This is a genomic window from Anaerovibrio sp. JC8 (assembly GCF_002100115.1).
GTDB lineage: Bacteria > Bacillota > Negativicutes > Selenomonadales > Selenomonadaceae > Anaerovibrio.
This window is the reverse complement of record NZ_ANBM01000001.1, coordinates 288,356-346,026: the sequence shown is the minus strand read 5'-3', so window position 1 is coordinate 346,026 and position 57,671 is coordinate 288,356. Positions and strand designations below refer to the sequence as shown.

54 protein-coding genes and 1 pseudogene (2 of these 55 running past the window's edge) are annotated in these 57,671 nt (G+C 45.6%); all 55 read left to right on the top strand.

What is annotated here, in order from left to right:
• Positions 1-139, top strand: partial view of a histidine triad nucleotide-binding protein gene (locus D081_RS01585; protein WP_085022376.1) — the 3' end only. It extends 209 nt beyond the left edge of the window; only the last 139 of its 348 coding nucleotides appear in the window; its start codon lies beyond the left edge, outside the window; the stop codon is at positions 137-139.
• A gap of 125 nt (positions 140-264) precedes the next feature.
• On the top strand, positions 265-447 hold the full coding sequence (gene rpsU, locus D081_RS01580; RefSeq protein WP_027397292.1) for a 30S ribosomal protein S21: 183 nt from the start codon (positions 265-267) through the stop codon (positions 445-447).
• A 226-nt stretch (positions 448-673) separates the two neighbouring features.
• Entirely contained in the window at positions 674-1,384 is a 711-nt protein-coding gene (locus D081_RS01575; RefSeq protein WP_085022375.1) for a hypothetical protein, read from the top strand.
• Positions 1,385-1,483: 99 nt separating this feature from the next.
• Entirely contained in the window at positions 1,484-2,668 is a 1,185-nt protein-coding gene (locus D081_RS01570) for a hypothetical protein (RefSeq protein ID WP_085022374.1), read from the top strand.
• A 33-nt stretch (positions 2,669-2,701) separates the two neighbouring features.
• Positions 2,702-2,995 carry a hypothetical protein gene (locus D081_RS01565; protein ID WP_085022373.1) on the top strand — a complete coding sequence of 98 codons (294 nt, stop codon included), beginning with the start codon at positions 2,702-2,704 and terminating at the stop codon, positions 2,993-2,995.
• Complete coding sequence (locus D081_RS01560) at positions 2,946-3,863, top strand: hypothetical protein (protein WP_085022372.1); 918 nt, start codon at positions 2,946-2,948, stop codon at positions 3,861-3,863. The genes D081_RS01565 and D081_RS01560 overlap by 50 nt, the downstream gene beginning before the upstream one ends.
• Before the next feature lie 43 nt (positions 3,864-3,906).
• Entirely contained in the window at positions 3,907-4,797 is an 891-nt protein-coding gene (locus D081_RS01555; protein WP_085022371.1) for a hypothetical protein, read from the top strand.
• Between the two features lie 35 nt (positions 4,798-4,832).
• Positions 4,833-5,609 carry an LPP20 family lipoprotein gene (locus D081_RS01550; RefSeq protein ID WP_085022370.1) on the top strand — a complete coding sequence of 259 codons (777 nt, stop codon included), beginning with the start codon at positions 4,833-4,835 and terminating at the stop codon, positions 5,607-5,609.
• Between the two features lie 118 nt (positions 5,610-5,727).
• Positions 5,728-6,528 carry an HD domain-containing protein gene (locus D081_RS01545; protein WP_085022369.1) on the top strand — a complete coding sequence of 267 codons (801 nt, stop codon included), beginning with the start codon at positions 5,728-5,730 and terminating at the stop codon, positions 6,526-6,528.
• A gap of 76 nt (positions 6,529-6,604) precedes the next feature.
• Positions 6,605-8,281: a glutamine--tRNA ligase/YqeY domain fusion protein gene (locus tag D081_RS01540; protein WP_085022368.1), complete on the top strand. Its 1,677-nt coding sequence runs from the start codon at positions 6,605-6,607 to the stop codon at positions 8,279-8,281.
• A 5-nt stretch (positions 8,282-8,286) separates the two neighbouring features.
• Positions 8,287-8,610, top strand: coding sequence for a hypothetical protein (locus D081_RS01535; protein ID WP_027397301.1), 324 nt, complete (start codon positions 8,287-8,289; stop codon positions 8,608-8,610).
• Positions 8,611-8,656: 46 nt separating this feature from the next.
• A complete protein-coding gene (gene leuS, locus D081_RS01530) occupies positions 8,657-11,137 on the top strand; it encodes a leucine--tRNA ligase (RefSeq protein WP_085022367.1) in 2,481 nt (826 codons plus the stop codon).
• 221 nt (positions 11,138-11,358) lie between these two features.
• Entirely contained in the window at positions 11,359-12,588 is a 1,230-nt protein-coding gene (gene sstT / locus D081_RS01525) for a serine/threonine transporter SstT (RefSeq protein WP_085022366.1), read from the top strand.
• Between the two features lie 134 nt (positions 12,589-12,722).
• On the top strand, positions 12,723-14,708 hold the full coding sequence (locus D081_RS01520) for a PAS domain-containing sensor histidine kinase (protein WP_085022365.1): 1,986 nt from the start codon (positions 12,723-12,725) through the stop codon (positions 14,706-14,708).
• A gap of 166 nt (positions 14,709-14,874) precedes the next feature.
• A complete protein-coding gene (gene uvrB / locus D081_RS01515) occupies positions 14,875-16,896 on the top strand; it encodes an excinuclease ABC subunit UvrB (protein WP_085022364.1) in 2,022 nt (673 codons plus the stop codon).
• Positions 16,897-16,927: 31 nt separating this feature from the next.
• On the top strand, positions 16,928-19,753 hold the full coding sequence (uvrA, locus tag D081_RS01510; RefSeq protein WP_085022363.1) for an excinuclease ABC subunit UvrA: 2,826 nt from the start codon (positions 16,928-16,930) through the stop codon (positions 19,751-19,753).
• 388 nt (positions 19,754-20,141) lie between these two features.
• Entirely contained in the window at positions 20,142-21,947 is a 1,806-nt protein-coding gene (gene uvrC, locus D081_RS01505; RefSeq protein WP_085022362.1) for an excinuclease ABC subunit UvrC, read from the top strand.
• A 7-nt stretch (positions 21,948-21,954) separates the two neighbouring features.
• On the top strand, positions 21,955-22,803 hold the full coding sequence (locus D081_RS01500; RefSeq protein ID WP_085022361.1) for a PHP domain-containing protein: 849 nt from the start codon (positions 21,955-21,957) through the stop codon (positions 22,801-22,803).
• Between the two features lie 112 nt (positions 22,804-22,915).
• Positions 22,916-23,869 (top strand): malate dehydrogenase, encoded by a 954-nt coding sequence (locus D081_RS01495; protein WP_085022360.1) that lies wholly within the window; start codon positions 22,916-22,918, stop codon positions 23,867-23,869.
• A 216-nt stretch (positions 23,870-24,085) separates the two neighbouring features.
• Positions 24,086-24,349 (top strand): hypothetical protein, encoded by a 264-nt coding sequence (locus D081_RS01490; protein ID WP_085022359.1) that lies wholly within the window; start codon positions 24,086-24,088, stop codon positions 24,347-24,349.
• Positions 24,350-24,859 carry a tRNA adenosine(34) deaminase TadA gene (gene tadA / locus D081_RS01485; RefSeq protein WP_143272069.1) on the top strand — a complete coding sequence of 170 codons (510 nt, stop codon included), beginning with the start codon at positions 24,350-24,352 and terminating at the stop codon, positions 24,857-24,859. It begins immediately after the preceding gene.
• Positions 24,860-24,966: 107 nt separating this feature from the next.
• On the top strand, positions 24,967-26,241 hold the full coding sequence (locus tag D081_RS01480) for a dicarboxylate/amino acid:cation symporter (protein ID WP_085022358.1): 1,275 nt from the start codon (positions 24,967-24,969) through the stop codon (positions 26,239-26,241).
• A 136-nt stretch (positions 26,242-26,377) separates the two neighbouring features.
• A complete protein-coding gene (locus tag D081_RS01475; protein WP_085022357.1) occupies positions 26,378-27,508 on the top strand; it encodes an HAD family hydrolase in 1,131 nt (376 codons plus the stop codon).
• A 23-nt stretch (positions 27,509-27,531) separates the two neighbouring features.
• Complete coding sequence (locus tag D081_RS01470) at positions 27,532-28,236, top strand: hypothetical protein (RefSeq protein WP_085022356.1); 705 nt, start codon at positions 27,532-27,534, stop codon at positions 28,234-28,236.
• Between the two features lie 288 nt (positions 28,237-28,524).
• The gene (gene ispE, locus D081_RS01465; RefSeq protein WP_233127382.1) at positions 28,525-29,403 is read left to right on the top strand and encodes a 4-(cytidine 5'-diphospho)-2-C-methyl-D-erythritol kinase; all 879 of its coding nucleotides are present in this window, start codon (positions 28,525-28,527) and stop codon (positions 29,401-29,403) included.
• Positions 29,404-29,405: 2 nt separating this feature from the next.
• On the top strand, positions 29,406-30,092 hold the full coding sequence (locus D081_RS01460) for a GntR family transcriptional regulator (protein ID WP_085022355.1): 687 nt from the start codon (positions 29,406-29,408) through the stop codon (positions 30,090-30,092).
• A 37-nt stretch (positions 30,093-30,129) separates the two neighbouring features.
• Positions 30,130-31,497: a bifunctional UDP-N-acetylglucosamine diphosphorylase/glucosamine-1-phosphate N-acetyltransferase GlmU gene (gene glmU / locus D081_RS01455; protein ID WP_085022354.1), complete on the top strand. Its 1,368-nt coding sequence runs from the start codon at positions 30,130-30,132 to the stop codon at positions 31,495-31,497.
• A gap of 106 nt (positions 31,498-31,603) precedes the next feature.
• Positions 31,604-32,554 carry a ribose-phosphate pyrophosphokinase gene (locus D081_RS01450; RefSeq protein WP_085022353.1) on the top strand — a complete coding sequence of 317 codons (951 nt, stop codon included), beginning with the start codon at positions 31,604-31,606 and terminating at the stop codon, positions 32,552-32,554.
• Between the two features lie 72 nt (positions 32,555-32,626).
• Positions 32,627-33,793: an aminotransferase class I/II-fold pyridoxal phosphate-dependent enzyme gene (locus tag D081_RS01445; RefSeq protein ID WP_085022352.1), complete on the top strand. Its 1,167-nt coding sequence runs from the start codon at positions 32,627-32,629 to the stop codon at positions 33,791-33,793.
• Between the two features lie 141 nt (positions 33,794-33,934).
• On the top strand, positions 33,935-35,440 hold the full coding sequence (locus D081_RS01440) for a Na+/H+ antiporter NhaC family protein (RefSeq protein ID WP_085022351.1): 1,506 nt from the start codon (positions 33,935-33,937) through the stop codon (positions 35,438-35,440).
• A gap of 127 nt (positions 35,441-35,567) precedes the next feature.
• Positions 35,568-35,984 carry a thioesterase family protein gene (locus D081_RS01435; protein WP_085022408.1) on the top strand — a complete coding sequence of 139 codons (417 nt, stop codon included), beginning with the start codon at positions 35,568-35,570 and terminating at the stop codon, positions 35,982-35,984.
• Between the two features lie 35 nt (positions 35,985-36,019).
• Positions 36,020-36,580, top strand: coding sequence for a hypothetical protein (locus D081_RS01430; protein WP_085022350.1), 561 nt, complete (start codon positions 36,020-36,022; stop codon positions 36,578-36,580).
• A 14-nt stretch (positions 36,581-36,594) separates the two neighbouring features.
• A complete protein-coding gene (locus D081_RS01425; RefSeq protein WP_085022349.1) occupies positions 36,595-37,263 on the top strand; it encodes a F420-0:Gamma-glutamyl ligase in 669 nt (222 codons plus the stop codon).
• Between the two features lie 58 nt (positions 37,264-37,321).
• Entirely contained in the window at positions 37,322-38,065 is a 744-nt protein-coding gene (gene rph / locus D081_RS01420) for a ribonuclease PH (protein WP_085022348.1), read from the top strand.
• A gap of 216 nt (positions 38,066-38,281) precedes the next feature.
• A complete protein-coding gene (locus D081_RS01415; protein ID WP_027397325.1) occupies positions 38,282-39,124 on the top strand; it encodes a fumarate hydratase in 843 nt (280 codons plus the stop codon).
• A 17-nt stretch (positions 39,125-39,141) separates the two neighbouring features.
• On the top strand, positions 39,142-39,699 hold the full coding sequence (locus D081_RS01410) for a Fe-S-containing hydro-lyase (protein ID WP_085022347.1): 558 nt from the start codon (positions 39,142-39,144) through the stop codon (positions 39,697-39,699).
• 47 nt (positions 39,700-39,746) lie between these two features.
• On the top strand, positions 39,747-40,367 hold the full coding sequence (locus tag D081_RS01405; protein WP_085022346.1) for a succinate dehydrogenase: 621 nt from the start codon (positions 39,747-39,749) through the stop codon (positions 40,365-40,367).
• Between the two features lie 100 nt (positions 40,368-40,467).
• Positions 40,468-42,222 carry a succinate dehydrogenase flavoprotein subunit gene (gene sdhA, locus D081_RS01400; protein WP_051533339.1) on the top strand — a complete coding sequence of 585 codons (1,755 nt, stop codon included), beginning with the start codon at positions 40,468-40,470 and terminating at the stop codon, positions 42,220-42,222.
• Between the two features lie 17 nt (positions 42,223-42,239).
• Entirely contained in the window at positions 42,240-42,995 is a 756-nt protein-coding gene (gene sdhB / locus D081_RS01395) for a succinate dehydrogenase iron-sulfur subunit (protein ID WP_027397329.1), read from the top strand.
• A 153-nt stretch (positions 42,996-43,148) separates the two neighbouring features.
• A complete protein-coding gene (gene amrA / locus D081_RS01390) occupies positions 43,149-44,540 on the top strand; it encodes an AmmeMemoRadiSam system protein A (RefSeq protein WP_085022345.1) in 1,392 nt (463 codons plus the stop codon).
• A gap of 92 nt (positions 44,541-44,632) precedes the next feature.
• Entirely contained in the window at positions 44,633-45,604 is a 972-nt protein-coding gene (locus D081_RS01385; protein WP_233127381.1) for a polyprenyl synthetase family protein, read from the top strand.
• Positions 45,605-45,639: 35 nt separating this feature from the next.
• Positions 45,640-45,804, top strand: a pseudogene (tatA, locus tag D081_RS01380) (twin-arginine translocase TatA/TatE family subunit); the annotation flags it as partial.
• Between the two features lie 293 nt (positions 45,805-46,097).
• Positions 46,098-47,489, top strand: coding sequence for an undecaprenyl-phosphate galactose phosphotransferase WbaP (gene wbaP, locus D081_RS01375; protein WP_085022343.1), 1,392 nt, complete (start codon positions 46,098-46,100; stop codon positions 47,487-47,489).
• Positions 47,490-47,599: 110 nt separating this feature from the next.
• Positions 47,600-48,358, top strand: coding sequence for a polysaccharide biosynthesis/export family protein (locus D081_RS01370; protein WP_143272067.1), 759 nt, complete (start codon positions 47,600-47,602; stop codon positions 48,356-48,358).
• Positions 48,359-48,536: 178 nt separating this feature from the next.
• Positions 48,537-48,803, top strand: coding sequence for a Wzz/FepE/Etk N-terminal domain-containing protein (locus D081_RS01365; protein WP_085022342.1), 267 nt, complete (start codon positions 48,537-48,539; stop codon positions 48,801-48,803).
• Positions 48,800-49,903 carry a GNVR domain-containing protein gene (locus D081_RS01360; RefSeq protein WP_085022341.1) on the top strand — a complete coding sequence of 368 codons (1,104 nt, stop codon included), beginning with the start codon at positions 48,800-48,802 and terminating at the stop codon, positions 49,901-49,903. The genes D081_RS01365 and D081_RS01360 overlap by 4 nt, the downstream gene beginning before the upstream one ends.
• Before the next feature lie 73 nt (positions 49,904-49,976).
• Positions 49,977-51,209 (top strand): beta 1-4 rhamnosyltransferase Cps2T, encoded by a 1,233-nt coding sequence (gene cps2T, locus D081_RS01355; RefSeq protein WP_085022340.1) that lies wholly within the window; start codon positions 49,977-49,979, stop codon positions 51,207-51,209.
• Positions 51,193-52,224: an acyltransferase gene (locus D081_RS01350; RefSeq protein ID WP_085022339.1), complete on the top strand. Its 1,032-nt coding sequence runs from the start codon at positions 51,193-51,195 to the stop codon at positions 52,222-52,224. The genes cps2T and D081_RS01350 overlap by 17 nt, the downstream gene beginning before the upstream one ends.
• Entirely contained in the window at positions 52,212-53,039 is an 828-nt protein-coding gene (locus D081_RS01345) for a phosphorylcholine transferase LicD (protein ID WP_085022338.1), read from the top strand. The genes D081_RS01350 and D081_RS01345 overlap by 13 nt, the downstream gene beginning before the upstream one ends.
• Positions 53,036-53,506 carry an RpiB/LacA/LacB family sugar-phosphate isomerase gene (locus D081_RS01340; protein WP_085022337.1) on the top strand — a complete coding sequence of 157 codons (471 nt, stop codon included), beginning with the start codon at positions 53,036-53,038 and terminating at the stop codon, positions 53,504-53,506. Before D081_RS01345 ends, D081_RS01340 begins: the two co-directional genes overlap by 4 nt.
• A gap of 1 nt (position 53,507) precedes the next feature.
• Positions 53,508-54,563 (top strand): histidinol-phosphate transaminase, encoded by a 1,056-nt coding sequence (locus D081_RS01335; RefSeq protein ID WP_085022336.1) that lies wholly within the window; start codon positions 53,508-53,510, stop codon positions 54,561-54,563.
• A 20-nt stretch (positions 54,564-54,583) separates the two neighbouring features.
• Positions 54,584-55,309: a 2-C-methyl-D-erythritol 4-phosphate cytidylyltransferase gene (locus tag D081_RS01330; RefSeq protein ID WP_085022335.1), complete on the top strand. Its 726-nt coding sequence runs from the start codon at positions 54,584-54,586 to the stop codon at positions 55,307-55,309.
• Positions 55,310-55,322: 13 nt separating this feature from the next.
• On the top strand, positions 55,323-56,027 hold the full coding sequence (locus D081_RS01325) for a 2-C-methyl-D-erythritol 4-phosphate cytidylyltransferase (RefSeq protein WP_085022334.1): 705 nt from the start codon (positions 55,323-55,325) through the stop codon (positions 56,025-56,027).
• A 47-nt stretch (positions 56,028-56,074) separates the two neighbouring features.
• The gene (locus D081_RS01320) at positions 56,075-57,025 is read left to right on the top strand and encodes a capsular polysaccharide synthesis protein (RefSeq protein WP_085022333.1); all 951 of its coding nucleotides are present in this window, start codon (positions 56,075-56,077) and stop codon (positions 57,023-57,025) included.
• A 22-nt stretch (positions 57,026-57,047) separates the two neighbouring features.
• Positions 57,048-57,671, top strand: partial view of a glycosyltransferase family 2 protein gene (locus D081_RS01315; protein ID WP_085022332.1) — the 5' portion only. The gene runs 405 nt beyond the window's last position; only the first 624 of its 1,029 coding nucleotides appear in the window; the start codon lies at positions 57,048-57,050; its stop codon lies off the right edge, out of view.

Here is a 57,671-nt window from a genome sequence, read left to right as displayed (position 1 = left end):
TGAGATTGCAAAGGAACAGGGCATCGCAGTCAGTGGCTTTAGAGTAGTGGCCAATACTGGCTCCGAAGGCGGTCAGACCGTCAACCACTTGCACTTCCATGTTTTGGGTGGAAGATCCATGCAGTGGCCTCCAGGTTGACATACACCTATGGGCTGTGTTTATTAATTCCAGGGGAATATTGACATGGCTAAAAACTTTGTGTATAATAATCGGGTGTAGTTATGAAATACACTCCCAAGTCAATTGGAGGGGGGGAAAAATAGATGGCAAACGAAATTAAAGTTGGTAAGAACGAGAGCATTGATAGCGCACTCCGTCGCTTTAAGCGCATGAGCCAGAAAGCTGGTACCATCGCTGAGGTTAGAAAGCGTGAGCATTATGAGAAGCCAAGTGTTCGCCGTAAGAAGAAGTCTGAGGCAGCTCGTAAGCGCAAGTTCAGAGCTTAATTATTGAAGCTTAATATGAAATTAAAGGCTATGGCCGTCCTGTATCTGTAGGATGGTTATAGCCTTTTCTTATTATCATTAAAATTAAATTATAAAAGAATAAGATTTAAATTATAAAATAATTGCCGCATTAAACTTGCGTTAAATAAAGTAAAACCTATTGTCAACGAACTTTTTTGTATGTTATCCTTTGCATAGGAATAATGAAAAAAAAAGGGTGATGGATATGAAAAAGAAATTGGCAGTTGCTATTGCCCTGGCGGTAGGCCTGAATATGGGCCTGGGGCAGATAGTGCAAAATGATTTTACCGCTAAAATGGGTTTAAACAGCCGGGCGGAGGCCTTTAATATTTTCAGCCTCTTTGCCCCGTCCAAGAGGGAGATTCAGAATTCCTACAAAAAGATGATTTCCTATTATATGGCAGGCTTTGAGCTCAGCAGCCAGGCTGCCGCGGTTTCCCATGAGCTGCTTAATGATTACGGTGTTCAGGCGGAGCTGGTCAACGTAAACGGCATCAATGCCTCCACTGCGGGCTATGATTCATCAGTGGATATGGTAATGAAACGGGGAAATTCCGGCAAAACTGTAAAAATGCCAGAAATAGATGCAGTCCGCTTCTTCAACATGGTGCCGGAAGATGACACCCGTCTGGAAGAGGCCAAAAGGCTGGTAATGCTTAAGGATGAATATTTTTCCAGAGGCAGGGATGAGGTTACCTTCCTGGCAGCCCAGGTTTTGCTGGGTGGCGGGGACCGGACACAAAATATTGGTATGTTAATTGGCAGCGCCTTGCTTCTAAGTGAATGGAAGGACAGCCTGGACAGCACCACCGGTGCCAGCTACCGTCACTTTGAGGATTCACTCCGTACCATGAACAGGGTGGAGGTTGACAAGAGGAAAATCAAGGAAGCAGCTGACCACCTCCCAAAATTATAGTTTTAATAGTATTCTAATTAGCCTCTAATTGCCCTATAGGGCAAAGGGGCTATATTTTATTTAACAAGTTGAAATTGCCAACTAAATGGGGGATGGAATGTGAAACGGGCATTGGGCACAATTTTAATGGTAGCTGCTGTAATGGTACTTTGGGCAGGTTCTGTTTCAGCAGGGAAACCGGTGGTTTACATCCAGCCGGCTCTTACCTACGAAAACTCAATAAATAAAATAAAAATTGATGAGGATACCCGCCAGCAGGTGGAACGCATAATTGGTGAACGCCTTAAGTCAATGTCAGATGCCGGGGATTTGCCCTATGAGGTCAGGGTTATGAAAGGCGAGGACTATCACAGCACCAATGAGCATTATACAGGTGACGACCAGATATTCCTTTATCCAACTATTATGGTCAGCACCTCCATTGACACAGCCAACAGCAACTCCCTTGAAACAGCATATACCTCCACGGTTATTGCCGGTATTTCACTACTGTTTTGCATGCCGGAGGAAAATCTGGATTATTCAAGGGTTACGGAAAGCGGCAACACGGTGAGCCTAAGACTGCTGGGAATTGTCCCAATGGTGGAAGCGGAGACCATTGGCCTTTCCAAATACAATGCCAGCACCGACAGATGGCAGAATATCCATAATACTCCCATAAGCGAGGAGGAAAAGAAGGGCAAGTTTATTTCAATGGTCCGCCAGATGGTGAAGAAGGATATCAGCTTCTCCAATATAACAGGCAATCTGAAGAATGATAAGGCAAAGCTGGGAAGAGATACCTATCAGGTGACCAGCGTGGATATGTCATCGGGAAAGGCTCAGGAGTTGTTTGAGGGGAAAGAGGCTGAGGACCTTAAATTTTTGGTAGGCTACTTTTATACCTCAGCTTACCAGAAAAAGACAAAGCGGGTCGTTTATCCTCCGGCAGCCGGGGACCAGAAGTTGGTGGGAGATATTATAGATGGAGCCTACAAAATGAGTCTGGACAGTGCCAACGGCAAGGTGGATGTAAATATGAGCAATCCTGGACACCACATAAGGCTGGACATTTCCGGTCTGGCCAGTGATGTGGTGGATTCAGGGGACAGCATATATACTACACTCCATAAGGTCTGGCTGGCAAAAAGCCCCGTTGAGGGCAAGGAAAAGCGGGAGCTGAGCAGGCTTAATGAGCGGACGGTAAAGCTGCCGCCGGGTACCAGCACCGACTATGATGACAAGCGGGTGTACACCGCCTTGCTATTGGGTCTGGCCCAGGAGCTGGGCGGTCAGAATAAATGATTTGCTGTAAGTAAGAAATGGGTTGATGGGAATATGATCAGGGCAATAAAGAAAAAATGGATTATTCCTATATTGGCGATGGGGCTATGCTTAATTGCCAGTGGGCTGCTAAATCCAACTGCCTGTTCCGCAGAAATAGTGGAGGGTGTTGCCGTATATGGTGGCGATACGGGCAAGGCACGGGAGGCAGCTATTCGGGATGCTATGCGAACCCTTTTGGAATCCAAGGTGGGGATATATATCCGCAGCAACAGCGAAGTGGATATGGGGGGTTCTGGTGACAGACAAAATTGTGGCCCGGTCTACCGGCTATGTCATGATTCGTGATGTGATATCCGAGAGAATTGACGGTGATGTATATGTGGTACAGGTGGACCTGGATGCCGATGATACCAGCATAGAAACCAAGTACAGGGATGATGTGGCCAAGGCCATGGCAGCAGCACTGGAACCACGGGTAGCCAATGTGGCTGTGGTGGATTATGGCATTGATGGCAGCATAAGGCGGGATGAACGGGCTGTAAATATTGTGGGCCAGTATCTCAATGATATGGGAATCCAGCTGGTGGAAAATGAAAACGTGGCACAGCTGTTATCCCATAGTGCTCACCCGTATCCTTCAGATCTGCGTCGGCTGGCCCGCAATGACGGTGACAATGAAGCCAATTCCGTACTGGCGGGTACCATGAGGGATGTAAATGTTGTCCGTGACAGCAGCGGCTACTATAAGGGTATTGTGGAAGCCAGCTTCTCCCTTGTGGGAATTCAGAACGGCTATGCCAATACATATATGGAGCAGTTCATGGGGCTGGGAAAAACAGCAGATGAGGCCTTGTTTGCAGCCAGACGGGAGGCAGCAGCCACTGCAACGGAGCAGCTGGCAAGGGCAGCCCTGAAGACAATGCAGTTTGAAAACCGGGGCGGCGTAAGTAACCTGAATACCACGGTGGAGATCCACGGATTGTGGGACAGGGTTAATCAAAGTGCATTTTTCAACAGCCTTCTTGAGGGGGCCAGCTGTCGGATTACCAGAACCGGCTTTTCTGCAAATGGAGCCTACAGGGTGAAGCTCATAGCCCAGGGCTGGGAAAATCTGTATGAGCTGTCACAGGAAATCATAAAGGCGGCAGCAGCCAATGGCATACCACTGATACCTTTGGAAAGCACCACCAAAATAATATTACAGGTTCAGTAAAAGAGCGTATATGTATAGTCTGTCGGAAAGGAGGACGGTCATCATGACCAGGATATATTTGCAAACCAATTGGCCCATATTATTTATAATGCTGCTGGTATCCCTGCTTTGTGGGATATTGACCGGTGGTGACGCCGAGGCTTCACCTGTTGATGTGGTGAAAATCAGCGGCAGTGCCCCGGTGGGACAGGAGCTTAAGGCCATAGAGGATGCCAAGAAACGGGCGGTTTTCAAGGTATTTTCCCATGATACCAGGGCCGAAAGCGAATCGGACAGTATATTTTCACAAATGATGGAAAGATACGGGGATTATGTTGTATCCAGCAAGGTTTTAAGCAGGGACAACAGTGATTCCAGGATGCTGGTAATAGCTGAGGTCACTGTAAATCACAATAAGCTGAAGCAGGATTTTCAGGAAAAAGTGGGAATTAAACAGGAAAAGCATGATGATATGACTGCCAGTATCCTGATGAGGGTAGTCAATACCACAGATAATCAGGGCTATGGTGACAGCCTCCACGAAGCCTTTAGCCATAGATTCAGCAATTCAGGATTTCAGACCGAGGTAGAAGATGACGATATAAATATTGTGAGGTCTTTGAACGGTGCAGCCTCTTATGGAAAATATTTAAGCAATGTCAGAAGCCTTATAGAGAATAATTCCATTATGGCCAACTTTGCCATAATTGGTGAAGCCTGCATTGAGAAACTGACTGCCGCTCCGGCGGGAACGGGCTATATAGCAAAATCATCGGTCAAGGTCCAGGCCTATGACTGTATACGGAAAACGGTTTTGAACGGCTTTTATGAAACCTACGAAATTCTTGCCAATACACCTCAGGAGGCGGAACGGCTGGCCATTGAAAAGGCAGGCCTTGATGCAGCAGAGGAAATGGTGAATGGTACCCTTAAGTATTGGCGTAGTTATAAATAATAATTAAGCATAAATTTAAATTGGGAGGAATAATTATGAAAAAGGTATTTTCTTTAATCATTGCAATGGCAATGATGCTCATGGGTTGTACTGCATTTGCAGCAACAGACATCACTGACGGGGTTCTCAGGGTTGAGGGTGTTGGTGCCCTGCAAAACCCTAATGCGGCATCCGGCTACAGGGCAGCCAAGATGGATGCCATGCGCAATGCACTGGAGGAGGCTCAGGGTGTGTATATTGATTCTGAGACCACTGTCCGTGACAGCATTATGGCCAGTGATGTGATTAAAACCCGTATCAACGGCATGATTAAGGGAGCCAAGGTAGTTCAGAAGTATCAGGATGCAGACGGCTACCATGTGGTTATTGAAGTCCCTGTTCATGGTGCCCAGTCCCTGGCAGCTGCAGTTATGCCGGCCACCGCATCTGTTCCGGCTCCACTGCCTGAGGCAACCACCTTTGTTCCGGAGATTCCGGCAAGCACCGGCCCATATACCGGTCTTATCGTTGACTGCACCGGCCTTGGTCTTGAAACTGCCATGGCACCGGGTGTGTTCACTCCTGACCATCAGCTTGTATACGGCAAGGCCAACTACAGCTATGACCAGATAGTGAATAAGGGCTATGTGGGCTATTCCAGAAGTATTTACAATGGTGTATCCCGTGCAGGCAGCAATCCGCTTATCGTAAGAGCCCAGTCCGTTCAGGGCTTCGTAAACCCAGTGGTATCTGCCGCTGATGCAGCGAAAATCCTCAGTGAAAACCAGATCACCGGCTTCCTGGGCCAGGGTAATGTGGTATTTGTAAAATAAATTGTAGAAAAACCAATAATGTGTTATATTCATAAATAACCTGCTAAGGGGCTGTGTATACAGCTCCTTTGTTTTTGCAAAATATACATTGGAATTTTATCGGTGGTGACATTAATATATGAAAGAGCTTGTAAAAAGAGCCCATATTTGGATGGATGAATACATGAAGTCCTTTTACGAAAAGGATGAGGAGGTCATGCTGGGCATCAAGACCAAGGAGCTGCATACGGGCTATGTTACATCCTATGCCCGGGAGCTGGCCATGCATCTGGAGCTGTCAGAGCATGATGTGCTGCTGGCGGAGCTGGTGGGACTGTTTCATGATGTGGGACGGTTTCGTCAGTGGAAGCTGTACCGCACCTTTTCCGATGCCCTGTCGGAGGATCATGCCAACCTTGGCTTAAAGGTAATCAAGGAGCTGCCATTTTTTCAGGAGCTGTCTGAGGAAGACAGGGACATTCTGCTCTTTGCCATTGGCAACCATAATAAAAAGGATATTGCCCCGGCGCCAACGAAAAAGCATCTGCTGTTTGCCAGAATAATCCGGGATGCCGACAAGCTGGATATTTTCCGGGTGCTGGAGCCATATCTGACGGGGAAGAAAATCCAGACCTTTTCCAAAATCAAGTTTGAGGACGAAAAAATGATGTTTGCCCCTGGCTTTATTGACAAGTTTGTCCGGGGAGAGCAGGTGGATTACAACGAAATACGTACCAACAATGACCGCATTCTTGTGCGGCTCATGTGGGCCTATGATATAAATTTTGCCTGGACCATGATCCGTATCCGTGAAAAGGGCTATCTGCCAAGGGTTATGGAGCATCTGCCACAGATTGACAAGGTCAAAAAGGGATATGAGCTGCTGAACGATTACGTGGAAAAAAAGTGCAGTACCCCTGACTTGCCTTTAGTGTACTAACAGGCTGATTTGTGCTATACTTATTTCTATTGATAAAATAATCTGTCATGAATGATTTAGAGGAGCGATTTATTATATGGCTGAGAACACTTCTGTTGTTTCCAACTTTATACAGAATGAAATAAACGATGATTTGAAAAACGGGTATTACCCTGAAGGTGTACACACCCGTTTCCCACCTGAGCCAAATGGCTATCTCCACATTGGCCATGCCAAGTCCATATGCCTGAACTTTGGTTTGGCAAAGCAGAATGGCGGTATCTGCAACCTGCGTTTTGATGATACCAATCCTGTAAAGGAAGATGTGGAATATGTGGACTCCATTCAGGAGGACATTAAATGGCTGGGCTTTAGCTGGGATGACAGAATGTTCTTTGCGTCCGATTATTTTGGCAAGCTCTATGATTATGCCGTTGAGCTCATTAAAAAGGGGCTGGCTTATGTGGATGACCTCACTGCTGAGGAAATCCGCTCCTATCGTGGTACCCTTACTGAGCCAGGCAAGGAGAGTCCATACCGTAACCGCAGTGTTGAGGAAAATTTGGAGCTCTTTGAGAAAATGAAAAATGGCGAGTTCGCTGACGGTGCAAAGGTGCTTCGTGCCAAGATTGACATGGCATCACCAAATATCGTTATGCGTGACCCGGTTATCTATCGTATTGCCCATGTGGCCCATCACCGCACCGGGGATGAGTGGTGCATTTATCCAATGTACGACTTTGCCCATCCGCTTTCCGATGCTATTGAGGAAATTACCCATTCCGTATGTACCCTTGAGTTTGAGGACCACCGTCCATTCTATGACTGGCTGCTGGAAGCCCTTGACTTCAAGGTGGGGGCCCGTCCACGCCAGATCGAGTTTGCCCGTCTGAATCTTACCAACACCGTAACTTCCAAGCGCAAGCTGCGTCAGTTGGTGGAGGAAGGCTTTGTTTCCGGCTGGGATGATCCTCGCATGCCAACTATTTCCGGCCTGCGCCGTCGTGGCTATACTCCAAATTCCCTTCGTGCTTTCTGCGAGGAAATAGGTGTGGCCAAGGCCAACAGCCTGGTAGATGTGGCTATGCTGGAGCATTGTGTACGTGATGATTTGAATAAAAATGCTGACCGTATCATGGCTGTTCTTCACCCATTGAAGGTGGTTATTACCAACTATCCTGAGGGGCAGAAGGAATTCATGGTAGCTGACAATAACCCTAATACCTCTGCACACCGTTATGTACCATTCTCCCGTGAGCTCTATATTGAGCAGGAGGACTTCATGGAAGACGCACCAAAGAAGTTCTTCCGCTTAAAGCCGGAGGGTGAGGTTCGCCTTAAGCACGGCTATATCATTAAGTGCGAAGAGGTTATCAAGGACGAGGCCGGCAATGTAGTGGAGCTCCACTGCACCTATGACCCTGAGTCCAAGACCGGTGGTGCTACTGCCAACCGCAAGGTAAAGGGTACCATTCACTGGGTATCTGCTGAGGATGCCATTGAGGCCGAGGTTCGCCTCTATGATTATCTCATTGAAACCGATGAAAACGGCGAGGTGCCGGCTGACTTTCTGGCAGCAGTAAACAAGCAGTCTCTGGAAGTTATTGAGCATGCGCTTATTGAGCCAAGTGCCAGCTTTACCGCTGCAGGCACCCATTATCAGTTCCTGCGTACCGGTTATTTCGTAGTAGATAAGGATACTACCCCTGATAAGCTTGTATTTAACCGGGTAGTAGGTCTTAAGGACAGCTGGGCCAAGGCCAAGAAAGGATAATAGCCATGGGAAAGATACCAAAGGGATTATCCGATAAGGATATGCTGGATGGTTACGTAGAAGAAGTAACCATGGAGGCGCAGTTCATGGCCGCAGAGGCAGCCGAGGACAAGAAACGCCGGGAAAAGATTTTCGGCACTGGCAAAAACAGCCTGTCCATGTCCGGCCTGGACGATGAAACCTTGGAAAAGCTGGGAAGAAAGCTTCTGGAGCTGAAAATGGAGCTCTTCCGTGAGGGCATTAAGAACTATACCCTCAAAGTAAAGCGTGAGGACTGGGATATTGTCATCACTCCGGTGGTCAAGGGTCAGTCCATGAAGAAAAAGTAAAAATATAGAAGTAATATAAAAATATGAAAGTATAGGGGGCTTCACTGTGGAGAAATACATGCCACAAAAAATAGAAAAGAAATGGCAGTCCAAATGGCTTGAGTCCAAGGCTTACAAGACCGAAATGGACCCTAAAAAGCCAAAATATTATACTCTGGAGATGTTCCCATATCCATCCGGTAACCTTCACATGGGTCATGTGCGCAACTATTCCATCGGTGATGTGCTGGCCCGTTACAAGACCATGGAGGGCTTTAACGTAATCCATCCAATGGGCTTTGATGCCTTTGGTATGCCTGCAGAAAATGCTGCTATCAAGCATGGGGTAAAGCCAGCGGATTGGACTTATTCCAACATGGACAACATGAAGCGTCAGCAGCGTGAAATGGGCCTGTCCTATGACTGGGACCGCGAGGTGGCAACCTGCCGTCCGGACTATTATAAATGGACCCAGTGGCTGTTCCAGCTCTTCTACAAGCGGGGCCTGGCCTACAAGAAAAAGGCATATGTAAACTGGTGTGACACCTGTGGCACTGTATTGGCCAACGAGCAGGTTATTGATGGCCTGTGCTGGCGTTGCGACAACGAGGTAGTGAAGAAGGACCTGTCACAGTGGTTCTTTAAGATTACCGATTATGCTGATGTACTGCTGAAGGATCTGGACCTGTTAAAGGGCTGGCCAGAGCGTGTTAAAATCATGCAGGACAACTGGATTGGCCGCAGCGAGGGCCTGGAGTTCGACTTTGAGATTCCGGAGCTTAAGGAGAAGCTGTCTGTTTACACCACCCGTCCTGATACCGTATATGGTGTTACCTTCGTAGCCTTGGCTGCTGAGCATGAGCTGGTGGAGAAAATCTGTGAGGCCAAGCCAGAGCAGGCTGAGGCCATCCGTGCTTTCGTAAAGAAGGTTCAGAGCCAGTCTGATATTGAGCGTACTTCCTCCGAGTCTGAAAAAGAGGGTATCGGCACCGGGGTATACGTAATTAATCCGTTTAACGGCAACAAGGCAGAAATCTGGGTTACCAACTATGTATTGGCTGACTACGGTACTGGTGCAGTTATGGGTGTACCTACCGAGGATCAGCGCGACTGGATGTTTGCCACCAAATATAATTTGAATAAGATTGTTACCCTGCAGCCAAAGGGTGTTGAGCTGAAGCTGGAGGATATGACTGAGGCATACACCGATAAGGATGGTGTTCTCTGTAATTCCGGCGAGTTCACCGGCCAGGATATTAAGACTGCCAGCAAGGGTATTATGGACAAGGCTGAGAATGAGGGCTTTGGTAAGCGTCGGGTGAACTACCGTCTCCGTGACTGGCTGATTTCCCGTCAGCGTTATTGGGGTGCTCCAATTCCAGTAATTTACTGTGAGGACTGCGGCGAGCAGCTGGTACCGGAGGATCAGCTCCCGGTTATGCTGCCGGAGAATGTAAACTTTGAGGCCGGTGCTGTATCTCCACTGGCTCAGTGCGAGGAATTCGTAAACTGCACCTGTCCTAAGTGCGGCAAGCCAGCCAAGCGGGAAACTGATACCATGGATACCTTTATCTGTTCCTCCTGGTATTATCTCCGCTACACTGACCCTAAGAATGACCAGAAGCCATTTGACACCGACAAGGTAAATTATTGGGCTCCTGTAGACCAGTATATTGGTGGTATTGAGCATGCCATCCTGCATTTGCTCTATTCTCGTTTCGTAACCAAGGTTCTCCGTGATGAAGGCCTTGTGGATTTTGCGGAGCCATTCAGCAATCTGTTGACTCAGGGCATGGTTTTGAAGGACGGCAGCAAGATGTCCAAGTCCAAGGGCAACGTGGTTTCCCCTGAGGAAATTATCGGGGAATACGGTGCAGATACCGCCCGTCTGTTCATCATGTTCGCAGCACCGGTTGAGCGTGATTTGGATTGGAGCGATGAGGGCGTAGCAGGTTCCTTCCGCTTCCTGAACCGTGTATGGCGTATTATCAGCCAGTTTGAGGACAAGATTAAGTCCGCCGCTGATGATTATGATAAGAGCGTACTTACAGATGATGAGAAGGAGCTGCGCCGGGTTCTTCATGCTACCATTAAAAAGGTTACTGAGGATATCCGTGACCGCTTCATGTTCAACACTGCCATCAGTTCCATCATGGAGCTGGTAAACGAGTTCTACAAGTTCCAGAACAGTGAAGCTGTAAATGCCGGCCTTGTTCGTGAGGTGTCCCTGAACCTCATTAAGATGCTGGCTCCATTTGCACCACACATGACCGAGGAGCTGTGGTCTGAGCTTATTGGCGACAGCAGCGTACATGCCCAGAAGTGGCCTGAGTGCGACGAGGCCGCTACTGTTAAGTCTGAGGTGGAGATTGTGCTTCAGATTAACGGCAAGGTTCGTGACCGCATTATGATTGCCACCGGCATCAGCCGTGAGGAAATGGAAGCAGCCGCCAAGAACAACAGCCGTGTTCAGGAATTAACCGAAGGCAAGACCATTGTAAAGATGATCTGTGTTCCTGATAAGCTGGTTAACGTGGTCGTTAAGTGATTTTCTAACCTGAAAACATTGATATTTGGGCTCTGCCAAAGGCGTGTGCTTTTGGCGGAGCCTTTTGTTTGTACCGGAAATATCCATATGGAAAAGATTTTTAGTATATGTGTCCATATGGGGTGGATTTTTCTTGACATAAGTGTCTCGTACCACTAGAATATGTTTCTAGGTGGTGTACCACCTAGGTTTTATATTTTAAATTAAGGAGTTAATAATTTATGGTAACAGCATTCAGAAAATGGCAGAGCATTAGTTTGATTCTGCGTATTGTATGTGGTCTGGCTGTGGGTATTCTTTTGGCCCTTGCTATGCCGGACAATGGTGTGGTGCCAATCTTTGGTAACCTGTTTGTAGGCTTATTGAAGGGTATCGCTCCTATCCTGGTATTTGTTTTGGTAATCAGTGCCTTGGCCAATGCCTCCGGTGATATCGGCGGACGGTTCAAGACTGTAGTATTTTTATATGTAACAGGTACCTTGCTGGCAGCAGCCGCTGCGGTTTGCTTCAGCTTTGCAATGCCGGTGGGTATGGTTCTTACCGATGCGGCAACCAACACTCCACCAGGTGGTATTGGTGAGGTTATCAAGACCATCCTCTCCAATATGGTGGCCAACCCGGTAGCAGCGCTTATGAACGCCAACTATGTAGGTATTCTGTGCTGGGCGATTATTTTTGGTATGGGCTTCAAGAAGCTGGCCTCCGAGGGGACCAGGGAAATGGTGGCTGAGATTGCTTCTGTAGTTTCCAAGGCTGTAACCTGGATTATCCAGCTGGCTCCTTTCGGTATTATGGGTCTGGTTTATTCCGCTGTTTCCGAAAACGGTATGGCCATCTTCGTTGATTATGGTATGCTGCTGGTAGTGCTGGTTGGTACCATGTTCCTTATGACCTTTATTGTAAATCCGCTTATCGTGTTCATGTTCCTGAAGAAGAATCCTTATTCCCTGAACTGGAAGTGCCTCCGTACCTCCGGTGTGACTGCTTTCTTCACCAGAAGCTCTGCAGCCAACATTCCTGTAAACATGGAGCTCTGCAAGGAACTGGGATTGGATGAGGATTTCTATTCCGTATCTGTTCCACTGGGTGCTACCATCAACATGGAGGGTGCAGCTATCACCATTACAGTTATGACCTTGGCAGTAGCTCACACTCTGGGCATTCAGGTGGATATTCCTACCGCCATTATTCTTTCCGTATTGGCCACTGTAGGTGCCTGCGGTGCTTCCGGCGTAGCTGGCGGTTCCCTGCTGCTGATTCCTATGGCCTGCTCCCTGTTTGGTATTTCCAATGACATTGCCATGCAGGCAGTTGGTGTAGGCTTTATCATCGGTGTAATTCAGGACTCCTGCGAAACTGCCCTTAATTCCTCCACAGATGCCCTCTTTGCGGCTACTGCTGAATTCAAGGAACGCCTTGATCGCGGTGAGGAAGTAAATATGAATTTCTGATTTTTGATTTTGTCTGAAATTTAATAATAAAAAAGAGGATTTTCTATCTTGTCGGTAGAAAATCCTTTTTGATTGGAAAAATAATTTGGAGTGAAATGTTTATATACATTGTGTGAAGAACAGGAGCGGTTCCTATGAGTATTTCAAGTGCAGATTCGGTGTGGCTGAGCAGACCAAAGGCTTTTATCAATCCACAGGAATTCAAAATCTTTGCCGGTGATGATGCAACTGTGCGTTATCTGTTGAACCAGTACATGGACGCAGTGATTTACTTTACCTTTGCAGATGGCGTAATGCATATTGAATTGGCCAATGATAAATATGAAGAAAATATTCTGCCTCAGGCTTCTCTTGACAGGCTGGGTGTTGAGGGGCAGTGGCAATTTTCCAATGACGAGGAACAGCAAAAATTCAAAAGACTGTTAAAGTCGGCTGCCACCAGCAGGGAGTATGAAGCGGAGGGAATATGGTTCCGGTCCTTTTCACAGTGCTGCGGTTATCAGGAGTGCTGTATTTATTTTCAGGTCCGCATGGTGGCCAAGCATGATAGTGATGTTTTATATTGTGCATTGCTGAGCGATAACACGGAAATGCAGCACACATTTAATGATGTCTCTGCCAATGAAACCAAGTTCCGCAAGGCGGCGGAGCTGGCTAACATTTATGCCTGGGAATATGATATTGCTACCCATGAAATGCGTCCGTGTACCCGGTGTATGAGAGACCTGGGTTTGCCGCCGGTTTTGAAAAATTATCCGGATCCAGTTTTTGAGGCTGGCATTTTCCCACGGGATTATGAGGATATGTATCGTAATTGGCATGAACGGTTGGCCCAGGGGGAGCCTCAGATTCAGGGGGTTATTCCCCTAACCCCGGACAGAATTCCCTTCCATGTGCGTTACACCACGGAATTTGATAAGGACGGAAAGCCGGTAAAAGCCTACGGTTCTGCAACACTGGCGGTGGATAACGAAAAAGAGGTTGAGCTTCGGGAAATAATTTCAACCCTTACCATGAGATATGCCACGGTACTGAAGGTAGACCTGACGTCAGGGGATACGGAAGTACTCAATGTGGGGCACGAATCCTCCGTTGAGGTTCAAAATTTATTTTACGAAAAAAAGATTTTCAAATTTGAGGACATAAAGGACGATTATCTTACGGAATATGTGCATCCTGATGATGTGGAGAAAATGAAATCCCTGTTCTCCCTTACTTCCATCAAAAGTATTTTGTCCAAGGAGCAGGATTTTTCCCATAGTTACCGGATTATACGCAAGCAAAAGACTATATATATGGTGTGCCGGCTCTTTAGCATGGCCGACAAGAAGCATGCCATTATAGCTATCCGCAGTGTTGATGATGTTATGAAGCTGAAGCTGGAGGCAGAGGACAAGCTGAAGCTGGATGTCCAGAGCGTCAGCGACATGATGGACGTGAACAATGCTGTAATCAATAATATGGCAGATAATATGGGTGACGTAATGTTTATCCTGGAGCGTATTGTTGAAGGCAAGGAAACGCTTGATGCGGCGGAAGTTGAGCATCTTCGCATGAATTTTGCCCTGATGGCAGAGCTGGCCCGGGATATAAAAAAGGCAAGCGAGCTCAAGCTTTCAATGGAAAAATCACAGCCGGAGACCTTTGACCTTTATGATATTTTCAACTATGTTAAGGCCTTCGCCTTACCTATTGCCAAGAAGAAAAATATTGAGCTTTACGCAGAGGAAAATATCAGCAGCCTAAAATACTCTGAGGTTGTGGGCAATGAGCTTTATGTAAAGCGTGTACTGTTTAATATTGTACATAATGCCCTGAAGTACAGTCCGGAGGGAGCGGAAATACATTGCTCGGCTGAGGCCAAGGCCCACGGAGGCAGGATAAACTGCAGGGTGAAAATTTCTGATGAGGGAATTGGCATATCACCGGAATTCCAGAATAAGATGTATGATGCCTACACCCAGGAAAACCGTCAGGTGGATCCTTGGGCCAATGGGCAGGGATTAGGCCTTTATGTGGTGAAGCAGCTGCTGGCCAAAATCGGCGGTAATGTGGCCATATACAGTGCCGTGGATGTGGGCACCATAGTTACAGTAACCATGTCCTTTGATATAGCATAAACTTGTGGGGCAGGAGGCAGTCGATGAATAAGTGGCTGCTTCCTGATTTTTATTTTCTATAATTATTTTCCGTTAGGAAAAATTTTCCTATGGTAAAATTGGGGGAACTGGGGTATAATAACGAGAGTATGTTCTATTAATGTTCGTTTTTTAGGGAGGTAAGAAAATGGCAGAGGTCCCTAAATTAAATAATATAGATTTTGGAGAGGGAATTCCCTTTAAGGTGGTTGCTCCATTTGATCCCATGGGGGACCAGAACCAGGCCATTGAGGATTTGGCCGGGGGCATCGAAAATGGGCAGGAGGCCCAGGTGCTGCTGGGAGCCACCGGTACCGGCAAGACCTTTACTATTGCCAAGCTGATTGAGAAGGTGCAGAAGCCAACCCTGGTCATTGCCCACAACAAGACTCTGGCGGCCCAGCTGGCCAGTGAGTTTAAGACCTTCTTTCCAGATAACTATGTGGGTTATTTTGTTTCATATTACGATTACTACCAGCCGGAGGCCTATATAGCTTCTACTGATACATATATTGAGAAGGACGCCTCCATCAATGATGAAATTGATGAGCTGCGTCATTCTGCCACCTGCTCTCTCTTTGAGCGGCGGGATGTGGTTATTGTGGCCAGTGTGTCCTGTATTTATGGTCTGGGCTCCCCTGAGAGCTACCACGAGATGGTGCTGTCCCTTCATAAGGGGCAGGAAATTGACCGTAATGATATTTTGCGGCGGCTGGTGACCATGCAGTATGACCGCAACGATGTGGTGCTGGAGCGTGGTCATTTTCGGGTTCGTGGTGATGTGGTGGAAATCTTTCCTGCCGGTTACAACAATCGTGGGGTCCGTATTGAAATGTTTGGGGACGAGATAGACCGTATTGTGGAGTTTGACGTGCTGACAGGAGAAATCTTCGGCGAGCGGACTCATTCCATGGTTTTTCCGGCTTCCCATTACGTAACGCCCAAAGAGGATCTGGAAATTGCCATGGGCACTATTAGGGCGGAATTGGAGGAGCAGATCAAGTTCTTCAAGGAGCATGACAAGCTCATTGAGGCCCAGCGCATTGAACAGCGGACCAACTATGATCTGGAAATGATACAGGAAATGGGCTATTGCTCCGGCATCGAGAATTACTCACGCCATCTGACCCAGCGGGCTCCGGGGGAAGCACCTTATACTCTGCTGGATTATTTTCCAGAGGATTTCATGATTGTTATAGATGAGTCACATGTTACCCTGCCGCAGCTGCGGGCCATGTATGCCGGGGACCGTTCCCGAAAGGAGTCCTTGGTGGACAATGGCTTCCGCCTGCCATCGGCCTTTGATAACCGTCCGCTGAAATTTGATGAATTTGTGCAGCGGATTAACCAGATAGTGTATGTGTCGGCTACCCCGGCCCAGTACGAATTGTCCGGGGCTCAGCAGGTGGTGCAGCAGATTATTCGTCCAACGGGTCTGTTGGACCCTGAGGTGGAGGTGCGGCCTCTTGAGGGGCAGATTGATGATCTGCTGGGAGAGATTAAGTTTAGGGTAAAGAAAGACCAGCGGGTACTGGTGACCACACTGACCAAGAAAATGGCGGAGAACCTTACAGATTATTTGAAGGAAACTGGCATAAGGGTTCGCTATCTCCATTCGGATATTGCAACCTTTGAGCGGGCGGAAATTATCCGGGATCTGCGGGCCGGCGAATTTGATGTGCTGGTGGGCATAAATCTGTTGCGTGAGGGCCTGGATATGCCGGAGGTTTCTCTGGTGGCTATATTGGATGCGGACAAGGAAGGCTTCCTGCGGTCCGACACCTCCCTTATTCAGACCATTGGCCGTGCTGCCCGTAATGCAGAGGGCAAGGTTATCATGTATGCAGACCGCATTACTGACTCCATGAAACGGGCCATGGATGAAACAGAGCGCCGCCGTGAAATCCAGCAAGCCTATAACAAGGCACATGGAATTGTACCTAAAACTATTATTAAGCCGGTCAAGGCATTAATTGAGACCACTCTGGTGGCGGAAACTGCCGCTGCCTATCAGGCCGACGGCAAGAAGAAAAAGAAGCTTACTGCCAAGAACAAGGAGGCTCTTATCAAGACCCTTACCCGGGAAATGCAGCAGGCCTCCCGTGCCTTGGAATTTGAGAAGGCGGCAGAGCTCCGGGATATGATTTGGGAGCTGGAAGGCAAGAATTAATGTTGTTTTGATATATAAAAGAGGTTATTAAATGGAAAAATATATCAGGATTAAGGGCGCCCGCGTCCATAATCTGAAAAATATCAATGTAGATATACCACGGGATAAGATGGTGGTTGTAACTGGGCTGTCGGGGTCAGGGAAATCTTCCCTGGCCTTTGATACGGTGTATGCAGAGGGCCAGCGTCGTTACGTGGAGTCCCTGTCTTCCTATGCCCGCATGTTTTTGGGGCAGATGGACAAGCCGGATGTGGATTATATAGAAGGGCTTTCCCCGGCTATTTCCATTGACCAGAAAACCACCAGCCGCAATCCCCGCTCCACAGTTGGTACTGTAACTGAGATTTATGACTATATGCGTCTGCTTTTTGCCAGGGCGGGACGGCCCCATTGTCCAAAGTGCGGCAAGCCGGTTAACCAGCAGTCCATTGACCAGATGCTGGCCCAGCTGCTGGAGCTGCCGGAACGTACCAGGCTGCTTATTATTGCCCAGGTGGTTCGCGGCAAAAAGGGTGAACATAAAAAGCTGCTGGAGCATATCCGCAAGGAGGGCTATATCCGGGTTCGCATTGATGGTGAGCTGATGGATGCCAGCGAAGAAATTAACTTGGAGAAAAACAAGAAGCATACTATTGAGGTGGTAGTGGACCGGCTGATTATTCGGGAGGAAATTCGCCAGCGTTTGGCGGAATCCATGGAAGCGGCCTTGAAGCTGGGTGAGGGCGTTGCCTATGTCCAGATTGTGGACGGGGACATGCTCATGTTCAGCCAGAACTTTGCCTGCATAGACTGTGGCATCAGCTTGCCGGAAATAGCTCCACGTATGTTTTCCTTCAATAATCCATTTGGTGCCTGCCCTGCCTGCAGCGGCTTGGGCAGCCACAGTGAGTTTGATATAGAGCTGGTAATGCCGGATACGAGCCTCAGCCTGGCCAATGGGCTGATTGCACCCCTTACCAATAATCCGAAATCCTATACCATGTGCCAGATGGGCTCTGTCTGCGAGGCTTATGGGGCAACCCTGGACACTCCTTGGGATGAAATGAAGCCGGAGCTGCAGGAGGAATTGCTCTATGGCACCGGGGACAAAAAATACAGCTTCGGCTATGAGAATATGTTTGGTGTCTATAAAATTCATACCGGCCCATTTGAAGGAGTTATGCCTCTGCTGGACCGCCGCTATCGGGAGTCGGAGTCTGATGCCATGCGGGAGGATTTGGAAAACTACATGACTATTCACAAGTGTCCTGTATGTAACGGTGCCCGCCTGAAGCCGGAATCCCTGTCCGTGACCGTGGGGGAGAAGAATATCCAGCAGGTGACGGAAATGACGGTACGGGACTGTGCCACCTTCTTTGATAATTTGGAGCTGAATCAGCGTGAACAGAAAATCGCGGCCCAGATTTTGAAGGAAATCCATGCCCGTCTGGGCTTTTTGGTCACTGTAGGTCTGGATTATCTGACCCTGTCACGGGCGGCGGGCACTTTGTCCGGAGGCGAGGCCCAGCGTATTCGTCTGGCCACCCAGATTGGCTCCGGTTTGGTGGGAGTTTTGTATATTCTGGATGAGCCGAGTATCGGTCTGCATCAGCGGGATAATGAGCGGCTCCTTACTGCCTTGAAAAATCTGCGGGATTTGGGCAATACCCTGCTTATTGTTGAACACGATGAGGACACTATGTTTGCTGCGGACCATATCATTGATATTGGCCCTGGGGCCGGAACCCATGGGGGGACTGTGGTGGCCCAGGGTACGGCCAAGGAAATCATGAAGGTGGAGGAATCCGTAACTGGACAGTATCTCAGCCGTAAAAAGTACATTCCGGTGCCTCAGGAGCGTCGCCCCGGCAATGGCCTTTTTGTGGAAATCGTGGGGGCTCAGGAAAATAATCTGAAGAATCTGTCCGTAAAGCTGCCTTTGGGCACATTTACGGTGGTTACTGGTGTATCCGGCTCCGGAAAGAGTACCCTTATTAATGAAATACTTTATAAGGGTATCGCTTCCAAGCTGTACCGCACCAAGGGCAAGCCAGGCCACTTTAAGGAAATCAAGGGCCTGAAAAATATCGACAAGATTATCAATATTGACCAGTCACCTATTGGGCGGACACCGCGGTCCAATCCGGCAACCTACACCGGAGTATTTGACATGATAAGAACCCTGTTCAGCCAGACCACTGAGGCCAAGTTGCGGGGCTATAAGCCAGGGCGGTTCAGCTTCAATGTGAAGGGGGGACGTTGTGAGTCCTGCCGTGGTGACGGTATTATAAAAATCGAAATGCACTTTTTGCCGGATGTGTATGTGCCTTGCGAGGTCTGCAAGGGTGCCCGCTATAATACGGAAACCCTGGAAGTAAAATATAAGGGCAAGTCCATTTCTGATGTGCTGGATATGATAGTGGATGAGGCAGTGGAGTTCTTCAAGAATGTGCCGCGTATTGCCAATAAGCTGCAGATTATGCAGGATGTAGGTCTGGGCTATGTGAAGCTGGGACAGGCGGCTACAACCCTGTCCGGTGGTGAGGCCCAGCGGGTGAAGCTGGCCACGGAGCTGTCAAAGCGTTCCACTGGCAAGACCATGTACATACTGGATGAGCCTACTACGGGCCTTCATGCAGCAGATATTCACAAGCTGCTGGCCATTCTCCAGCGTCTGGTGGATGGCGGGGACACCGTGGTGGTTATTGAACATAATCTTGATGTAATAAAGTCAGCGGACTACATTATCGATCTGGGGCCGGAAGGTGGCGACAAGGGCGGTACCATTGTGGTGGAAGGGACGCCTGAAAAGGTGGCCAAAACCAAGAAATCCTATACTGGCCAGTTCCTGAAGCCATTACTGGAGGAAAAACACTAAAAATATTATTATGGGACAGAGGCGTTGCCTATAGCACGAAGCTGTTGCTAAAAATTTTCCTTGCCATAATATAACGGTAAAAATTACAACTCGCTGCGCTCAGACAAGTAATTTTTTCCGTTAAAATAAGTGAGGGCAAGAAAAATATTTTTTGACGCACCAGCTTCTATTGCTCTAGACAATCGCCTCTGCCCTTAAAATAATGCGGTAAAACGGTTAGTAGCCGATTGGCTGAAGCCAACTTCACACTGACCGCTAATGTTATGCCTTCCCCTTGCGACGCGAAGCTAGCCCGTAGGGGAGGGGAAGTACCTAAAGGTACTAGGAGCAGTGCTCCGTCGGTGTCAACGAAGTTGACGGATGAGGTGCATTTTATGGGGGTGACAGAATGAACAACATAATAGAGGAAAAGTTGGTGCTTCTGCCACATTCTCCCGGCGTCTACATTATGAAGGACGCCAAAGGCAAGATTATCTACGTGGGCAAGGCCATCAGCCTTAAAAACCGCGTAACCCAATATTTTCGTCAGAACAGCAGCCATTCCACCAAGGTTAAGGCCATGGTGGCCCGCATTGAGGATTTTGAAACCATCCTCACGGGGTCGGAGGTTGAGGCACTGATTTTGGAGTGCAACCTTATAAAGAAGCATCGGCCCAAGTACAACATCAGCCTTAAGGACGACAAGAATTATCCTTATTTAAAGGTTACTACCAATGAGCCATTCCCTCGGGTTCATATAACCCGCCGGGTGGCCCGGGATGGAGCCAAGTATTTTGGTCCTTATACCAATGTGACGGCCCTTCATGAAAGCCTGCGTCTGCTGAAAAGGCTGTTTCCGTTGAGGAGCTGCCGTCGCATGGATGCAGACCGGCCTTGTCTGGAGCATCACATTAAGAGGTGTCTGGCTCCCTGTGCCGGGAAGATTTCCCAGCCGGAATATCAGCTGATGATTGATGAAGTCCTGCTGTTTTTGGAAGGACGCACGGAGCAGGTGGAGTATAATCTCAAACAGCGTATGCTGAAGGCTGCAGATAACCTTGAATTTGAACGGGCGGCCCGATTGCGGGACCAGCTCATGGCAGTTCAGAAAATAACCGAGAAGCAGCGGATTATTACGGGCATTGGAGATCAGGATGCCATCGGCATGGCCCGGTCCGGTATGGGTGTCTGCATGCAGATTTTTTATGTCCGTAGTGGTAAAATGGTAGGCAGGGATTATTTCCTGCTGGACGGCAGTGAGGAAGAAACTGATGAGGCACTGCTGCTGGCTTTTTTGAAGCAGTATTACAACCAGGCCACATTTATTCCAAGAGAAATCCTGTTGCCTATGGAAATTCCCGAGCAGGAGCTGCTGGAGGAATGGCTGGGGGAGCAGAGCAAGTATAAGGTCAGCCTCAGCGTGCCCAAACGGGGTACCAAGCGGGATATTGTTGAAATGGCCATTGGCAATGCTGAAAAGGCCCTGGCGGACGAAAGCGCCCGTCTTAAGCAGGCCAATGCCCAGACTGTCGGGGCTGTGCTGGAGCTGGGAAAATACCTTGGGCTGGTTAATCCTCCCACCCGTATGGAGTGCTTTGATATTTCCCATACCCAGGGATCTGAAACTGTGGCATCCATGGTGGTTTTTGAGGACGGCGTGCCGAAAAAGTCCGATTATCGGCGGTTCAAGATACGAAGTGCTGAGGGAAAACCGGATGACTTCAAATCCATGCGGGAGGTTACAGAACGCCGCTATGGGAAGCCGGACGCAGAGATGCCGGATTTGATTATCATAGATGGCGGTAAGGGGCAGCTTAGCTCTGCCTGCGAGATTATCCGGGGGGCCGGGCATTTGACGGTGCCGGTGGTAGGTTTGGCCAAGCGGTTTGAGGAAGTATATCGGGAAGGGGAATCTGACCCGGTAATTCTGCCCCGCAGCAGTCAGGCCCTGTATTTGATACAGCGAATCCGTGATGAGGCCCATCGGTTTGCCATTACTTATCATCGGAAGCTCCGTAACAAGCGGAATCTGGTATCCATCTTGGATAATGTGGAGGGCATTGGCCCGAAACGTCGCAAAATACTTTTGGATTATTTTGGCACCATTGAAAAGATTAAGCTGGCCTCCGTGGAGGAAATGGCCGGGCTGGATGGCATGAATACCCCATCGGCCGAAGCAGTATATAATTATTTCCAGCAAATAAAAAAGGATTGAGATTTTTATGATAGATTTACATGTACATTCCACCGTGTCAGACGGAACCTACACACCACGGGATATTATTCACCTGGCCAAGGAGCGGGGGCTGGAGGCCGTTACTCTTACAGACCATGAATCCATTGCGGGAAATCAGGAGGCAGCTGAGGAAGCCCAAAAGGTGGACATGAACTTTATTAACGGCATGGAAATGACCGTGGCCTACGAGGACCACAAGCTGCACATCGTGTGCCTGGGCTTTGATCAGGAGAATCCTGATTTTAAGGAGCTTTATGCCAAAATCCGCCATAACAAGGAAAAGAACATGGATCAGGTGGTGGAGTATATCCGCAGCAAGGGTGTAAAGCTTACCATGGATATGGTGCAGAAGCACGCGACGGTGCATCTGGACCGATATGCCATTATGCGTACTTTGGTGGCCATGAATCTGCCATGCAAAATCCAGACTCTGTGGGATGAGCTGCTCAATCCGGGCCTTAAAGTCGCCGGAGTCTACGGGGATATTCCGGCTGAGGAAGCCCTGCCGGTTATCAAGGCCGCCGGGGGAGTTACTTCCCTGGCCCATTATCACAAGGCAATAGGTATGGGTGGCTGGTCCTGGGTGAAAAAGGAAGCGGCCCTGCAGGAGCTGATGAGCTACGGCCTGATGGGTATGGAGCGTTACTATCCCAACTATTCCGAGGAGGATGAGGCCTTTGCGGCCCGCATGATTGAGAAATACAATATGCTGGCCACCGGGGGAACCGACTTCCACGGCGCCAACCGCAGGGGAATCGAACTTGGCACCGGCCTAAATAATAATATGAATGTTCCATATGAATTTTGGGAAGAAATAAAACGTCGAATTCCATAATACCCTTATTTCATTGATTATTTCATAAGTATTTGTTATAATACTATTAGTTTAATGTTCAGATTGTGACCATACGCAATCTGTCGTAAATAAAAGGAGGAATTGTAAAATTATGAAAGTTACAGTTGTAGGTGCAGGTAACGTAGGCGCTACCGCAGCAAATGTCATTGCAAGTGCTGGTTATGCAAGTGAAGTAGTACTTCTCGATATTAAAGAGGGTGTTTCCGAAGGTAAGGCTATGGATATGATGCAGACCGCTCAGATCCTTAACTTCAACACTACTATCACTGGTGTTACTAACGATTACTCTGCTACTGCAGGTTCCAAGGTTGTTGTTATTACTTCCGGTATTCCTCGTAAGCCAGGTATGAGCCGTGAGGACCTCATCGGCGTTAACGCTGGCATCGTAGGCAGTGTTATTGAGCAGGCTGTTAAGTACTCCCCAGATGCAATCTTCATTGTTATCTCCAACCCAATGGATGCAATGACTTATCTTGCACTGAAGAACTCCGGCCTTCCTAAGAACAAGGTTATCGGCATGGGCGGTATGCTCGACAGCTCCCGCTTCCGTTATTTCCTGTCCTGCGCACTGAAGAAGAAGGGCTATCCTGCAACTCCTACCGACATCGAGGGTATGGTTATCGGTGGTCATAGCGACAAGACCATGGTTCCACTCGGATCCATCGCAACTTACAAGGGTATTCCTGTATCTCACTTCCTCAGCGAGGCTGAGCTTGAGGATGCTATTGCACAGACCAAGGTTGGCGGTGCTACCCTGACCGGTCTCCTGGGCACTTCCGCTTGGTATGCTCCAGGTGCTGCAGCTGGCGAGCTGGTTAAGTCCATCATCACTGATGGCAAGAAGCTCATTCCTTGCTGCGTATACCTCGAGGGTGAGTATGGCGAGGATGACCTCTGCATCGGCGTTCCAGTAATTCTGGGCGAGAACGGCATTGAGAAGATTGTTGAGCTGAAGCTCGAGGGCAAGGAGAAAGAGCGTTTCGCTGAGTCCGTACAGGCAGCTCGCAACACTCAGAACAACCTGGGCGATGCACTGAAGAAGTAATTTTACTTCTAAACATCATATTTAATATGTACATGAAAGGTCTGCAGATTTCTGTGGACCTTTTTTGTATATTTTAAAAGTATACATGGATTTTTCAGAAAAATGTGTTAATTTATAGGCAAATAGTACCGATATATGTGGCAAGAAGAGATAATTAGTTAATTTTGGGGGATTATGGTTGATGTATTAGTGAATTAATAAAGTGAGGTGATCATCATGTTAGAGAAAATTGAAAGAGTAGCAAGAGTAAAAGGCGTTGACTGTGATGTGAACAGCCCATTCCTGCGGAAAAATAGTCGTGATGATCAGAATAATGGTAAATCCCCGTTCCACAAAATGCTTACTGAAAAGATGAGACAGCAGCGTGAGGATGCCCCGATTTCAGAGGCTTATGTGCTGGATTGCCAGCAGGTAACCCAGTCCCTGTTCTACGAGGATGGCGTGGATTTGCGATTCTTTAGAGGAGGAGCTGAGGCGTAAATGATATTAGATGACGAAAAGTATATGAATCTTGCCCTGGCTGAAGCTCAGAAGGCTTACGAGCTCGGGGAAGTTCCTATAGGTGCCGTCCTTGTGGCCAAGGACGGCACTACTGTTTCTGTGGGACATAATCTGCGGGAGACCAACAGGGATGCCACGGCCCATGCGGAAATTGAGGCTATCAGGGCTGCAAACAAAAAGCTGGACAGGTGGCGGCTTAGCGGTACAACCCTTTATGTTACCATAGAGCCCTGTCCTATGTGTGCCGGTGCCATTGTCAACAGCCGCATTGACCGGGTTGTTTACGGCGGGGCAGATATAAAGGCTGGGGCGGTTCACTCTATTTTTAACGTGCTTACCAATGCCAACCTGAACCATCAGACTGAGGTTACTGCCGGGGTTTTGGAGGACAAATGCTGCGGTATCATGAAGGATTTTTTTAAAATGAGACGGGAACAGAATAAACAGAAAAAATTAAACAAAATATCCGAAACTTCTCCAAAAGAATAATAGGCAAACCGTTGACAAATGGTTATAATTTAAGTATCATACTAAGCATATTGATATTACCTACTATTCAAGTTGGTAAAGTATGTCTATGAAGGAGAGGGAAGGATATGTCAAACGAAAATGATGTGCAGAAGAAAGCCCAGGAGGCCATCAAGCAAACTGACCAGAAGGCTCAGCTGAAGCAGATGGTTTTATGGTTTGGGGCACTGGTAGTGGGTGGTGTTCTGGGATGGCTCAATATTCCGGTTCTTAACGATTTGTTTAATTTCGTTGCCACCGTGTTTACCCGCCTGTTCCAGTTTGTGGCTGTACCTACCATAGCTTTGGCGGTTATTACCACCCTGGCTACCTTGGGTACCAAGAAGGAGACTGGCCGCATCTTTGGCCATGCTGTGGTGTATACCATGCTGACCACTATTGCTGCGGCAGCAGTTGGTCTGGTTCTTTATATTTTTATTGCACCGGAAAATCTGCCGGCAGATGTAATTGGTGCGGGAGTTGCGGATGTGCCTGACAAATTGGGCAAGCTGTCGTACTACGACCATTTTCTCTCGGTTATCCCGAATAATTTGCTTCAGCCATTTTTGGCAGGCAATGTTTTGTCTATTTTGCTCATTGCCTTTGGTGTGGGCTTTGGCCTGGCCTATATGCCAAAAACGGAAAATGCCCAGATGCTGCTGAAGGTCATCAACGGACTTCAGGAGCTGCTCTTTACCCTTATCAGAGGTATTGTATATGTACTTCCTGTCGGTATCGTGGCCTTTGCCGGTCAGCTGGCGGCCCAGATTGAAGCCGGTGTTATTGTAGGTTCACTTGGCAAGTACGTGGCTGTAGTTATGGGTGGAAACGTAATACAGTTTTTCATCGTTTTGCCAATCTTCCTGCTCCTGAGAGGGCTTAATCCGCTTACAGTTTTCAAGAAGATGTCCCCGGCCCTGGCAGTTGCCCTGTTCACCAAGAGCTCTGCAGCTACCCTGCCGGTAACCATGGCTTCAGCAGAGGATAATTTGAAGGTGAACAAGAAAGTATCCCGTTTCGTTCTGCCAATTTGTACTACAATTAATATGAATGGCTGTGCAGCCTTCATTTTGGTTACTTCATTGTTCGTTATGCAGAATGCCGGCTTTGAGCTGTCCATGGGAACCATGATAACCTGGCTATTTGTGGCAGTGTTTGCGGCAGTAGGTAATGCTGGTGTTCCAATGGGCTGCTATTTCCTAACCTTGTCCTTGATGTCTTCCATGGGAGCTCCGTTGGGGATCATGGGTGTAATTCTTCCTATTTATACAATCATTGATATGATTGAAACAGCGGAAAATGTTTGGTCCGACTCCTGCGTATGTGCCATGACCAACAATGATTTGAAGGATAGCCTGGATTAAAAAACATACAACAATAAAATATTATAGTTTTTATATCGGCTGCCTGAGGGTGGCCGATTTTTTATGCTGCATTTCCATGTGCTATTGACTTTTATTGGTACTCCGACCATAATTATCACGTAGGAGTTGGTAAAACATGTTTGATATGTTATTGGAAAACAGACTTATTTTTTACGGCATGATTGTCGGTATATTTATATTGATAAATTTTGTGGCGTACATACTATTGAAGTTTATTCTCCCATGGCAGGCCATGCGAACCCTGCGGAGATTCAATATTCATGCCAGAAGCCGCAAGCTTCTTCCATTACTGCATCTCACTGGGCAGCTGGTAATGGGCTTGTCCGGTGCTGTTACAAAGGGTGTGCCCGTAATATATGACATTATTCCTGCGGGAATAGCTCCCTCCAAGCTCATGACCTTTGCGGCCTCTGCGGAGGCCGGAGTCAAGCACCCTTTGGCTGAAGCTGTTGCGGAGTGGGCTGATGAGAAAAGACTGGAGCTTTCCGAGGCATCAGCCAGCAATATTGTGCCGGGCAAGGGCGTGGAGGCTCTCATCAACCATCAGGAGGTCCGTGTTGGTACGGCAGCCTTTTTGCAGGACCATGATGTAAAGATTCCTGCGGAGATACTGACCAAGGCAGACCAGATGGCTGGAAAGGGAAATGTGGTTTCCTTTGTCAGCATAGGCGGCTTTTGCCGTGGCTTCATTGTGTTCAGTGATGCCCTGCGGCCTACGGTGCCTGGAGCAGTTCAGACCCTTAGGGAATATGGCATTTCCACCTCTATCATGACCAGTGCTGCCGGCAGTACTGCCCGCAATATTGCCCGTCAGGCCGGCATCAGCAATGTTCAGGCTGAGCTGGATACCATGGAAAAGGCCAAGAAGATTACCATTATGAAAAATACCGATTCCCTTATTGGAGCGGTGGCGACTACCAGGAATACTCATGTTTTGGCCCAGTCAGCTGATATCAGCTTTGCCCTCAGCGTTACTGATGAGTCCATTAAGGAACAGTGTGACATATATGTTGACAGCGTGGATTTTGGCAATATCATGAGTGCGGTTGATATTGCAAAATATACCTACAGCAAGCGGAAGACCGGCATTATCGTTACAGTGCTCTTTAATCTTGTTTTGGGGGCCATCACCAGCTATATTGTGGCGGAGCCGGCCCTGCCGTTTTTCGCACCGGTTTTGCCGATTTTGGCGGGCGTGCTTTTCCTTATCGGAATTCTTGCCAACCAGTTCACTTATAATTACTAATGAATCAAAGGAGTTTTTGTTTTATGGATAAAGAGGAATTTTCCAGCCTTGTAGATACAGTTTTGGATAATATAGCCCGTCCACCGGCGGAGCTGTTTGAAAATGGCGTTGATGACTGGCATTGTCGGGCCCGTTTGGGACATTTTCTGGCTATGCCGGAATTTAACAATATAGCCAAGGCCAAGGAGCTGTTTTTGTCGGTTCTTGATGTGGAGCCGGATGAGGAAAACAGCCAGGATATTGAAGAAAAGGCATATGCCCTTCAGCATCTCAGCCAGCTGGAAAAGGGACAGAAGGATTATAAAAATGCCCTGGAGCACATAAATCTGGCCATCGAACTGGCTGAATCCTATGATTATCTCTACAAGTATATTCTGCGGGGTGAGCTGTGGGCTGACCGTTGGAATACAATGCATCTGATGAAGCAGACCGAGGCTGCCGAGGCTGAGGTGGATGAACGCATCGAGGTGTTCAAGGATATTCCTATTGAGCACAACAGCTACCTTTATTATGGTTATCGTTTTAAGGCCCAGCTGGCGGCAGAGCGTGGCGTACCATTGGTAGCCAAGGATTATATGCACATGGCTCTTCATAATATGGAGATAAATGATCAGCATAAGAAGCGGCTGGATCAGGCCTTTGCGGCCACTCATGATAATATTTCCTGGATTTTGTCGGAAATCGACAAGGCTACGCCAAATCCTGACAAGTTACACTGGGACATTTGATGCCGATAAAGGAAAGCGGAATATATAGAAGCATGACGCAAGGTACATATAGTGAACGCTCCCGCTCACTAGTTTGCGTAGCGGATACTAAGCTCACCTGTGGTTCGCTAAGTACCGACGCAAAATACGTCACTATATGCACCTCACGCCAGCTTTTCACGATCGTAATAGACCTAGAACGTTGTTTTATAATGTTCTGGGCCTTTTTGTTGATGAAATTTGTCAAAATATGATAGAATTTACTGATGGAAAAATGTATACAGTATATTTCTAAAAGGAGTGGGAACATTGAGTTCCGATAAAATCGAAATACAGGCGAATGCCAAAATTAATCTGACTCTGGATATTCTGGGAACCCGGCCTGATGGCTATCATGAGGTGGCCATGGTCATGCAGGAGGTCAGCCTTCATGATAATCTGTATCTGGAAAAAAGGGACAGCGGCATTGAGCTGAAAATCCCCGGTTCAGATTTGCCGGCAGACAAGACCAATCTTTGCTATCGGGCAGCAGAGCTGATTATAAAGGAATGTGGCCTGAAAACAGGTGTCAGCATAAAGCTGGACAAGCATATCCCTATTGCCGCCGGGCTTGCCGGAGGCTCTGCAGATGCGGCAGCAGTATTAAAGGGCATGAATCAGCTATATGAGTTGCAGCTGTCCGAAGAAAAGCTGTGTGAGCTGGGAGCTCAGCTGGGGTCCGATATTCCTTTCTGCATAATGGGCGGCACCATGCTGTCCACCGGCCGGGGAGAGATTCTGGAACGGTTGCCGGATTTCCCCGAGGTGGATGTGGTTTTGGCCAAGCCAAAGGTGGGTGTGTCCACTGCCTGGGCCTACAAGACCTATGATGCCGGTTATGATGGTCCACACCCTGATAATACGGCAATGATAAAGGCTATTGTACAAGGTGATATTTTATCTGCAAGTAAATTGTTGTGTAATGTGCTGGAAAGTGTTACTATTAACAAGCATGCCATTATAGACAAATATAAACAGGAAATGCTGAACAAGGGGGCGCTGGCCAGCATGATGTCCGGCAGCGGACCGACTGTGTTTGGCCTGGCACCTGATGAAGCAGTGGCCAATGAAATGGCAGAGGCAATCCGTAATATTGACAGTGAGGCGGCTGTATTTACAGCAAAAACTGTTGGCAGAAATAGAGGTTGATTATGGATACAAAATTATCACCTATTAAATTGGATAGTTACCAGCCTCTCCGTGAGGTGGTTTGTGAAACCCTGCGGGATGCTATTCGCAAGGGGAAGCTGAAGCCCGGCGAAAGATTGATGGAAAGCCAGCTGGCTGAGGATTTGGGCGTAAGCCGTACCCCGGTCCGTGAGGCAATCCGCAAGCTGGAGCTGGAGGGCTATGTTATTATGATGCCTCGCCGGGGGACCTATGTGGCCAATCTGTCCATCAGGGATGTAAACGAGGTTTTTGAGATACGTACCTCCCTTGATTCACTGGCCAGTGGCCTGGCAGCAGAACGCATTACCGATGAGGAGCTGGAGCGTCTGCAGCGCCTTTTGGTGGCCATCGGCGGCTACATCGAAGAAAATGACATGGATAAAATCGTGGAATGTGATACGGAGTTCCATGACCTTTTATATCAGGCCAGCCGTAATTCCCGTTTGGTAGGGATAATTTTCAATCTGCGGGAACAGCTTACCCGCTTCCGTTCTACTTCCATGGCATTCCCAGGACGCTTAAAGGCTACTCTGGAGGAGCACCGCCGCATTGTGGAGGCCATTGCCCAGGGAGATGTGGCAGAAGCCAGGGCGGCAGCCGAGTATCACATGGAAAAGTCTGAGCAGACGCTTCTTGAGAGCATGGAAGCCATGAAGAACAAGGAATAAATTATTTAAGATATCAATTAATTGGAGGCAATTATTAATGCTGGATTTAGTAACAGTAATTTTAGCAGCTGGCAAGGGAACCAGAATGAAGTCCAAGCTGCCAAAGGTTTTACATAAGGTTGCAGGCAAGTCTATGCTGCAGCACGTTTTGGATGCGGCAACCAAGGCCGGCTCCAAGCGGAATGTTGTTGTAGTTGGCTTTGGCGGGGAAACCGTAAAGGAAGCCATCGGCGATCAGGCGGAGTTCGTGGTACAGGCGGAGCAGCTGGGTACTGGTCATGCAGTACAGCAGGCAGCCCCACTTCTTGCCAAGGAAAATGGTACTGTTATGGTATTGTGCGGTGACACCCCATTGGTTACTGCTGACCTTATCAGCAAGCTTTATGAAGGACATAAGGCCGCTGGTGCCAAGGCCACTGTGCTTACTGCCATTATGCCGGATGCCACCGGCTATGGCCGTATTATCCGCACTCCTGAGGGGGATGTGGCCCGCATTGTGGAGCAGAAGGATGCCACTGAGGAAGAGCGCCAGGTGAAGGAAGTTAATTCCGGCATTTACTGCTTCGAGTGTCAGGATTTGTTCAAGGCTCTGGAAAAGGTGGGCTGCGATAATGCCCAGGGCGAGTATTATCTCCCGGATGTACTTGGTATTCTCCGTGAGCAGGGCGAAAAGATTTGGGCTGTTGCTGCCGATGATTTTGAGTCCACCCTGGGGATCAATTCCCGGGTTCAGCTGGCTGGTGCAGAAAAGATTCTGCGTCGCCGTAAGAACATTGAGCTGATGGATAATGGCGTAACCCTTATGGATCCGGACAGCACCTTTGTTGATGCTGATGTTGAAGTGGGGCCTGATACAGTAATTTATCCATTCACATGGCTTGAAGGCAAAACCAAGGTTGGTGCCAACTGTGAAATCGGCCCTAATTGCCGTTTCAGCAATGTTACCATTGGTGATGGCGTAAAAGGCCATTTTGCTTATGGTCATGACTGTGTTGTGGATGACGGTGTAGATTTTGGTCCTTACGTTCATCTTCGTCCTAATACCCATATTGGCAAGGATGTTCATATTGGCAACTTCGTTGAGGTGAAGAACTCCAATATCGGTGAGGGCACCAAGCTGCCACATCTCCAGTACATCGGTGATGCTGATGTGGGTAGCCATGTAAACTGTGGCTGTGGTACTGTTACCGTAAACTACGACGGCAAGAACAAGCATCGCACTGTTATTGGTGATAATGCCTTCGTAGGCTGTCAGACTGCCCTGGTGGCTCCTGTAACTGTTGGGGAGGGTGCTTATATTGGTGCCGGCTCCACTATTACCAAGGATATTCCGGCATCTGATCTGGCCATTGCCCGGGCTCACCAGAAAAATATTTCCGGTTGGGCAGATAAACGTAAAAATTAAAGTGGATATTTCAGTGGTTTACTGATAATATATATACGGAAATTTTCCAAGAGGCAATTTCCTAAAATGAATAATGTTTTATTAAAGTTTGGAGGCTTTATAACAAATGTCACAATCTGCAAAGAGTAACATGCGTCTTTTAGCTGGTAATGCGAATCCTGAGCTGGCCCAGGAAATCGCTGAGCACCTCGGTATCAGTCTTATCGAGGCTCAGGTGGGTCATTTCAACAATGGTGAAATCCAGGTTATGATCAGTGAAAGTATTCGCGGCAAGGATATCTTTATTATCCAGCCTACCAGCCAGCCAGTTAATGAGAATCTGATGGAGCTTCTCATCATGACTGATGCTTGTAAGCGTGCATCTGCTCATAGCGTAACTGCTGTAGTACCATACTATGCTTATGCCCGTCAGGACCGTAAGACCCGCGGCCGTGAGCCAATTTCTGCCAAGCTGGTGGCCAACCTGATGCAGTCTGCCGGCATGGACCGTGTTGTTACTGTTGACCTGCATGCTGGTCAGATTCAGGGCTTCTTTGATATTCCGGTGGACCATCTGGCAGCTGCTCCTGCCATGGCAGATTATTTCAAGGAACTGAATTTGCAGGATGCTATCGTTGTATCCCCTGATTTGGGTGGTGTTACCCGTGCCCGCCGTATGGCTGACCTTCTGGATGTAGGCATTGCCATCGTGGAGAAGCGTCGTCCACGTCCTGGCTGTGCCGAGGTTATGAACCTTATTGGTGACGTTAAGGGCAAGACCTGTATTATGATTGATGATATGGTTGATACCGCCGGCTCCCTGTGCGAGGGTGCCAAGGCCCTCAAGAAGCTGGGTGCCAAGGAGGTTTATGCCTGCTGCTCCCATGGTATTCTGACTGATCCTGCAGTACAGCGTATCAATGACTCTGTTATTAAGCAGCTTGTTATAACCAATACTATTCCATTGGCTCCGGAGAAGAAGTCCAACAAGATTGTGAGCATTTCTCTGGCTCCAATGCTGGCTGAGTTCATTGATTGTATCTACAACAATGGCTCTGTAAGTAAGCTCTTCAAATAATAACTTAATAATGCTAAGGGGCGAATCTCGGTTCGCCCTTTTCGTTTATTACTGGATTTTGGGGTGATATGGATGAAATTTGCAAAAAGAATGGACCAGTTCGGCGAAGGAGTCTTTTCCAGATTGGCAGAAATGCGTAAACAGCGGGTGGCCGCCGGCAAGAATGTAATTGACCTTAGTATTGGCGCACCAAATATTCCGCCGGCAAAGCGGATTATGGAGGCCATGGCCAAGGCGGTAATGGACCCGTCCAATTATGTATATGCTATCTCTGACCGAAAGTATATGCTGGATGCAGTGGCCCAGTGGTATAAGCGTCGCTACAATGTGACGCTGGATCCGGATACGGAAATCTGCTCCCTTTTGGGTTCCCAGGACGGTCTGGCCCATATTGCCCTGTCTATTTTGGACCCGGGGGATATTATGATGGTTCCGGACCCATGCTATCCGATTTTCGCGGACGGACCTCGGATTGCCGGGGCGGAGCTTTATTATATGCCTCAGAAAAAAGAGAATAATTATGTTATTCAGCTGCAGGATATTCCGGAGGAAGTGGCCCGCAAGGCAAAATTTATGCTGGTGTCCTATCCTAATAATCCGACGGCGGCCATGGCACCAATTGAGTTTTACAAGGAGCTTATTGAGTTCGCCAGGAAATATGACATTATTGTGCTTCATGACAATGCCTACAGTGAGCTGGTATTTGACGGCCGCACCTGGGGCAGCTTTTTGGAGCTGCCGGGAGCCAAGGAGGTGGGCGTGGAGTTTAATTCCCTGTCCAAGACCTATGGTTTGGCCGGAGCCCGCATTGGCTATTGCTTAGGCAATGCCAAGGTGGTGGGAATGCTGAAAACTTTAAAATCCAATATGGATTACGGCATGTTCCTGCCAATTCAGGCTGCAGCTGTTGAAGCTATTTCTGGGGATCAGTCCATAGTGGCGGAAACCAGAGCTGCCTATGAACGCCGTCGTGACGTACTCTGTGATGGCCTGATTGCAGCTGGCTGGACTATGGACAAGCCACCGGGAACCATGTTTGTCTGGGCCCCAATCCCGGCTCAGTATGAAAGCTCTGAGGCCTTTGTCAAGGACCTGTTGGACAAGACCGGTGTGCTGGTAACTCCGGGCAGTGCCTTTGGACCTTCCGGGGAAGGCTATGTCCGCATGGCTCTGGTACAGTCCGAGGAGGATATGCAGCGGGCAGTGGATGAAGTAAAAAAATCTGGTATTTTTGCTTAATGTAGTCTGTCAATGGACTTATGTTATGCCGAAATGTTATATTAAATGTCCAAAATATACATATTTAGTTGTAAAATAATTTATTTTGTATTAAAATAAACGAGTATTTATTCTTAATATAAAAGAAAGTAGGAAAAACACATGGTAGAATCTGTATGGTCAATATTGCCACCTATAATCACTATTGTGCTGGCATTGGCGACAAAGGAAGTGTATATGTCACTGCTTATCGGTATTTTATCCGGTGCTTTGTTATATACAAATTTCAATGTTATTGAGGCAGTCATGACTATGTTTGATGTGCTGGCCGACAAGGTGGGGGGCAACGTCAATATACTGGTCTTTTTGGTAATTCTCGGTATTATCGTGGCGGCCATTACCCGTTCCGGTGCTACCCGGGCCTACGGTGAATGGGCTGCAGAGAATATCAAGGGCCGTCGCAGTGCCATGCTGCTGACCGCATTTTTGGGTATCGTGATTTTCATCGACGATTACTTCAACTGTCTGACTGTAGGTACTGTAATGCGTCCGATTACGGACAAGTTTAAGATTTCCCGGGCCAAGCTGGCCTATATAATTGATGCCACTGCGGCACCGATTTGTATCCTGGCTCCTGTTTCCAGCTGGGCAGCCGCTGTTGGCTCTTCCCTGCCGGAGAACAGCGAAATTGATGGCTTTGCCCTGTTTTTACAGACCATTCCATTTAATCTGTATGCCCTGCTGACCATGGTGTTTATGGTATTCATCATTGTTTCCCAGCGGGACGTGTTCGCTATGGCGGCTTATGTAAAGAAAAATCAGGAGAACTTTATCGTTCCTAAGGAATATCGTGACAGCGAGCAGGAGGGGCCTACCGGCAACGGCCGCATTATCGACCTTGTACTGCCATTGCTTGTACTCATTGCGGCTTGTGTATATGGTATGCTTTATACTGGCGGTATCAATGAGGGCAAGACCATTGCCGAGGCCTTTGCGGATTGCGACAGCTCCAAGGGCTTGGTATTCGGTTCCTTTACTGCCTTTGTATTCACGGCTTTGCTGTATCTGCCACGGCGGGTTATTTCCTTCAAGTCCTTCTGCGAGACCTTTGTACAGGGCTTCAAGGCCATGACTCCTGCCAATCTGATTCTCTGCTTTGCCTGGACCCTGTCTGGTATTTGCAGTGAGAAGTATCTGAATCTGGGCGGCTATGTTGGTATGCTGGTTAGTGCCAACACCGATGTGGTAATGTTCCTGCCAGTTATCTTCTTCGTGGTAGCTATTATTTTGGCCTTTGCCACTGGTACCTCCTGGGGTACCTTCGGTATTCTCATTCCAATCGCAGTAGCTGTTATTGGACCAAATGATGCAAATATGCTGGCTATTACTGTGGCAGCAATTTTGTCCGGTGCTGTAGGCGGCGACCATGCATCCCCAATTTCCGATACCACCATTTTGGCTTCTGCCGGTGCCCAATGCAGCCATCTGGACCATGTGGGGACCCAGATTCCGTATGTACTCATTGTGGCTGGTGCCAGCTTTGTGGGCTATATCGTTGACGGCTACACCATGAATGGCTGGGCAGGTCTGGCCACTGCTGCGGCTATTTTGGCTGTGGTTATGGTGATTATCTGTGCCAAGGTTAAGCCGGTGGATGTGGATCACTAAAAAATCATAAAATTACAGGATGTGCCAAGGGAAGAAATCCCTTTTGGTACATCCTTTTTTCTTGACATTAAATTCGTATTGATTTATTCTTAATTAGTTTGAAGGAAGAATAAAGAAAGTGAAGGAGATGTATGAAGTGGTTACCACTATACGTCACAAGGTAAACTTTTATGACACGGACGCCATGGCTGTTGTTCATCATTCCAACTACATCAGATGGTTTGAAATCGGCCGGGTGGAATTTCTGCGGGAAGCTGGGATAACTCTTAATCAGCTTATGGCTGACGGCTATGTTTTCCCAATTACTGAGGTCAGTGCCAAGTATGTCAATTCAGCTAAATTTGACGATGAACTGATTATTGAGACAGCACCGGAGGCTCTGACCAAGGCAAAGATGGCCTTTACCTACCGTATTTTGCGGGCGACCGATAATACCTTGCTGGTAACTGGCAGGACCCAGAATGTATTTACTTCCATGGAAACTGGTAAAATTACCCGTTTGCCGGAGGATTACTATAACAAATTGAAAGCAATGCTGGACTGATAAGGAATAGCATTAGCAACTTTGGAGGTATATTTATGGAAACCGTTTTATTGTGTATTATAGCTGTTGTGGCTTTGTCGGTGATTTTGGTGAAGGTATATTTCTGTCAAATGGGCGTGGAGAATATCATTGCCAAGGTGGACAGCCGCAGTGCTTTTGAGGTGGATGAGCAGACTGAGGATAGTCTGACCTTCAGCACCAATATTGAATTTGTAAATGAAGGCAAGCAGTGTGGCGTATTGATGGACTGCTTTGTTCGCCCACAGCTCCCTTATGAGCAGTATGATGGCGTTGAAACAAGAGGGCATGGGGAGCTCCTGTCCGCTCCCCGTGAGGATGATTATTTCGAGGCTTATATCATTCAGCGGAAGGGATATGGAAAGGATCTTGACCGCGCTACCATTAAGGCCCAGATTAAGCTCATTGCCCGTCATGGCATGACAATTAAGGAAGCCATTTCCAAGATGCCTGACTTCAATTTCCTGATTATTTGGTTGGAAGCTGGCCGCATGGAGGCTCATTACCGTCAGGTTCGTATCGGGGTATCGGCAGCGGAAATCGCCAAAATCGCTGGTACTGAACTGGTTGAAGCATAAGGAGGGCATTTGATATGAGTAATGATGCAAAAATTGAACTGATTCCAATCCCTACCAGAATTCTTACTGATAAGGATGACATTATTGATACAGTAGAGCGTTATACCAAGGACAAGATTGGTCCTGATGATGTTATTTCCGTGGCGGAAAGTGTTGTGGCCATTACTCAGGGCCGGGCCGTGCGTCCTGAGGAATTGAAAATTACCAAGGTGGCAAAGTTTTGTTGCCGGTTTATCCCTGATTATGGCTCCTTGGCCACCCCACACGGCATGCAGTCCTTGATGGATGTGGAGGGCAAATGGCGGGTGGCCGCAGCTCTTTTTGTTGGCTTTTTGGGAAAAATTGTGGGCTTAAAAGGCCTGTTTTACAAGTGGGGTGGCGAGCAGACTGCCCTGATTGATGATGTTACCGGTACCATGCCACCATTTGACAAGCATATTGTTTACGGTCCAAAGGACCCTGACAAGGTGGTTGAGCAACTGAAGGAGCGTTTGGGCTGCTTCGGCGGTCTTATTGCGGACGTAAATGATTTGAAGCGTTCCCGTGTGGTTGGTGAGTCCAAGGGCCTTAATGGTCTTATGGCCGCAAACCTGCTTATTGATAATCCTTTTGGTAACGCTTCCCAGAAGACCCCAATCGTTATTATCAAGAACTTCAGACAGTATCAGGAACAGAACAGCTAAGATTTTTGTGCCCCGTCGCCAGCATAGGTGGCGGGGATTTTTTTAAGGAGGAAAAATAATGGAAAGAAAAGATGGCCGCAAGAATGACCAGCTTCGCAAATATGATATAAGCCGACATTTTCAGATTCATCCCGCCGGCTCCGTGCTTATTGAAATGGGCAATACAAAGGTGATTTGTGCCGCCACCATTGAGGATCGTGTGCCCAGCTTTTTAAAGGGAACTGGTGAGGGGTGGCTCACTGCTGAATATTCTCTGCTGCCAAGTGCTACCAATACCCGTACCTCCAGAGAGGCTGCCAGAGGGAGACAGACCGGCCGCACCCAGGAGATTCAGCGACTTATTGGCCGTAGCCTGCGTTCTGTAATGGATTTGAAGGCTTTGGGGGAAAGAACACTCACTGTTGACTGTGATGTTATCCAGGCTGATGGCGGTACCCGTACTGCCTCCATAACCGGCGCATTTATTGCGGTGGTGGAGGCCTGTGCCACCATTTATGATGGAACCAAGCCATTTCCGGTAAAGGATTTTCTGTCTGCTATTAGTGTGGGCATTAATGCTGAGGGTGAGCCAGTGCTTGACTTGAATTATGAAGAGGACTCCAGCTGCATTGTGGATATGAACGTGGTTCGCACCGGTATGGGCCAGTTTGTGGAGGTCCAGGGAACCGGCGAGGGGAGACCTTTCAGCCGTGAGGAAATGGACAAGCTGCTGGAGCTGGCAGAAAAGGGCACCGACGAGCTGATTTCCTATGAAAAGGACATTCTTGGGCATGATTTGGTGTGGAAGGTGGGCCGGGAATAAAAAAGTTTTTGGCTTGTAATAAAACACTAATGATGGGGTGCATATTCTATAAACACTGATTATCACTGAATTGTCAGACAATCGGAAGAAAATTACGAATGCCATTCACTTTTTTGGGGGTAAACCCTTGTGGTTATTGGCTTGAAAGCATATTTAAAGTGTGATAATATAAGATATGTATGCGAGTGTAATTTTTTATTTTAGGGAGGGTTTAATTTGCGTACGATCAATGTTGAACAGATCACAGCAGAAGTAGCGCAGATGTGCAAGGAAGCTGCCTACTATTTACCTCAGGACGTGTATGAAGCTCTTAAGAAGGGCCGTGAGACTGAAGAGTCTCCAGTTGGTCAGGTTGTTCTTGACCAGATCATTCGCAACTCTGAGATTGCTAGAGCTGAAGATCGTCCTATCTGCCAGGATACTGGTATGACCATTATTTTCCTGGAAGTAGGTCAGGATCTTCATATCGAAGGTGGCGATCTGACAGAAGCTATTAACGCTGGCGTTGCCAAGGGCTACACTGAGGGTTATCTCCGTAAGTCCGTTGTTGCTGAGCCTTTATTCGACCGCAAGAATACTCAGAACAACACTCCGGCTATTATTTATACCAAGATTGTTCCAGGTGATCAGCTTAAGATTGAGCTGACCTGCAAGGGCTTTGGTTCCGAGAACAAGGGCGGCATCAAGATGCTGGTTCCTGCGGATGGTGTTGAAGGTGTTAAGAAGGCCGTTCTTGACATTATTCAGCATGCAAGCTGCAACCCATGCCCACCAATGGTAGTTGGTGTTGGTATTGGTGGTACCATGGATCAGGCTGCTTATCTTTCCAAGCGCGCTCTCATGCGTAAAATCACTGAGCGCAATGCTCATCCTGATTATGCAGCACTGGAGAACGAGCTCCTCGGCCTTATTAACAAGACCGGTATCGGTCCTCAGCTTGGCGGTACTACTTCCGCTTTGGCTGTAAACATCGAGTGGGGTCCTACTCATATTGCCGGCCTGCCAGTAGCAGTTACCATCTGCTGCCATGCTTGCCGTCATTCCCATCGTGTTCTTTAATATAGGAGGTTTATATAATGGCTGAGACAATTCGTATAACTACTCCTCTTAAAGAAGAGGATTCCCGCAAGCTCCGCGCTGGCGACAGCGTGCTTATTACCGGTACTATCTACAGTGCCCGTGATGCTGCACACAAGGTTATGACTGAGGCTCTGGCTCGTGGCGAGAAGCTGCCAATCGACTGGAACAATCAGATCGTTTACTATCTTGGTCCTACACCTGCTAAGCCAGGGGACCCAATCGGCTCCTGCGGTCCTACTACTGCTGGTCGTATGGATGCTTATACCCCTACCATGCTTGAGCAGGGTATCAAGGGTATGATTGGCAAGGGCTCCCGTGCCCCAGAGGTGGTTGAATCCATGAAGAAGAACGGCGTTACTTACTTCGCTGCTGTTGGCGGTGCTGCTGCCCTCATTGCAAAGTCCGTTAAAAAGTACACCGTTATTGCTTACCCTGAGCTGGGCCCAGAGGCTCTTGCAGCTCTTGAGGTTGTAGATTTCCCTGCAATCGTGGTTATCGATTCTGAGGGTAATGACTATTACGAGATTGGTCAGAAACCATATCGTAAGTTATAATTACATAAATACTTTCCTGTGTGAAAGAAAATTTTAGGAGGTCAAGAATGATTAACGTATCTTTTTATCTTCGTCGACTGCATTCCCTGTGCGGACTTGTACTGCTCGGCGGTGTGCTGATTGAGCATTTGCTTACAAATGCATCAGCAATGGGTGGCCCTGAGGTGTTCAACAACGGCTTGGCAATGATGGAGCAGATACCTCAGCCAATTTTCCTTGGCATTGAGATTTGCTTGTACGCTGTACCTATTCTGTTCCATGGTATCTACGGTATCTACATTGCTTTGCAGGCTAACAACAACCCTAGCGACTACGGTTATTCCCGTAACTGGAAGTTCGCCCTCCAGAGATGGACTGCTTGGTACATGGTAGTATTCCTCATCTGGCATGTTGGTTACCTTCGTATTTACACCAAGGGCATTATGGGTGAGCACATCAGCTATGCTTTGGTTCAGTCCACTCTGGCTAACCCAGTTGTATTTGCTCTGTACGCTCTCGGTATGTTTGCTGCAATCTTCCATTTCTGCAATGGTATCACTACCTTCTGCATGACTTGGGGTATCACCAAGGGACCTCGTTCCCAGTGTGTGGTTGACAAGGCTGCCATGGGCCTGTGCGTGCTCATGTGCCTGTTCACTTTGGCATTCATGTCTTCTTACTTCATGTAATAGAGTAAGAGTGTCGTAGTAGTAAAGATTTATTTATAAGGAGAGAACCTACGTGGCTAAAAATAAGATTATTGTAGTAGGTGGCGGCTTATCAGGTCTGATGGCTACCCTTAAAATTTGTGAGGCTGGCGGCGAAGTAGATTTATTCTCTTACTGCCCAGTAAAGCGTTCTCATTCCCTCTGTGCACAGGGCGGTATTAATGCCTGCATGGATACCAAGGGTGAGCACGATTCCATTTATGAGCATTTCGATGACACCGTATATGGTGGTGACTTCCTGGCTGACCAGCTGGCTGTTAAGGGCATGGTTGAGGCAGCTCCAAAGCTCATTAAAATGTTCGATCGTATGGGTGTACCTTTCACCCGCACTCCAGAAGGCGTTCTTGACCTCCGTAACTTCGGTGGCCAGAAGAATAAGCGTACTTGCTTTGCTGGTTCCACCACTGGTCAGCAGCTCCTCTATGCTCTTGACGAGCAGGTTCGTCGTTGGGAAGTTAAGGGCGGCGTAACCAAGTACGAGTTCTGGGAATTCGTAAAGATTTTCAAGGATAAGAATGGCGTTTGCCGTGGTATCATTGCTCAGAGCATGAACTCCATGGAAATCAAGGCTTTCAAGTCTGATGTTGTTATTCTTGCAACTGGTGGTCCTGGTCAGGTATTTGGCCGTTGCACCGCTTCCACTATTTGTAATGGTTCTGCAGTTTCTGCAGTTTATCAGCAGGGCGCAAAGATTGCTAACCCTGAGTTCATTCAGATTCATCCAACCGCTATCCCAGGCTCCGATAAGAACCGTCTGATGTCCGAGGCTTGCCGCGGTGAGGGTGGTCGTGTGTGGGTTTACAGAGATGGTAAGCCTTGGTACTTCCTCGAGGATATGTATCCTGCTTATGGTAACCTGGTACCTCGTGACGTAGCATCCCGTGCTATCTTCAAGGTTTGCGTACACATGGATCTTGGTATCAACCATGACCGTCGTGTATACCTCGATCTGTCCCACATTCCTGCAGATTATCTGGAGCGCAAGCTGGGCGGTATCATCGAGATCTACACTGAGTTCGTTGGTAAGGACCCTCGTAAGGTTCCAATGGAGATTTTCCCTTCCGTTCATTACTCCATGGGCGGTATCTATGTAGATAGAAAGCATTTCACCAACATTCCTGGCCTCATGGCTTCCGGTGAGTGCGACCATCAGTATCACGGTGCAAACCGTCTTGGTGCTAACTCTCTGCTGTCCGCTGCTTACTCCGGCACCGTTTCCGGTCCAGAGGCTATGAAGTGGGCCAAGGAGAATGTATCCAAGCTGTGCGAGATTACCGATGCTGAGATCGAGGCTGCACGCAAGGAGGTTCAGGATGAGTATGACAAGATCCGTCAGATGAACGGTCCTGAGAATGCTCATAAGCTCCATCAGGAAATGGGCGAGATCATGTACGAGTATGTATCCATCGAGCGTGATAACAACGGTCTGGATATCTGTCTCGGCAAGCTGAAGGAAATCCTGAAGCGTTGGGAGAACATCGGTGTAACTGACCATGGCAACTGGGCTAACCAGGAGGCTATGTTCGTTCGTCAGCTCCGTAACATGATTATTTACGCTATGGCTATCACCAAGTCTGCTCGTTCCCGTGATGAGTCCCGTGGTGCACATGCAAAGATTATGCTGGATGAAAATGGCAAGCGCATCGAGAAGGATGGCGAGTTGCAGTTCTATCCTCGTAACGATGAGAAGTTCATGTTTACATCCGTTGTAAGCTTTGATGCAGCAACTGAGGAGCCAGTTGTAACTTATGAGGAGTTCGAGCACTCCCTCATTAAGGCACGTCCTCGTAACTACGCTGTTGCAAAGAAAGAGTAATAGGGGGATAAAATAGAATGGCAGAACAGAAGAAAACAGTTAAGTTTATTATTGAGCGTCAGGATAGCCCTACCAGCAAGCCTTACACTCAGGAGTTCGAGATTCCATATCGTCCTGCTCTGAATGTAGTAGCTTCCCTGATGGAAATCCAGAAGAACCCTGTAACTACTGATGGCAAGAAGGTTGCTCCAGTAGTTTGGGAGTGCAACTGTCTGGAGAAGGTTTGCGGCGCTTGTATGATGGTTATTAACGGTCGTGCTCGTCAGGCATGCTGCGCACTGATCGATGAGCTGGAGCAGCCAATCCGTCTGCAGCCAGCAAGAACATTCCCTGTAATCCGTGACCTCCTCATTGACCGTTCCGTAATGTTCGAGTCCCTCAAGCGCGTACAGGCTTGGGTTGAGGTTGATGGCTCCTGGGAAGTTAAGGATGCTCCTATCCAGAATCCTTACACTGCAACCACTGCTTATGAGATTTCTCACTGCATGACTTGCGGTTGCTGCCTGGAGGCTTGCCCTAATGTTGGACCTCAGTCCGACTTCATCGGTGCTTCTCCTTCCGTACAGGCTTACCTGTTCAACCTCCATCCACTTGGAAAGTTCGACAAGGAAAAGCGTCTTGAGGCTCTTATGGGTAAGGGCGGTATCACCAGCTGCGGTAACTCCCAGAACTGCGTAGAGGTTTGTCCTAAGAACATTAAGCTGACTACTTATCTTGCACAGCTGAACCGCGATGTGAATAAGCAGGCTCTTAAGAACATTTTCAATAAGTAATTTGGTATTTGTTGAATAGAAATGACTGTCGTGTTGATTTCAACACGGCAGTCTTTTTATATGTATAATTGCCATCTTTAAATATAAAAAATAAAGGTATTAGCACTGTTTTTGTCGTAATAATCAATAGAGAATGAATCTGGAGGTGTTTGTATGTCCTTTCTTGGAGCTTGTGCTGTTCCTCATCCACCTCTTATTTTGCCGGAGATTGGCAGAGGTGAGGAGAAGAAAATATCCGATACTATAGAGGCATATGAAAGTGTGGCGGAGTGGGTTGTGGAAAATAATCCTGATTTGGTGGTTATTACCAGTCCCCATGCCACCATGTATGCAGATTATATGCAAATTTCCTCCGGGGCTTCGGCAGAGGGGAACTTTGCCAATTTTGGACATCCTGAGTTGGCCTTTCATGTGGAATATGACGAGGAGTTCGTTCAGCAGGTGTCAAAGACTGCCGAGGAAATAAAACTTCCTGCGGGGACATTGGGGCGTCAGGGGAGTGAGTTGGATCATGGAACAATGATTCCACTATATTTTCTCCAGAAGGCGGGATATAAAGGAAAAATTGTGAGAATAGGTCTTTCAGGTCTTTCCAATACTCATCACTATACCTTGGGAGTCCTTCTCAGGGAAACGGCGGATATTATGAATCGTCGCATGATGATAGTAGCCAGCGGTGATTTATCCCATAAACTGAAGGCCGATGGCCCTTATGGATTTGCCAAGGAGGGGCCGGTTTTTGACCAGCGTATGGCAGATTGCTTTGCAACAGGAGATTTTTTGGAATTGCTGACTACTCCGGTCAAATTGGCAGAGGGGGCAGCAGAGTGCGGTTTGCGTTCATTTTGGATAATGGCAGGGGCCTTCGATTGCCTTGACGTAGATGCCAAGCTGTTATCCTGTGAGGGACCCTTTGGTGTGGGCTATGGAGTGGCACGATTTATCCCTAAGGAAGAAAACAAAAGACGCAACATCGGTGAACAGGCAGTGGAGGATCACAGAAAATCCATGGAAGAGCTGCGGGAAAAGGAAGATGTTTATTTGCGCCTTGCCCGTAAAAGTCTGGAAAGCTATGTCCGTTATAATAAAAGAATAGAGGTGCCAGAAGGACTGCCTGAGGAAATGCTTAATACCCGTGCAGGCGCCTTTGTGTCCATAAAAAAAGCAGGGCAGCTTCGGGGGTGTATAGGAACCATATTACCTGTAAGGGACAGTCTGGCATCGGAGATAATTGCTAATGCCGTATCAGCAGGAACCGCAGACCCTCGTTTTCCGGCGGTAACAGAGGATGAGCTTGAAGATTTGGTATACGATGTGGATGTATTGTCGGAGCCTGAGTCTATTGAGGGGCCTGAGCAACTGGATGTGAAGCGGTATGGCGTGATTGTGTCCAGTGAGGATGGGTATCGGAGAGGATTGTTACTGCCGGATCTGGAAGGGATTGATACTGTGGAGGAACAGATTGACATAGCCCGTCGCAAAGGCGGAATATCGCCGGATGAAAATGTCAAATTACAACGCTTTGAAGTCACCCGACATGAGTAAAACTGTATAGTATAATCAAAGTTTATTTGAAAAACACTGGAATATATAGTAAAATTATATGGTGCTAGATTGTGATTTGAGAGGGAAAAGAATTGACTACTAAGTTGTTTGATATCATAAAGTCAGATTTGGATGAGTTGGAGACTGCTTTGTATGAGTCTGTAGTCTCTCCGGTAGATACAATTACGGAAATTGGAAATCACCTCATTAAGTCTGGTGGCAAGCGTTTGCGCCCAGCAATGTTTTTTCTGGCTGCCCGCTGTAGCAAAGACTTCGACTTAAAAAGAGTTATGCCGCTGGCGGTAGCCCTGGAGCTTATACATATGGCTTCTCTGGTGCATGATGATGTACTGGATAGTGCCTCAACACGGCGGGGAGAGGCTACGGCCAATGCCAAGTGGGGAAATCAGCTGGCTATTCTGGCTGGGGATTATCTCTTTGCCAAGGCCTTTATGCTGGTGACCGATAATGGCTATGGGGATTATGTCAACAATCAGCTTTCACGCTTGTTGGCTGATTTGTCTGCCGGTGAATTGATTCAGAACAAGGAAATCTACAAGGCTTCCTGTGACACAGAGGAATATTATGAGCGTATTGCCATGAAGACAGCCAACTTTTTGGCTATCAGCTGCCAACTGGGGGGCCATGTAATGGGGCTGCCTGAGGCGGAGGTCAAGGCACTGTATGATTATGGCTATTCTGTGGGCATGGCTTTCCAGCTTACAGATGATTTGCTGGACCTGACGGGGGATTCCAAGACCATTGGCAAGCCTGCTGGAAATGATATTTTACAGGGCATTATTACACTGCCGGCTATCAGGGCGTTGGAAACCAGTTCTGACCGGGATGAGCTTCTGAACATAGTAACTGACCGCAATATGAACACGGAAAACTTGGAAAGAGCAATAGAGATTGTCAGAGCGAGTGGCGGAATAGACTTTACCAAGAAAAAGGTTGAGGAATATCTGGACAGAGCCAGAAATGTCCTTCCAGATAGCATTCCAGTAGATGTACGAGAGGCTTATTACTTTGCAGCGGATTTTATTGCCGGCAGAAAGTTCTAAAGGCTGCAGTATGCAGCTTTCACGGAGGTAACGTGATGTTTGGTATAGGTGTACCGGAGCTCATAATAATTCTTATTATCGGCCTAATTGTATTTGGTCCTGGCAAGCTGCCGGAGGTGGGGCGTACTCTGGGGAAAACCATCAGGGAATTCCGCAAGGTGTCCAACGGTATCATGGATGATGAACCAACACCGAAGGCAACAAAAGAAACTAAAACAGTAGATAGTGAGCAGAATAAGTAAAATGATAATATAAATTAAGGTATGGCATTTATATGCCATACCTTTTTGGTTGATGCGTAATAATTAAATTGTTTCTTTAAGTAATAAAAGAATTGGACGTTGTTGAAGAAAAAGGTGAAAAGTGATACAATGTCATAGGTTATGTTTAAACTGAAATACTGTGTGCTAAATTAAGGCATGTGCTGGAGTGTGGTAATGTTTTGCAAGACAATGTAAAGGGAAGAAGGTCATCAAGGAGACATTATGCCACCATGTTGCTCTTCATTATAGTAGACTATATTGCCTTGGTACTTGCTCAGGAAACTGCCTATCAGATTAGGGAGCTGTTTCAGGGATTTTTGCCTACTGTTTTTGTATTGCCGATAAATTACCAATTCATATATATACCTTTGGTATTTATCTTATGCATTGCTGTACAAAGTGGTTATGAGTTCAACCGACCTTCACTGGACGTGAGCCAGGGGGTGTTCAAAGGTCTTCTCTTTGGCATGGTTATGAGCATAATTATCTTGTTTGTAATCAACGCCAGTGGTAAGGTATCTAGATTCTTTTGCTTCTTATTCATATTTACCTCCTTGGGCTGGGTGGCGACACTTAGATACGCCATATCCAAGTTTATCAAAAGCTCCACACTGCTAAAGGAAGAAATAATAGTAATTGGTGCCGGAAAGACTGCTGAACGCATTAAGGCCTATTTTGATAAAGATTTAGCTTACCGCTATGAGATAGTGGGGCTCATTGACGATAATCCCATATCAGATGAACTCCCATCGGAGTACCCTCTATTGGGAAAGATGGATGAAGCAGTAAGTATTGTACAGGACATGGACATAAATACGGTGCTGGTGTCAGCTCCGGGTATGGACAAGGACAAAATGGACCAACTGCTGACAGATATTCGCCCTTATGTGAGGAATATATTGTTTGCACCTAATTTGGTGGGGACCCCAATGGGTAGTGTACAGATACAGACCTTGTTTAGTGAACAGATAACCTTGTTGAAAAGCTACAATAATCTGGCCCGTGTCCGCAGTAGGGTATTGAAAAGACTGTTTGATTTTTTCTTTACTTTGACTTTTATGCCAATAATTATCCCTATACTTTTTGTACTGGGAATTATCATAAAGCTGGATTCCAAGGGCAGTGTGTTTTACAATGCCCAGCGTCTAGGGGAGGGTGGCAAGAATTTTACCTGCTATAAATTCCGTTCCATGTATACTGACGGGGATGAAAGGCTAAAGAAATACTTGGCCGAGAATCACGAGGCAGCAACGGAGTGGAAAGAATTCGCCAAGCTAAGAGGCTATGATCCCCGGGTAACCCGGGCTGGCCGTTGGATGCGCAAAACTAGTCTGGATGAGCTGCCACAGCTACTTAATGTGCTGGAGGGAACCATGAGTCTGGTGGGTCCAAGACCATATCTGCCAAGAGAAAAGGCAGACATGGGAGCTGATGTGGAAATTATAACCATGGCAAAGCCAGGTATTACAGGCTTTTGGCAGATCAACGGTCGCAATGACGTAACCTTTGCAGACCGCGTGGCCATGGATGTCTGGTATGTAAAAAATTGGTCCTTGGCAAGAGATATAATGTTCTTGGCTAAGACCTTTAAGATAGTTTTAGAAAAAAGCGGAGCTTATTAGTTAAGCCTTCCCCTTTGGGGAAGGGAGACCGCTTGCGACGCGAAGCTAGTCCCTGTAAGGGGCGGTGGATGAGGTTCAACAAATAATATTTTTTAATTGGAGAGTTTGTTATGAAGAAAAAATCATTATTAGCGGCCTGTATTTTGGGCGCGGCATTAACTATAGGCTGTCATGCCAGTGCAGTATATGCTGCACCGGTATCCCAGGATAATGTGGTGGTAGTAAAAGACGGCGATGACAGCGTATTTAAAGTAAATAAAATGCGAAAGGATAATATGCTTGATGAGTATAGGCTGTTTAAGTATGACAAAATACAGCTTATAGCTATTGGATTTGAGGAGTTTGCAGCAGCAACTTCAACCTCAACTAGAAATGATATAATGATTGGTGTAGATGGCATAGCTCAGATTCCTTATGTGGGCAATGTAAAGTTGGCCGGCCTAACTTTAGAGGAGGCAAGAACCTTACTTGAAGATAAACTGGGCAGGTATTTTAAATTGTCTGGTTTTAATGTGTTCTTAACTGAGTATGGAAAACGTAAGGTTTATGTTATGGGGAATGTTAGATCTCAAGGCATAAAGGAAATGCCTGTAGATAACATGAATGTTTATGCAGCCATTTCTGCTGCCGGCGGTGTGGATAAGAGAGGTCGGTCCAAGCATGTGCAGGTTCTTCGTCAGATTGATGATAAATTATATTTCAGGGAAGTAAATCTGGATGGCTTTGTGAAGAATCATGATATGAGTCAGAACATTGTTATTGAAGATGGCGATATTGTTTATGTACCAGATTCAGGTAAGGTTATTTGGAGTGAAGATATTGCTCCTTATATTAATATCTATTCTGTATATAGGAGCATTGTAAAATAAAGAAACTTCCGATAATGATTAGTTATAGGAAGTTATAGTGAATAATAGCCTTCCCCTTTGGGGAAGGGGGACCGCTTTAGCGGTGGATGAGGTTTAAAGCCTTCTCCTTGGGAGAAGGTGTCAGCGAAGCTGACGGATGAGGTCATATAACACTTTTAATTAGGAGATTTTACGAAATATGGAAGAAAAACTTAAAGAAGATGATGAAATTGAAATTGATTTGGGGAAACTCTTTGGCATTTTATGGGACAGAAGAAAAATCGCAGGGGGTATTATTGCCGCCTGTACTATTGGTGCTATGATTATTTCTTTAATAATTCCTCCCACCTTTGAGTCAAATACCTTGGTGCAGACAAATAAGTCAAGTAAGCTGGATTTATCTTCTAGTGCCGCCACCGCTTTGGCTATGTTGGGGGGGGGAGTGGTTCATCATCTGTTACAATGAACTATATCGAAATAATGAAATCTCGTGCAGTACTGGAACCTATTATGGATCAGTTGGAGGATATTACACCAGAGACACGGGAAAAAATGACAGCTGCGGGTTTCGCTAAGAGTAATTTGGAAATTGAGAATGTTAAAGGTACCAACCTTATAAATGTTATTGGCAGAGGTCGAACGCCAGAGGAAGCACAAATGATTTCTGCCAATGTAGTAGATAACTTCTTAAAAGTAATGACAGATGTTAACCAGAACAGTCAATCATATATGGTGAAGTTTCTTAATGAACGCATAGATAATACCAAGAAGGAGTCTGATGAGGCTGCCAGCAAGCTTGAATCTTTCAGTAGAGAACATAAAGTGTATTTACCAGATGAGCAGGCAAAGGCAATGGTAGAGAGAGAAACTATTTATGATAAGGCTTTAGGTGAGTTTTTGGTAAAACAGCAGGCTGCTGGGGCTCAAATTGAGGCTGCTAGCAGTGAGCTTGGTAAGCAAAATGCAAATCTTTCTACGTTTAATATTGCAGATAGTACAGTAGTAGTTGAGTTAAGAGAAAAGATTGCTGAACAAGAAGTTGAAATAATTAAGCTTGAGCAAAAATATACGGAAGAACATCCGGAACTTATTAGTGCCAGAGAACAACTCCGTTCCTTAAAAATCAGTCTTTCTAGAGAAGTAGCTGATGCAGTGGCTGGAGGGACGGCTTCTATGAATCCTACACAGGCAGCATTGGTGCAAGCCCAGGCTCAAGCTCAGGTTGATATGGCAGTGGCAAACGCCAGCGAGATAGCTGTAAGAGCACAGATGGCAGAGGCTGACTCTGACATGGCGCAGCTTTCAGAGGATGCACTTGAATATCTGAAATTAAAACGCGATGCTGAAATAAAGAATGAGGTATATATAGCTCTAGTTAAGCAAAGTGAACAATCTAAGATTGAAGCTACTATGGAAAGCATGGATATTCAGGTGATAGATAAGGCTAATCTGCCTATAAAAAAGTGTGCTCCAAATAGAAGGCTGATAACTCTAGGAGGAATGTCAATAGGGATATTAATTTGCCTAATATATGGTTTTTGGATGTATAGAAAAGAAGGATATTAATGGAGATGAAGGTGCAAAATTGATGGAGATTTGATTTTGTACCTTTACCGCTGTTTTGGAGAGATTAATTTTAATGTGTGATGTTCAGCATGTGTTTATTATAGGAGCCAAATCCATTGGACAATATGGTGGATACGAAACCTTTGTAGACAGGTTAATTGGCGAACATGAAAATGAACTGACAATTAAATACCATGTGGCCTGTAAAGCTAATGGTGAAGGATATATGGATGAAACGAAGCTTTCATCCATTTCTGATGTTGTTAATGACAATGACGGCAGAGTTTATGAGTTTACATATAAAAATGCCCATGTATTTAAAATTCCTTGTCCTAACATTGGTCCTGCCGTAGCCATTTATTATGACAGAGCTGCGGTGCAGTATTCAATCAATTATTGCAAGGAGTACAATATAGAACACCCAATTTTTTACATTCTGACTTGTAGAATTGGTTTGTTTATCAATGGTCTGGTCAAGCAAATCAAGTCCATAGGAGGAAAATACTATTTGAATCCTGATGGACATGAATGGAAAAGGGCTAAATGGTCACTACCGGTACGGAAATACTGGAAGTGGTCAGAAAAAAAGATGGTTAAATCCTCGGACTTAATTATATGTGACTCAGTGAATATAGAGAAATATATGAGAAAAGAATATGGTGTAGAAAATACAACCTATATTGCTTATGGCGCTGATATTATTCCATCAAAGCTTGATGATAATGCCCCAAAGTTTGTGGAGTGGCTCAATAAAAACGAACTCAAGCCCGATCAATACTATTTGGTAGTGGGCCGCTTTGTTCCAGAAAATAACTATGAAACAATGATCCGGGAATTTATGCAGTCACACACTACCAAGGATTTTGCGTTAATTACAAATGTAAATGATAGATTCTTGGCAAAACTAGAAGCAAAACTGCATTGGAATTCTGATCCCAGAATAAAGTTTGTAGGAACAGTCTATGATAAGGAACTTCTGAAAAAAATTCGCGAAAACGCCTATGGGTATTTTCATGGTCATGAAGTGGGAGGGACTAATCCAAGCCTTTTAGAAGCATTGGGTAGCACTAAGCTGAATTTATTACTTGATGTTGGATTTAATAGAGAAGTTGCTAAAGAGGCCGCTTTATATTGGAACAAGGTTACTGGTGATTTGGCGTCCTTGGTTGACAAGGTTAATAAAATGGACAATAAACAGCGTTGCGAATACGGAGTTATGGCCCAGAAAAGAATTATCGATGAGTATAGCTGGGGATATATAGCTCATAAATATCAGGGAGTTTTTTTGTATGGCAGAGAGGTATGATAATTTAGATGGTTTGAGAGTAATAGCTTGTCTGGGAATAATAGCTATGCATATCAAGGCGAATGCTTCCTATGTTTTACCATCTGTATTTGATGATGTGGTTGGTTCTTTTACACATTTTGTCCCATTATTTTTAATAATCAGTGGATTTGGAATGTTTTGTGGTTACTATACAAGGTTAAAAAACAACAACATTGATTTAGACAGTTTTTATAGCAAAAGATACAAGAAATTATTACCATTTTTTGCAACGTTAATCCTTATTGATATTATTGTAGACCAGAGTTTTGAACATATTATTGAGGGATTTACAGAAGCAACATTGGTATTTGCGCTATTACCTAACAACGAACTAGATGTTATCGGCGTGAGTTGGACATTGGGAGTAATTTTTCTTTTCTATATGTTGTTTCCGTTTATTGTTTATCTCTGCTGGACCCCCAAAAGAGCATGCGTAACATTTGTGTTAAGTATGATATTATCACTATTTTGTTCGTTTTATTTTTTTACGGATAAGTATGTTATTGCAGATTTTACTCATCGACATAATTTTTTGTATTGTGCGCCTTGGTTTCTTTCTGGGGGGGTAACATACCTTTATAGGGGTAAAATAAAAGAATTCATATCTCGTTACAGATTGGCTTGGTTATGCTTATGCGTATTTTTGACTGTTTCCTATTATGTTGTGCCGGTAAATATACCATTGGTACCCAAATTGTTGATAGTTTTTTGGCCTTGGCTGATATACTCCATTAGTGTTGAAAGTAGGATTTTAAGCAATAGTGTGATGAAATATCTTAGTGGTATAAGCTTAGAATTATACTTGGCACAAATGGTAATATTTCGTGGTGTTGAGAAGCTTCATGGCTTATATATATTGGGTAATGGATTACTTGGTTTTATGACAACATGTTTGTTTGTTGTTGGCAGTTTAATAGTTTTTATTGAAGTATGGAAGTACCTTGAGAGATTTGTTATGGAGATGTTTACAATGGAGGCAACATGCAGGAATTAACAATACGCGAAACACAAGAAGTTGCGCTAGAGGTGTTGAAAACAATAACCGATTTATGCGAAAAAATAGGTAGTCGATATTTCTTGGCTTATGGGACTCTGCTGGGTGCGGTAAGACATAAGGGGTTTATTCCCTGGGATGATGATGTGGATATTATGATGCCTAGACCGGATTATGAGAGACTATTGTCATACTTCAAAGAGCATGCAGAGGAATACCCGCATATACGATTGTTTAATTATGATGAATGTCCAGAATATCCATATATGATTTCCCGGTTTAGTGACAACAGATATAAGTTAGTAGTTGACAATGAAAAGCCATATGGAATGGGTGTCTTTATAGATGTATATCCTTTGGATGGATTGGGAAATGATTACAAATTAGCAGTAAAAAAAGCAAAAAAGGCAGATTTTCTTTCTACATGTTGTTTTCAAGCAACACGTCAACATTATTCTACGGAAATTAATACTTCTGGTCATAAGATATTAAAAAACATACTGAAGATTCCTGTGTTCATTTTTTCAAAAATTATGGGTAAAGATTATTTTCAGAGAAAGCTGAAATGCATTAAATACGAAGAGTATGAAGCATCAGACTATGTTGGTTGTGGTGTTTGGATAGTTGGTGGAGAAGAAGATGTGTTTCCTAGAAGTATGTTTACTGAGCTTATGGATAGCAATTTTGAGAATTATTCATTTAAAATACCTAAAGAATATGATGCTGTATTAAAAAAGATATTCAATGATTACATGAAATTACCACCAGAGAAAGACAGGGTTGGGCATCACCATTATAGGACATATAGATTATGAATATGAAAGTTAAGAAAAATGTTGGAATCGCTATTGGCTCTGATAGATCCGGTTTTGTATATAAGAAAAAACTTATATGTTATCTGAAGGCTCAAGGATACCATGTTGAAGATGCTGGAACCTTTCAGGAAGAAGTTTGTGATTATCCAGTTTTTGCTCAAAAAGTAGGAGAACTGGTTTCAAGTCAATTGTCCGATTTTGGTATTTTAATTTGTGGTTCAGGCGAAGGTATGGCTATAGCCGCAAACAAAGTACCAAATGTTCGTTGTGGTATTGCTTATAGTGATGAAGTAGCTGCATTGCTTAGGCAACACAACGATGCCAATATCGTGGCCTTTGGAGCTAATTTTATGTCGTATGAAGATGTAAAAAGAAGAGTGGATATTTTTTTATCTACGAAATTTTTGGGCTTATATCACGTGGATAGGATTGCTATGATAAACAAAATGGAGAAAAGGAGTAGATAAAATGTACTATGTTGATCCGGTCATAAGGAGTTTTTTAAGAACAAAGCAGCCAGAAGGACGTGGGGCATATATCAGACTTGATCAGAATGAAAACCCAGATGGTGTTCCTCAGTGGTTGTTCGATGAGACCATGAGAAAGGTAACACCGGAATTTTTGTCAATTTATCCTGAAGATACAGCTTTGACAGAAAAATATGCAAGTTTCTTTGGCCTTCAGGCAGATAATGTAACATTGACTGATGGAAGCGTAGTTGCTATGGGCTATGTCATCAAAGTTTTTGGTGAGCCAGGGAAAAATCTTATTTGTGCTACGCCTACCTTTGGCATGTACAAGGTTTACGCAGACATGCAAGGTATGAATACAGTATTCGTACATTATGAGGATGATTATACATTCAATATAGATAAGTTGCTTGATGAGATAAATGAAGAGACTGGTCTTGTGTCTCTTGTTAATCCGAATATGCCTATTGGAAATGTTTACTCTGAGGAAGAAATAAAAAAAGTCATAATCAAAGCTAGAGAATACAATGCTCAAGTAGTCATTGATGAGGCGTATTATTATTTTTATGATAAATCATCAATTTCTTTAGTAAAAGAATTTGACAATGTTATCATTCTAAGAACATTTTCAAAAATGTTTTCCATTCCGGCTTTGCGATTAGGTTTAATAATATCCAACAAGGATAATATTCAGTATGTAAACAATTACAAACCACACTATACTATTAATTCAGTTGCACTGGCCTTTGGCAAAAGCATTATGGATAACCACGATAGGGTCGTTAGGGAACTTACGGATAAGTTCCAACAAGGCAAGAACTATTTGTTAAAAGCTTTGGATGATGCTGGATATGAATATTTACCTACAGAGGGCTGTTTTATCTGTGTATATCCAAAGCATAAGACTGCAGAGGAAATAACTGATCAGCTAAAAGAAAAAGGAATTCTGATTTTCTGTGGTAAAGGTGATTCGGCTGGCTTTTTAAGAATCACTATTTGGGATGAAAAATATATGAAGTCATTTATGGATGCACTTGTAGAGATTGACGCGTAACATTATCTAGGAGGAATTGAATGAACTGCGTCGCTATAATTCTTGCCGCAGGGCAGGAAACAATTGGAACTGAAAATATCCCCAAGCCTTTCGTGAATGTTTTTGATAAACCTGTACTGATGCATACATTAGAGGTTTTTGAGCATAATCCACAAGTAGATTATATTGAATTGGTTTGCCTTAAAGGTTGGACTGAGATTGCACGTGCTTATGCAAAGCAATATAACATTGAAAAGCTGAAGAATATTGTAATTGGAGGAGAGACAATACAGGAGACCATATATAATGGTTTGTTGGGATTGGAAGATATACTTCAGAATAAGGATATTGTTATAATACATGATGGTATACGTCCGCTAGTTGAGGATGCTGTATTGACAGATGTTATACAGATAGCTAAGGAAAAAGGTAATGCAATATCTTCTATACCTAATAATGAGCAAGTATTTGTTGTTGATGAAAATGAACCTAAAACTACCAAACAGTTTATTCCTAGAGAAACAATTAGACGGGTTTCTACACCTCAGGCATATTGCTATGGTGAATTACTGGAGGCATACAAATATGCTTTTGCAAATAATATCGGAATATTTGGACCATCTTACGCAGATACGTTGTATGCGGATTTAGGAAAAAAATTATTTTTTTCAGCAGGTTCAGATAAAAATATCAAGATGAATACAGAAGAAGATTTGGGCATATTTGAAGCATATTTGAACAGGGACAAAGATCTTTGGCTAAAGTAAACAGGAGTACGCGATGAACTATGCACTTATAATTGCTGGTGGGTCTGGCCATAGAATGGGGCAGGACATTCCTAAACAATTCATCAATGTCAATAATAAACCTATTTTGCTCTATACATTGGAATGTTTTCAGAAGCATCCACTGGTAGATAGAATTCTTGTTGTATGTATAGCTGGATGGCATGAAGCATTGTGGGCATATGCTAGGCAGTCAGGTATAGATAAACTAAAATGGGTTATCTCTGGTGGTGAAACAGGTCAGGAAAGCATCAGAAATGGGGTTTTTTTTCTGGAAAAAGAGGCTCAAAAAGATGATGTGGTTATTATTCATGATGGAATACGACCATTGGTTGATAGTAATGTTTTGGCAGATGTGATCAATATTGCCAGAGAAAAAGGTAATGCAGTTACCTCTATGCCATTCAGAGAGCAAATGTTTGTAGTTGATGATGGTGAAAATTCTACTTGTGAATACATTCCTCGGGAAACGCTTCGTCGTGTTTCAACCCCTCAGGCATATAATTTTGGCTTGTTAGATGAAAAATATCATGAGGCATTTGAAAAAAAGATTGGCATATATGGTTCGTCTTATACCAATACGATGATGGTTGAACTTGGAGTGACGTTGAACTTCGCGTTGGGATCTGAAAGCAATATAAAACTGACAAATAGAGATGATTTGGATTTGTTTAAGGCGTATTTGAAAGCAAATAAATGATGGTCTACAAGATATGAGACATTTAATTTAAGTGTAGGGTAGTGGATATGGGATTAAAAGAAACATTTCAAAAACAGGGTGGCATCAATTTAATAAAGCAGTACTTTAGAAATGGTTCTTTGCTAACAGCAATTTGCGAGTTTATTTTGTTGGGTAAATCACGCACGGCACTGGAAATATTAAGATTATCCACGCAGTTGAAAGTCAAGCAGCGTTTAGAGCGAAAGTACAAAAAAACGCTTGAGATATTTGATAAAACATATGATAAATCTCTTAAGCATGAGGCCTCTAATAAAGTATGGATATGTTGGTTTCAAGGTATGGATAACGCTCCGGACTTGGTGAAGAAGTGCTATACGAGTGTTAAAGATAATCTTATTAATAAAGATATAGTGCTTATCACCTCTGATAATTTGGAACAGTATGTTCAATTTCCTGATTACATAATTGATAAGTGGAAAGCTGGAATAATCACTCATACACACCTTACAGACTTGTTGCGGCTTGAATTGTTAATTCGCTATGGTGGTTTGTGGCTGGATGCTACGGTATTTTGCACTAGTCCAGAGAAAGACATACCAAGCTATTTCTTTAACTCGGATTTGTTCTTTTTTCAAAATTTAAAGCCAGGGCGAGATGGAAATGCAACTTATATATCAAGCTGGCTTATAAGTGCAAAGACTAATAATAAGATTCTCATGGCTACACGTACTTTGTTATATGAATATTGGGAAAAAAATAATGCCATGGATGATTATTTTTTGCTCCATGACTTTATGTCTATTGCGCTTGATAAGTATGAAGATGATTGGAAGCAAATAGTGCCAAGAGATAATGCAACGCCTCATATTTTGCTTTTGAGGGTATTTGATAAGTATGATAAGGACATTTGGCAAGCTATTAAGGAACAGACGCCTTTTCATAAATTAAGCTATAAGTTTACGAATAAAGAAAAGCCCAAGGGAAAAACTTATTACAGTGAGTTAATTATAAATTAAGCATAAATAGGCGGAATTACTTATGATAAAACTATCAATAATCATACCAATATACAATACCCCCATTATAAAGTTGGACAGATGTCTGAAATCTATTGAGCGACTTACAGAACAGATAAATGCGCAAATTGAGTGTATTTTAGTGGACGATGGTTCAGATGATTACATAGAAGACTATTATAACGAACGCATCCAAGAGACTTTTTTAAAATTCTTAAAAAAAGAAAATGGCGGTGCAAGTTCCGCAAGAAATTATGGAGTAGAACATGCAGAAGGGCAATATATTTTATTCGTTGATGCAGATGATATAATTATTCCTGAGGCTGTCAAAGATATGCTTTATAGAGGGTATACGGCTGATGTAGTAATATCTGACCTGATATATGTGAATAATAGTAAACAGACTGTGTGGAAAGCATTTCCGACAGATAAAGAAGATGTGATAATTGAAGATATTCTTAAGCAGTTATCCATAAATGGGAAATTAAATGGGCCATGTTGTAAAATGATTCGTCGAGATTATTTACTAAGATGTAATGCGAAATTTCCGGAAGATATGATCACTGGGGAAGATGCGGTATTTTTTTATGGTTTAATAAATCCTAATGTACATATACAGTATCATAGAGAACCAACTTATATATAT

Bases quoted from the DNA above. Each gene is read 5' to 3' on its own strand.
- rpsU (WP_027397292.1), top strand. From the start codon at position 265: ATGGCAAACGAAATTAAAGTTGGTAAGAACGAGAGCATTGATAGCGCA.
- D081_RS01575 (WP_085022375.1), top strand. From the start codon at position 674: ATGAAAAAGAAATTGGCAGTTGCTATTGCCCTGGCGGTAGGCCTGAAT.
- D081_RS01565 (WP_085022373.1), top strand. From the start codon at position 2,702: ATGATCAGGGCAATAAAGAAAAAATGGATTATTCCTATATTGGCGATG.
- D081_RS01555 (WP_085022371.1), top strand. From the start codon at position 3,907: ATGACCAGGATATATTTGCAAACCAATTGGCCCATATTATTTATAATG.
- D081_RS01550 (WP_085022370.1), top strand. From the start codon at position 4,833: ATGAAAAAGGTATTTTCTTTAATCATTGCAATGGCAATGATGCTCATG.
- D081_RS01545 (WP_085022369.1), top strand. From the start codon at position 5,728: ATGAAAGAGCTTGTAAAAAGAGCCCATATTTGGATGGATGAATACATG.
- D081_RS01540 (WP_085022368.1), top strand. From the start codon at position 6,605: ATGGCTGAGAACACTTCTGTTGTTTCCAACTTTATACAGAATGAAATA.
- D081_RS01535 (WP_027397301.1), top strand. From the start codon at position 8,287: ATGGGAAAGATACCAAAGGGATTATCCGATAAGGATATGCTGGATGGT.
- sstT (WP_085022366.1), top strand. From the start codon at position 11,359: ATGGTAACAGCATTCAGAAAATGGCAGAGCATTAGTTTGATTCTGCGT.
- D081_RS01520 (WP_085022365.1), top strand. From the start codon at position 12,723: ATGAGTATTTCAAGTGCAGATTCGGTGTGGCTGAGCAGACCAAAGGCT.
- uvrB (WP_085022364.1), top strand. From the start codon at position 14,875: ATGGCAGAGGTCCCTAAATTAAATAATATAGATTTTGGAGAGGGAATT.
- uvrA (WP_085022363.1), top strand. From the start codon at position 16,928: ATGGAAAAATATATCAGGATTAAGGGCGCCCGCGTCCATAATCTGAAA.
- uvrC (WP_085022362.1), top strand. From the start codon at position 20,142: ATGAACAACATAATAGAGGAAAAGTTGGTGCTTCTGCCACATTCTCCC.
- D081_RS01500 (WP_085022361.1), top strand. From the start codon at position 21,955: ATGATAGATTTACATGTACATTCCACCGTGTCAGACGGAACCTACACA.
- D081_RS01495 (WP_085022360.1), top strand. From the start codon at position 22,916: ATGAAAGTTACAGTTGTAGGTGCAGGTAACGTAGGCGCTACCGCAGCA.
- D081_RS01490 (WP_085022359.1), top strand. From the start codon at position 24,086: ATGTTAGAGAAAATTGAAAGAGTAGCAAGAGTAAAAGGCGTTGACTGT.
- tadA (WP_143272069.1), top strand. From the start codon at position 24,350: ATGATATTAGATGACGAAAAGTATATGAATCTTGCCCTGGCTGAAGCT.
- D081_RS01480 (WP_085022358.1), top strand. From the start codon at position 24,967: ATGTCAAACGAAAATGATGTGCAGAAGAAAGCCCAGGAGGCCATCAAG.
- D081_RS01475 (WP_085022357.1), top strand. From the start codon at position 26,378: ATGTTTGATATGTTATTGGAAAACAGACTTATTTTTTACGGCATGATT.
- D081_RS01470 (WP_085022356.1), top strand. From the start codon at position 27,532: ATGGATAAAGAGGAATTTTCCAGCCTTGTAGATACAGTTTTGGATAAT.
- D081_RS01460 (WP_085022355.1), top strand. From the start codon at position 29,406: ATGGATACAAAATTATCACCTATTAAATTGGATAGTTACCAGCCTCTC.
- glmU (WP_085022354.1), top strand. From the start codon at position 30,130: ATGCTGGATTTAGTAACAGTAATTTTAGCAGCTGGCAAGGGAACCAGA.
- D081_RS01450 (WP_085022353.1), top strand. From the start codon at position 31,604: ATGTCACAATCTGCAAAGAGTAACATGCGTCTTTTAGCTGGTAATGCG.
- D081_RS01445 (WP_085022352.1), top strand. From the start codon at position 32,627: ATGAAATTTGCAAAAAGAATGGACCAGTTCGGCGAAGGAGTCTTTTCC.
- D081_RS01440 (WP_085022351.1), top strand. From the start codon at position 33,935: ATGGTAGAATCTGTATGGTCAATATTGCCACCTATAATCACTATTGTG.
- D081_RS01435 (WP_085022408.1), top strand. From the start codon at position 35,568: ATGTATGAAGTGGTTACCACTATACGTCACAAGGTAAACTTTTATGAC.
- D081_RS01430 (WP_085022350.1), top strand. From the start codon at position 36,020: ATGGAAACCGTTTTATTGTGTATTATAGCTGTTGTGGCTTTGTCGGTG.
- D081_RS01425 (WP_085022349.1), top strand. From the start codon at position 36,595: ATGAGTAATGATGCAAAAATTGAACTGATTCCAATCCCTACCAGAATT.
- rph (WP_085022348.1), top strand. From the start codon at position 37,322: ATGGAAAGAAAAGATGGCCGCAAGAATGACCAGCTTCGCAAATATGAT.
- D081_RS01410 (WP_085022347.1), top strand. From the start codon at position 39,142: ATGGCTGAGACAATTCGTATAACTACTCCTCTTAAAGAAGAGGATTCC.
- D081_RS01405 (WP_085022346.1), top strand. From the start codon at position 39,747: ATGATTAACGTATCTTTTTATCTTCGTCGACTGCATTCCCTGTGCGGA.
- sdhA (WP_051533339.1), top strand. From the start codon at position 40,468: ATGGCTACCCTTAAAATTTGTGAGGCTGGCGGCGAAGTAGATTTATTC.
- sdhB (WP_027397329.1), top strand. From the start codon at position 42,240: ATGGCAGAACAGAAGAAAACAGTTAAGTTTATTATTGAGCGTCAGGAT.
- amrA (WP_085022345.1), top strand. From the start codon at position 43,149: ATGTCCTTTCTTGGAGCTTGTGCTGTTCCTCATCCACCTCTTATTTTG.
- wbaP (WP_085022343.1), top strand. From the start codon at position 46,098: ATGTTGCTCTTCATTATAGTAGACTATATTGCCTTGGTACTTGCTCAG.
- D081_RS01370 (WP_143272067.1), top strand. From the start codon at position 47,600: ATGAAGAAAAAATCATTATTAGCGGCCTGTATTTTGGGCGCGGCATTA.
- D081_RS01365 (WP_085022342.1), top strand. From the start codon at position 48,537: ATGGAAGAAAAACTTAAAGAAGATGATGAAATTGAAATTGATTTGGGG.
- D081_RS01360 (WP_085022341.1), top strand. From the start codon at position 48,800: ATGAACTATATCGAAATAATGAAATCTCGTGCAGTACTGGAACCTATT.
- cps2T (WP_085022340.1), top strand. From the start codon at position 49,977: ATGTGTGATGTTCAGCATGTGTTTATTATAGGAGCCAAATCCATTGGA.
- D081_RS01350 (WP_085022339.1), top strand. From the start codon at position 51,193: ATGGCAGAGAGGTATGATAATTTAGATGGTTTGAGAGTAATAGCTTGT.
- D081_RS01345 (WP_085022338.1), top strand. From the start codon at position 52,212: ATGCAGGAATTAACAATACGCGAAACACAAGAAGTTGCGCTAGAGGTG.
- D081_RS01340 (WP_085022337.1), top strand. From the start codon at position 53,036: ATGAATATGAAAGTTAAGAAAAATGTTGGAATCGCTATTGGCTCTGAT.
- D081_RS01335 (WP_085022336.1), top strand. From the start codon at position 53,508: ATGTACTATGTTGATCCGGTCATAAGGAGTTTTTTAAGAACAAAGCAG.
- D081_RS01330 (WP_085022335.1), top strand. From the start codon at position 54,584: ATGAACTGCGTCGCTATAATTCTTGCCGCAGGGCAGGAAACAATTGGA.
- D081_RS01325 (WP_085022334.1), top strand. From the start codon at position 55,323: ATGAACTATGCACTTATAATTGCTGGTGGGTCTGGCCATAGAATGGGG.
- D081_RS01320 (WP_085022333.1), top strand. From the start codon at position 56,075: ATGGGATTAAAAGAAACATTTCAAAAACAGGGTGGCATCAATTTAATA.